The sequence below is a fragment of the Pseudoxanthomonas sp. LH2527 genome, from assembly GCF_022539275.1.
Lineage (GTDB): Bacteria > Pseudomonadota > Gammaproteobacteria > Xanthomonadales > Xanthomonadaceae > Pseudoxanthomonas_A.
On record NZ_JAKZBW010000028.1, the window covers coordinates 1 to 55,772 of the forward strand.

Here is a 55,772-nt window from a genome sequence, read left to right on the forward strand (position 1 = left end):
ATGGGGAGATAACGAATGATGTTATATTATACCAACAGTGACAATATAACCCTCCCGGAAGTCATACTTGTCCCCCATGAAACGCTCCTTCCGCCATTTCCTCGATCGTCTCGGTGCCGTCGGCTCCCTGGTCTGCGCCGTGCACTGCGCGATCGTGCCGCTGCTGCTGGCGCTCGCGCCCTCGCTGGGCCTGTCGCTGTGGCTGGGCGAAAGCCTGGAGGAAGTCTTCGTCGTGTTCGTGACCATCCTCGGCGCCTTCAGTCTGGTCTGGGGTTACCGCCGGCATCGGGTGTTCCGGGCGCTGGGCATGCTGCTGGTCGGCCTGGCGGCGTTGTGGATAGGCGTGCTGTACCCGCCGCTGCACGCCTCGGTCGTTCCCCATGCCATCGTGATGACGGTTGGCGGCACGCTGGTGGGCCTGGCCCATCTGCTGAACCTGCGCCTGAACCACTGGCACGTCCACGACGCCAGCTGCGCGCACTGAACCGGCACGGCAGGAGCCGGCAAGGCCCCGCTGTGATAGGCTTTGCGGCCTCGCGAGCAGCCCCCGTTACCGGAGGTCACCGCGCAACCGCCCCGATCCGGGTGGACTATTCATTGAATCAGGAGAACAACGATGGGCAAGGGTGATCGCAAGACGGCCAAGGGCAAGCGCTATTCGTCCAGCTACGGCAATGCGCGCAAGAGCACGGTCGCCAAGGCTGCCGTGGCCGCTACCGCCACCGCCAAGAAGGCCGTGGTGAAGGCGCCGGTCAAGAAGGCCGTGGCCAAGAAGGCCGTCGCCAAGGCGTAAGCCATCCGCGCCGGCCCGTCCGGCAGCGAACACGAAAGCCCCGGCCCTGGCCGGGGTTTTCGTTTTTCTACGCCGTCGTGACCGCGCGACCGCCCACGTGCACGGCCGACACCAGGTCTCCGCCCAGCCAGTACGCCAGCTGTGCAGGCTGGCCGATCCGCCAGCGCACGAAGTCCGCGCGCTGTCCCGCGACCAGGCGCCCGCGATCGGCAAAGCCCAGCGCCTGCGCCGCGTGCACCGTGGCACCGCGCAGCGCTTCCTCCGGGGTCAGGCGGAAATGCGTGCAGGCCAGCGACATCGCCAGCCGCAGCGACTGCAACGGCGAGGTGCCGGGATTGCAGTCGGTGGCCACCGCCATCGGTACGCCGTGCGCGCGGAATGCGTCCAGCGGCGGCAGCGTCGTTTCGCGCAGCACATGGAACGCGCCCGGCAGCAGCACCGCCACGCTTCCGGCCTGCTTCATAGCGGCCACCCCGGTGTCCGAGGTGTACTCGACATGGTCGGCGGAGAGGCCGCCGAAGCCGGCCGCCAGCGCCGCGCCACCGCCATCGCTCAGCTGGTCCGCGTGCAGCTTCACCGGCAGGCCGAGCGCGCGCGCGGTCTCGAACACGCGCCGGGTCTGCGCGGCGGTGAAGCCGATGCGCTCGCAGAATGCGTCCACCGCATCCACCAGGCCTTCCGCGTGCAGGATCGGCAACCAGTCGCAGACCGCGCCGATGTAGTCGTCCGCACGGCCGGCATATTCCGGTGGCAGCGCATGGGCACCGAGGAAGGTCGTGCGCACGGTGATGCCGAGGATCGTGCCGATGCGGCGCGCCACGCGCAGCATCTTGCGTTCGTTCTCCAGGTCCAGCCCGTAGCCGGACTTGATTTCCAGTGTGGTGACGCCGTCATCGCGCAGCGCGCGCGCGCGCGGCAGCGATTGCGCGAGCAGATCGTCCTCGCTGGCGGCCCGGGTGGCGCGCACGGTCGACACGATGCCGCCTCCGGACCGTGCGATGTCCTCGTAACTGGCTCCCTGCAGGCGCTGTTCGAACTCACCCGCTCGGTCGCCGCCGAACACCACATGCGTATGGCAGTCGATCAATCCCGGTGTGACCCATTCGCCCCGCGCGTCCACGATCTCGCCCGCCAAGGCCTCGGGCGGTGCCGGCAACGCAGCGCGCGGACCGGCGAAGACCAGCACGCCGTCGCGCCAGCCGAGTGCGCCATCCTCGATGGCGCCATAGCCCGCATCACCGGTCAGGGTGGCCAGGCGTGCATTCACCAGCACGCCATCCCAGCCAACGTCCATCGGCTCAGTCGCCACCGCCGCCTCCATCGCCGCAACCGCCGCTGTCCGCGCCGCAGCCCGCATCGCCGTGATGGCCGGCGCTTCCTTCGCCGCCGCCCGTGCCGCCGTCCGCCGCCCGTGTCTTCTTCCCCTGCGCCCGCACGGCGATGGCCACGACCGCCAACGAAACGGCGACAGCGAGCAGCGCAATCGCGATCGCGATGAAGGGCGTGCTGGAGACTTCCATGGGCGTGTCTTGGCGAGGGCGACGCGGTAGCCTAACGCACCCCTGTCGCCGGCCGTAAGCATCGCCATGTCGAATCCCGATCCCATCGCAGGCCTGGCCACCGCTGTCGACGGCGGCTGGTCCGTACCGGGCATCGCCAACCTGCATTCGCACGCCTTCCAGCGCGCCATGGCCGGCCTGGCGGAACGGCAGACGCATCCGGAAGACAGTTTCTGGACCTGGCGCGAAATCATGTACCGCTTCGCCGCGCGCATGGATCCGGACAGTACCTACGCCGTGGCGACGCAGCTTTACGCCGAGATGCTGGAGGCCGGTTACACCACGGTCTGCGAATTCCATTACGTCCACCATCAGCCGGACGGCAGGCCGTACGCCGATCCGGCCGCCATGTCGAAGGCGTTGATCGCGGCCGCGCGCGACACCGGCATCCGCATGACATTGCTGCCGGTGCTGTACATGACCGGCGGATTCGACGGACGCGAACTGTCGGCGCGCCAGCAGCGCTTCGGCCACGGCGTCGAGGATTTCCTCCGTCTGCTTGAGGGCCTGCGTGCGCTGCAGGATGAATCGCTGCGCGTCGGCTGCGCGTTCCACAGCCTGCGCGCCGTGCCGGAAGCGGCGATGCGCGAGGTGCTGGCAGCGCTGCCTGCCGATGCGCCGGTGCACCTCCACATCGCCGAGCAGGTGGGCGAAGTGCAGGACTGCCTGGCGGTGCGCGACGCGCGGCCGGTCGAGTGGCTGCTGCGGGAATTCGCCGTCGACGCGCGCTGGACACTGGTGCATGCCACCCACCTGACGCGGGAAGAGACGCGGGGCATCGCGTCCCGCCGTGCGACCGTGGCGATCTGCCCGACCACCGAAGCCAACCTCGGCGACGGTCTTTTCCCGTTGCGCGACTATCTGCAGGCCGGCGGACGCTGGGGCATCGGTTCGGACTCGCACGTCTCGGTGTCGCCGGTGGAGGAACTGCGCTGGCTGGAATACGGCCAGCGCCTGGTCACGCGCCACCGCAACATCGCGGTGTCGGCATCCTCGCCCAGCGTCGGCGACACGCTGCTGCGCTGCGTGCAGGACAGCGTCGCGGACGCCACCGGTTTCCGGCATGCGGCGGACGACAGCGTGCTGCTGGATGCGGATGCGCCCGCCCTGGCCGGGGCGACGCCGCAGGACCTGGTGGATCGCTGGCTGTTCGCCGGCAACCGGCCGCTGGTGAAGCAGGTGCACGTGGCGGGTCGCGAGGTCGTCGTCGACGGACGGCACGTGCAGCGCGAGGCCATCGCGCGCCGCTACGGCGAAACGCTCCGGCGCCTGCTGCGCGACTGAGACCGGGCCGGGATGATGCCGCCGCCACAGGACGGATCATCGGCCGGATCGGGGGTTCCATCGCGGCCCGGCCGGGCTCCATCCGATGCCCGCCCGGTGCGTGGCGCAGCGGGGCAGCATGCTCGCCATCCCATCCGGAGCACGGTCATGCCCTACGCACACACTCTTGCCCTGGCGATGGCGATCGCCAGCGGTTCCGCCCATGCGATGAGCGACGCCGCGCTTGCCGATATCGTCGGCCAGCGCCTGCACGGCGACCGCACCGGCGCCTGCATGGCGGTGGCCGTGGTCGAGAACGGCGCGGTCGCCCGCACCTTCCAGTGCGCAGACGCGAGCGACGCCGCACGCATCGGCCCCGACAGCGCGTTCGAGATCGGCTCGGTCAGCAAGACCATGACCGCCGCGTTGCTGGCAGACCTGATCGTGCAGGGCAAGGGCTCGCTCGACGATCCGCTGTCGGCCTGGTTGCCGCCGGGCACGACGCTGCCGGACTACCAGGGCAAGCCGATCCTGTTGCGCCACGTGGTCACGCACACCTCCGGCCTGCCTGCGTTGCCCTCGCGCATGGGCGCGCCGGACATGACCGATCCCTACGCGAAGCTCGACGAAGCGGCACTGCTCGCGTCGCTCGGCGACGTCACGCTCACCGCCGCACCGGGCACGACGTTCGAGTACTCCAACTTTGCCTCGATGGTGCTGTCGTATGCGGTCGCGCGCCGCGCCGGCACCGACATGGAGACGCTGCTGAAGCAGCGCCTGTTCGCACCGCTCGGCATGCGCCACGCCTACGTCGACGTCGCACCGGCAGGCGTGCGCGCTGCGGTGGGACACACCCCGAACAGGCAGCCGGCATCCGCCTGGCATTTCCAGGCCAACCTCGCGGGCGTGGGCGGCGTGCGCGCCACGCTCGACGACATGGTGCGCTACGTGCAGGGTCAGCTCGGCGCGGAGAAGACGGCCATTTCGCCGGCCCTGCAGGCGTCGCAGCGGAAGATCTCCGATGCGCCGCCGATGGCGATGAACTGGATGCTGATGCCGGTGGGTGATCGTACGGTGCATGTCCACGAAGGCGGCACGGGCGGCTTCTCCTCGTTCGTGTCGTTCGACAAGGCAAAGCAGCGCGGCGTGGTGATCCTGTCCGATACCACGTGGAATTCGATCGGCAGCCTCGGTTCGCTGGGCCTGCATCTGGTCGACGCCCGCTTTCCGCTTGGCCAGCCACGCCGCGAGACCACGCCGCAGGCTGCGTTGCTCGACGACCTGGTGGGCGAGTACCGGCTCGCCAGCGGGATGAAGATGGCGCTGCGCCGCCACGGCGATGCGCTGGAGATCCAGGCGGCCGGGCAGGGTGCGCATGCGATGGGCTACGACAGCGCCGGCGATTTCTATCCGCGCGACTTCGATGCCGTGCTGCGGCCGCAGCGCAACGCGGCCGGCACATCGTTCGTGTGGATGCAGATGGGCGCCGCGTTGCCGGCCACGCGCATCGATGCCGCGGGCAGCAAGCCTGTGCTGGAGGTGGATGCCGCGACCTTGCGCGGCTACGAGGGCGAGTACCCGTTGCTGCCGGGCTTCGGCCTGACGGTGAAGGTGCAGGGCGATGCGCTCACGCTGCAGGGCACCGGTCAGCCGGCGCTGCCGGTGCAGGCGGTGGCGCCTGACGTGTTCGTCATGGACGCAGTGGGCGCGGAGATCCGTTTCGAGCGCGACGCCGCCGGCAAGGTGACCGCGCTGACGCTGGTGCAGGGCGGACAGACGTTGCGGGGCGAGCGCAAGTGACGATGCCCCCGGATTACCGGCTGACGCAGCCCTTGCCCGCCGACGTGCTGGTAGGCGGCACCTCGGTGCTGAGCCGATATCGCCGCTACCCGGTGTTCGGCCGGCGCTGGTTGATGGGGCGCAGCCTGTTGTTCTGCACCATCATCGCGGTGGTCGCCGGCTTCATCGGCGCCGGCACCGGCATCGCCGTACATGACGCTGGTATCGCGTTGAAGGTGGCGGCCACGCAGTTCGTCGCCTTCAGCCTGATGGCCACGCTGGGGCCGGCGCTGGCCACGGCCGTGCGCCATCGCGGCTGGCCCGTGTCGCGCGAACGCAAGGCGGTGGTGGTGGCCGTGCTGGCGGGCATGATCCTGAGCTTCTTCATCGACCGGATGGCGTCGGCCTACATCCAGCAACTGGTGGCGCCGGGTCTGGCCGCGATGGGGTTGAAGCCCACGATGCCCACGCCCGCGCCGTTGATCCAGGCGATCGGCCTGGCGTTGAATCTGGCGGGGCTGGTGGTCGTCTATGGCCTGTTCGGTGGCGGCCTGGCGCTGCGCGCCTATTTCAGCGAACGCCAGCGCTGGGACCATCACCAGCACGCGCTGGCGCTCGGTGCACTGGAAAGCCGTGTCCACGAAGCCGACCTGCGCCTGGGCGTACTGCAGGCGCAGGTGGAGCCGCACTTCCTGTTCAATACGCTGGCATCGGTGCGGGCGCTGGTGCGGCAGGATCCGGCGCAGGCGGAAGCGACGCTGGACGCGCTGGTCGATTTCCTGCGCGCCACCATTCCCAAATTCCGCGATGACCGCGGTCTGCATGCCACGCTGGGCCAGCAGATGGACATCTGCGCGAGCTATCTGGCGTTGATGCAGGTGCGCATGGGCGGACGGCTGGCGTATACGGTGCAGGCCGACGATGCAGTGCGGGCGTTGCCCTTCCCGCCGTCGCTGCTGATCACGCTGGTGGAGAACGCAATCAAACATGGCATCGAGCCGCGGCCCGGCCCCGGGCGCATCGACGTGGTGGCCACGCAGGACGGCGGGCGCTTGCGTGTGCGCGTCAGCGACGACGGCGCCGGCCTGCACCCGGGACTGAGTACCGGTGTCGGCCTGGCGAACGTCCGCGAACAGCTGGCGGCGCGGTATGGAACGCAGGCGACGTGCTCGCTGGCGGCACGCGCCGACGGCCGTGGCGTTTGCGCCGAGATCCAGCTGCCGCTAGGGTCGCCGGCATGAATCCGGTCACCGCGCTGATCGCCGAAGACGAGGCCCCGCAGCGGCGCGCGCTGCAACAGCAGTTGCGCGACGTCTGGCCGGCGCTGGACGTGGTGGCGGTCTGCGAGGACGGCGTGTCCGCGCTGGAGGCCGTCGCGCGGCATCGGCCGCGGGTGGCCTTCCTCGACATCCGCATGCCCGGCGTCAGCGGGCTGGACGTGGCGCGCCAGGTGGTCGCGCACGGCGGCCTGGTCGTGTTCACCACCGCCTACGAGGACTACGCGATCCGTGCCTTCGAGGAAGGTGCGGCCGACTACCTGCTCAAGCCGGTGCAGGATGCGCGGCTGGAACAGGCGGTGGCGCGCGTGCAGGAGCGGCTGGCCGATGCGCGCACACCGGACCTGCGTGCGCTGATCGACGATCTGGAGGCGCGCCTGCGGCCGCAGGGCGACCGCCTGATCCGCTGGATCACCGCCAGTGTCGGCGACAGCGTGCGCATGCTGTCCATCGACGATGTGCTGTTCTTCCAGGCCCAGGACAAGTACGTGCGCGTGGTCACCGCCGATGACGAGGCGATCATCCGCATGCCGTTGAAGGAACTGCTGGCCGGGCTGGATCCGGACGTGTTCTGGCAGGTGCATCGCGGCGTGCTGGTGCGGGTGCGGGCGATCGACCGCGTGCGCAAGGACGAACTCGGCCGCCACCAGCTCAGCGTCAAGGGCCGCAGCGACGTGCTGCCGGTCAGCGCCGCGTTCCAGCAGCGCTTCCGCGGCATGTAGCCGCGTCAACCGAACAGGTCGCGGGATGGCGGCAGCGCGCCTTCCAGCTGAAGCAGGAACTGCTTGGTCGGCAATCCGCCGCCGAAGCCAGTCAGCGAGCCATCCGCGCCGATCACCCGGTGGCAGGGCAGCACGATCGGCAGCGGATTGCGTCCGTTCGCCGCGCCGACCGCGCGCATCGCGGTGGGCTTGCCGACGCGTTGCGCCAGTTGTGCGTAGCTGATCGTGTCGCCGTAGCCGATATCGGCCAGCGTCATCCACACGGCACGCTGGAAATCGGTGCCGCGCGGTGCCAGTGGCAGGTCGAACATGCGGCGCTCCGCCGCGAAGTATTCGCGCAGCTGGCGCGCGGCCAGATCGATCAGCGCGTGGTCGCCCTCCCGCCACGCGTCGCGCTTGGCGGGATGGCGGTTGCGCGGGAATTCGATCGCATGCAGGCCGGCGTCGGTCGCGGCGACGGTGAGCGTGCCGACCGGGCTGTCGAGGTGGCGGAAGAGGATCATGGTGATGGAGCTCGCTGTAGGAGCGACGTGAGTCGCGACCTCATGAATGAAATGTCCTTGTCGAAGGAAGTATCCCGGTCGCGACTCACGTCGCTCCTACAACCGCCGGGGATTTGCTCGGTGCCATGCTGCCCTTCCACACATGGATCACGGCGTAGGCGCGCCACGGGCGCCACGCTTCCGCGCGCGCGGTCAGCGCCTTCGCGGTCATGCGCACGCCATCGGTCGGCACGGCTTTCTGCAGTACCAGGTCGTCGGCGGGAAAGGCATCCGGATGGCCGAGCGCGCGCAGGGCCATGTAGTGCGCCGTCCACGGGCCGATCCCGGGCAGTGCCACCCAGCGCGCGGTGAAATCCTCCAGCGTGCGTTCGGGATTGAAGTCGACGCGACCGTCCAGCAGCGCACGCGACAGGCCGCGGATCGTGTCGGCGCGCGCGCGGGTCAGGCCGATCGTGGTGAGGTCGGCATCGACCAGCCGGTCCGGCGTCGGGAACAGGTGGGTCAGTCCGTCGAGCGGAACCGCCAACGGCGTTCCGTACCGCTGCGCCAGCCGTGCGGTCAGCGTGCGCGCGGCGGCCACGCTCACCTGCTGGCCGATCACCGCCCGCACCGCGATCTCGAAACCGTCCCAGCCGCTCGGCAGCCGCAGTCCTGGGCGCGCGTCCAGCAGGGGACGCAAGCGTGCGTCCTGGCCCAGTGCCTGCGCGATGACATGCGGATCCGCATCCAGGTCGAACATGCGCCGCAGCCGTTGCACGATGCCCAGCAACTGCACGGGCGCCGCGCCCTGCAGCTCCAGCCGCAATGCATGCGCGCCATCGCCCCACGCGCTGACGCGGAGCCAGCCCGGCGCCTCGGCCGTGCCGATCACGCGCCGGTAGCTGCGCTCGTCCACCACTTCCACCCCGGGCAGTGCGCGCCCGCGCAGGAAATCCAGCATCGCGGCAAGGTCGTACGGCGGCCGGTAACCCAGCCGCAGCGTCACGCCGTCGTGCGCGGGCGGCACGTCGCGCTTGCGCAGTTCGCGCGGCGCCATCCGGTATTCGTCGCGGAAGGCGGTGTTGAAGCGGGTCAGGCTGCCGAAGCCGGCCGCCAGCGCCACCTGGGTGATCGGCAGCGTGGTTTCGGTCAGCAACTGCTTGGCGAACAGCAACCGGCGCGTGCCGTGCACGTCGTTCGGGGTGGCGCCCAAGCGTTCGCTGAAGAGCCGGCGCAGCTGCCGTTCGCCCAGGCCTACCTTGTCGGCCAGCGCCGCGAGTGGCGCATCGACCAGCGCGCCCTGTTCGATCAGCTTCAAGGCGCGGGCCACCGTGTCGTCGCCGCGCCGCCACGCGCCGTCGCCGGGCGCCAGTTCGGGCCGGCAGCGCAGGCAGGGACGGAAGCCCGCCGCTTCGGCCGCGGCGGCATGGCGGTAATAGACGATGTTCGCCGGTTTCGGCGCCGGGGCCGGGCAGACCGGCCGGCAATAGATGCGCGTGCTGGTGACGGCGGTGAAGAACAGGCCGTCGAAGCGCGCGTCGCGACTCAGCCGCGCCTGTTCGCAGATGCGCGGATCGGGGAGGGCGGTGGCATCGGCGAGGGACATGCGCGCAGGCTAGCACCGGGCCTGGGCGCGGACTCGCCGTTTCCGGACATCAATGCGCGGTGTCTGTCCGTGGCGTCAGCGCGGGCCTGAACGTGTCCAGCGTGCCGTCGTTCGGCGCGGCGGGGATGCGCAGCAGGTGGGCCAGCAGCGGGTAGACGTCGACGTTGTCGAAGGGGGGCAGTTGCGCGCCCGCCACGAAATCCGGTCCCGAGGCGACGAAGAACGCGCGCATCTGCGGGTCCTCCGGCGCGAAACCGTGTTCGCCCTTCAAGGCCTGCTTCGGCAACGGATGGCGGCGCAGCTGCAGGCGCCAGCCGGTATCGGACTGGCAGACGATGGGCGCCACCCGCGGATGGCGGCCGTAGTGCCAGGCGGTGGGCAGGGTATCGCGGTTCCAGCAGCCGTAATGGTCGTGGCGGCCGATCAGGCGCCGCGCGACCTCGGCTTCGTACCCGCTGCGCGGCGTGATGTGGGCCACCGGGCCGAGCGACGACCACGAGAACATCGACTCGGGCAGCACGTCGTCCAGATAGGCGGTGTCGGAGGTGCGCACATCGGCCATGCCGTGGTCGGACAGCACCACCAGGTTGGTCGTCGCCCGCAGTCCGCGCGCGTCCAGGCCGCGCAGCAACGTTGCCAGCGCGGCATCGATCCCCTGCATGGCTTCCACGGCCTGCGGCGAGAACGTGCCGGCGGCATGCGCGGCCACGTCGTACTGCTCCAGGTACAGGGTGATGAAGCGCGGCCGTTCCGCCGGCGGCAGGTCCAGCCAGGCCAGCACGTCGGCCACGCGCTGTGCGGGCGTCATGGCGCCATTGAACGGGCGCCAGTGATCGGGACGCCGGCCGGCGATTTCCGCCTCGGAGCCCGGCCAGAACATGGTGGCCGTCTTCAGGCCGGCGCGCTGCGCGCCCACCCAGATCGGCTCGCCGCCCCAGAAGCGACCGTCGCGGCCGGAGGCCTTCTTCGACTCGAACCGGCCGAGCAGCGGATCGTGCAGGTCGTTGTGGACGATCCCGTGCCGGTCGGGGCGCAACCCGGTCACCAGCGTGTAGTGGTTGGGGAAGGTGAGCGTGGGGTACGACGGGTTGACCCAGGCCGCGCGTGCGCCCTGCGCGGACAGCGCATCGAGCGTGGGCATGCGGCCGCTGCCCGGAATGTCGGCACGCAGGCCGTCGATCGAGACCAGCAGCAGGGTGGGCGCGGCGGTGTGGGCGGTGGCGGCATCGGGGCGCCGCGCGGGGGAACTGCAGGCGGCCAGGCACAGCAGCATCGCCAGCCAGGCCCCCCTGACGAGTGGCAGGTGCATGGGGTACGGAATCGCTCTAGAACGGCGACAGCTTGGCAGACTCCGGGACAATCCGCATGACAGCCTCCTTCCGACGTTCGTCTCTGCTGCTCATGGTGCTGTTGGCCGGAAGCCTGCAGGCGGCACCTGCGGAGACGCCGCACCAGGCCGAATGCGCGGTCTGGCAACGCGAACTGAGCTTCGCCCGCTCGGTCGCCGACCATGACGCGGCGGCCTTCGCCGAGCACCTGCATCCGCAGGCGGTCTTCGGCGTCAGCGGCAAGCCCACCCGGGGCCGCGAGGCGATCACCCGCGAATGGGCCGGCCTGATCGACGGCTCCGCCCTGATCCTGCGCTGGTACCCGGCCATCGTGACGCTCGGGGGCGACGGCCGCACGGCGTATTCCAGCGGTCCGGCACTGTACGAAGACCCGAAGACCGGGGCGGCGCGGCTCGGCCGCTTCGGCTCGGTCTGGCAGCACGGTGACGACGGCATCTGGCGCGTGCTGTTCGACGACGGCATCACGCCGCAGCCGGCCGACGCCGCCGCGGTGCAGCGATTCCACGACGGGCAGCGCGCCACCTGTCCTGCCGCCTGAGTTCGGCCTGAATGCAGGGGGTGGCCGGGGTGCGGCCCGGCGGTGGGAGGCGTATCGTCAAGTCACTTTCAGCCCGGGAGTCGCCCATGAAACGCTTTCCCTCGTTCGTGATCCTTGCCGCAGGCCTGTTCGCCGCCACCGCCCATGCTCAGGCCCCCACGGAACAGGCGCCCACTCCGTCGCCTGCCGCGTCGCAATCCGTCGCGGGCGCGGTGGAGAGTCCGGCGGCGGAGGGCGAGAAGAAGCGCCTGTCGGACGTGAACTGCGTGCGCGAGACCGGCAGCCGCATCGCCAAGCGCGACGGCAAGTCGCGGTGCACCGGTCAGCCCGGCCGTTCTTACACCAAGGAAGACCTCGACCGCACCGGCCACACCAACATCGGTGACGCCCTGCGCGCCCTGGATCCGGCGGTCTACTGATTCGCTGACACATGCCCGGTCGCCGCACGCGGCGGCGCCGGGCGCTCAGCAGCCGTCTGCGTGGCCTGCCGCATACGCCAGGCCGCGGCGGAGCTGCGCCATGACGTTCGCGTCGTCGTAAACCTTCGCGTCGTGGCCCAGCCCGGTGTACCAGCTGCGGCCACCGTCGAAGGCATGGCACCACGCGATCGGGTGGTCATCGCCCATCTCGCCGCCGTCGTATTCCTGCTCGTCCACCGTCGCGACGACGCTCACCTGCGGGCGCGGGTTGGCGCGGTAGTTGTACAGCTCGTCGGTGACCGGCCAGCGTTCGCCCGCCGGTTTGCCATCGCGTTCGGGCTGCACGTGCGTGGACTGCAGGCCCGGCGGATGATTCCTGAAGTAGGCGCCCACCAGGCGCCCGTACCACGGCCAGTCGTATTCGGTGTCGGCCGCGGCATGCACGCCGACGAAGCCGCCGCCCTCGCGCACGAACGTTTCCATGGCCGCCTGCTGGTTTGCGTCCAGCACGTCGCCGGTGGTGCTGGCGAATATCACCACGCGGTAGCGCGCCAGGTTGTCGGCGGTGAACGCCTGCGCGTCCTCGGTGTGGTCGGCGACCATGCCGGCGTCGGCCGCCAGCGTCGTCAGCGTCGCCACGGCGGTGGGAATGGCGTCGTGCCGGAAGCCGGCGGTCTTGGTGAAGATCAGTACGCGATCCGGCGATTCGGCACGCGCCGGCGACGCGAGCGGCAAGCTGGCCAGGACCAGGGCGACAACGGCAGTGCGGAAGGCCTTCATGCCCGGATTCTGCCACGCCGGCCATCGCGCACTGCAGCATCGCCCCGGCTCGCACCGGACTGCCGCCGCCGTCGATAATGGTGGCACATCTGCATCTGGAATCCGCCATGTCCGATCCCCGCCACGACCCGTCCCGCGTCATCCGCGCGCCGCGCGGTGCCACGCTCACCTGCAAGTCCTGGCTCAGCGAAGCGCCATACCGGATGCTGCAGAACAACCTGGACGCCGAGGTCGCGGAGGATCCCACCTCGCTGGTCGTCTACGGCGGCATCGGACGCGCCGCGCGCGACTGGGCCTGCTACGACGCCATCCTGAAGTCGTTGCGCGAGCTCGACGACAACGAGACGCTGCTGGTGCAGTCCGGCAAGCCGGTCGGCGTGTTCCCCACGCATCCCGATGCACCGCGCGTGCTGATCGCCAATTCCAACCTGGTGCCGCACTGGGCCACGTGGGAACACTTCAACGAACTCGACAAGAAAGGCCTGGCGATGTACGGCCAGATGACCGCGGGTTCGTGGATCTACATCGGCAGCCAGGGCATCGTGCAGGGCACGTACGAAACCTTCGTCGAGATGGGCCGCCAGCATTACGGCGGCGACCTGACCGGCAAGTGGATCCTCACTGCCGGCCTCGGCGGCATGGGCGGCGCGCAGCCGCTGGCCGCGGCGCTGGCCGGTGCCAGTTCGCTCAACATCGAATGCCGCCAGTCCAGCATCGACATGCGCCTGCGCACGCGCTACGTGGACGAACAGGCCACCGACCTCGACGACGCGCTCGCACGCATCGCCAAGTACACCGCGGCGGGTGAAGCCAGATCCATCGCGCTGCTCGGCAATGCAGCGGAGATCCTGCCGGAACTGGTGAAGCGCGGCGTGCGTCCCGATGCCGTCACCGACCAGACCAGCGCGCACGATCCGGTGCACGGCTACCTGCCGATCGGCTGGACCGTGGAGCAGTGGCTGGCCGAGCAGAAGGTCGAGCCCGAGCGCGTGCGCGACGCCGCCAAGCAGTCCATGCGCGTGCACGTCGAGGCGATGCTCGCGTTCCAGCAGCGCGGGGTGCCGACGTTCGACTACGGCAACAACATCCGCCAGATGGCGTTCGACCAGGGGTTGAAGAACGCGTTCGACTTCCCCGGCTTCGTGCCCGCCTACGTGCGCCCGCTGTTCTGCCGCGGCGTGGGCCCGTTCCGCTGGGTCGCGTTGAGTGGCGACCCCGAAGACATCTACAGGACCGATGCCAAGGTCAAGGAACTGATCCCCGACGACGCGCACCTGCACCGCTGGCTGGACATGGCGCGCGAGCGCATCAGTTTCCAGGGCCTGCCGGCGCGCATCTGCTGGGTCGGCCTGGGCCTGCGCCACAAGCTCGGCCTGGCGTTCAACGAGATGGTCCGCAACGGCGAACTGAAGGCGCCGGTGGTGATCGGTCGCGATCACCTCGACAGCGGCAGCGTGGCCTCGCCGAACCGCGAGACCGAAGCGATGAAGGACGGCAGCGACGCGGTCAGCGACTGGCCGCTGCTCAACGCGATGTTGAACGTCGCCGGCGGCGCCACCTGGGTGTCGCTGCACCACGGCGGCGGCGTGGGCATGGGTTATTCGCAGCACTCGGGCGTGGTCATCGTCTGCGACGGCAGCGAGCAAGCCGACCAGCGCATCGCCCGCGTACTGTGGAACGACCCCGGCACCGGCGTGATGCGCCATGCCGACGCCGGCTACGACATCGCCGTGCAGTGCGCCAAGGAGCAGGGGCTGAAGCTGCCGATGGTGTGAGCCGCCGACCCGTAGCCCGGTTAGAGCGCAGCGAAAACCGGGGCTTGGGCCGTTGACGTATCGCGGCAGTCAGATATCGCGCACCCCGGGTTTCGCCTTCGGCTCTACCCGGGCTACGGTGCAGGTACCGACAGGTCCGGAACTCCGACATCGCGGCGGGGTATCGGCCGACATCGCGGATCGCGGCGGCGCGTCAGGCTGTCGGCATGGTCGATTACCGCCGACATCGCGTCCCGGGAGGGACGTTCTTCTTCACCCACACGCTGGCCGACCGCACGGCCACCACGCTGGTCGATCATGTCGACGAACTGCGCGCCGCGATGCATGGCGTGCGCGAGCGGCATCCCTTCTCGCTGCTCGCCATCGTCATCCTCCCGGATCACCTTCATGCCGTCATGCGGCTTCCTGCTGGCGACGACCTCTATTCGATGCGCTGGAGATTGATCAAGCGCGAATTCACCGTGCGTCTGCGCGACAAGGGTGTCGCGTTACCGTCGCGCGGCAACGGCGAGTGCAGCCCGTGGGCGCGGCGTTTCTGGGAGTCGACCCTCCGCGATGCGGACAGTCTGGCGCGCCGCATCGACTACGTGCACTTCAATCCCGTCAAGCACGGATACGTCACGCACGTGGCGGCATGGCCACACTCGTCGTTCCACGCATTCGTGGCGCGAGGTGTGCTGCCGATCGACTGGGCAGGTGGCCGCGAAGGGGCGCCGGCGCCAAGCGGCGAGTAGAACGGTCGAGGTCCGGCGTGATGCGCGGGAAGATCTCGCGGTCGTAGCCCGGTTAGAGCGAAGCGAAAACCGGGGCTTCGGCTGTTGACGTATCGCGGCCGTCGGGTATCGCGCACCCAGGGTTTCGCCTTCGGCTCTACCCGGGCTACGGGTGGGCGTGATGCGACCGCGTCGCCACGCGTCGCGACCACCCCGCGTCCGCTCAGCCTGCGTTGGCGGGCACCGGCGTGTTGAGCAACTGCTGCTCCCACAGGTAGGCGATGCCGCTGCCGGCGGCGTGCTGGATGACCACGTCGTTCAACGCCATGGCGGTTTCGGAACGGGCCCAATCCCGCTGCCATTCAGAAGCCACCGCCAGCCAGGTCATCAGGTTCACGCCAGCCGCCGCCATGCGCTGGATCGCCACCTGGTGGGCTTCAACCGACGTCGCTCCGGATGCGTCGGTGACGGCGGTCACCTCCCAGCCTTCGCCAGCGGCCTGGATGGCCGGCATCGCGACGCAGACTTCGGTCCACAAGCCAGCGATGATCAATTGCTTGCGACCGGTTGCCTTGACCACATCGACCACGTTCTTGTCTTCCCAGGTGTTGATGAAGGTGCGGTCGATCACCTTCTGGTCCGGGAATACGCTGGTGATCTGCGGGAAGATCTTGCCGCCACGGTCTTCGACCACGCTGGTGAGGATGGTGGGGACGCCGAACACCTTCGCGGCCTTGGCAAGCCCTGCCGCATTGTTGACCGCCATGTGCGGATCGTGGCTGTTGAGGTTCGCAAGCTGGTACGGCTGGTGGTCGATCAGGACCAGCACGGAGTCTTCGGGACGAAGCAGGGACGCGAGGCCGTTGCGGAAGGTCATCGGTGTTTCCTTTGCGGTGGGGAAGGGTTCGGACGCAGCGGCACCGGGCGGTGCGTCGCCGGAAAGGCCACCTTGTCATCCGTCCGCGGGCCGCGGTAGCGCCCGGCCGTGCCACGCTGTGTCGCCGAACGGGGAACGCGGGCTGCAACCGCCCTGTGGCACGCTATGTCGCGCAACCGGGAACGCCATCGTGGATATCGAAGAGCTGCGGACATTCGTCGAGGTCGCCGATGCCGGCGGGGTGTCGCCCGCCGCGCGCAGGTTGGGCGTCTCCAAATCGATCGTCAGCCGGCGTCTGGGCCGGCTGGAGGCGGAACTCGGTGTCCAGCTGCTGGCGCGCAACACCCGCGGCGCGACGCTGACCGAAGCCGGCGCCACGTTGCGCGACCATGCCGCCCGCGCCTGTGCCGAAATCGATCTGGCCAAGGAGGCGATCCTGCCGGCCGATGACCTGCGTGGCCGGCTGCGGATTTCCGCGCCGCTATCCTTCGGCCCGACGCATTTCGCACCGGTGCTCGCGCAGATGGCCAAGCGCCATCCGCAACTGCATATCCACACCGTCTACAGCGACCGCTTCGTCGACCTGATCGCGGAAGGCTTCGACTGCGCGATCCGGCTCGGCCACCTGCAGGACTCCAACCTGCTGGCGCGGCGGGTGGGACCGATCCATGGCGCCCTCGTCGCCAGCCCCGACTACATCGAGGCGCACGGCGCCCCGGACACGCTGCAGCAACTGCTGGCGCACGAAGCCGTCATGCAGGGCACGGAATCCTGGCGGTTGATGGATGGCGAGCAGGTCGTCAGCGTGCATCCGCGTGGCCGCTTCAAGGCCGACAACGGCACCGCGCTGGTGGCGGCCGCGCTGGCGGGCCTTGGCATCGCGATGCTGCCGGATGGCCTGATCCACGAGCACGTCGCCTCGGGCGCGCTCGTGCCGGTCTTGCTGCGCCATCCGCCCGCGCCGGCCGGCATCTACGTGGTCCGTCCGCCCGGCCAGCACCCGGCCCGGAAGGTGCGTGTGCTGGCCGAGCTGCTGATCGAGTGTTTCGAGCATGTGCCGCGCATCGTGGCGCCCGGCACCTGAGACGCGCCGGCCCACGGGCTGGGGGAATGTGTGGCGGAGCGGCGGCCCGGGATGTGTCATGCTGCCCGCGGTCGCAACGACCATGGGAGTGCATGTGATGGCCAAGGGCCTGGACAAGAAGAAAGAGACGAAGAAGAAACCCGCGAAGACCATGAAGGAAAAGCGGGCGGAGAAGAGCGAGAAGAAGGCCACGCGCGGTTTCGCGCCGACCTGAGCAGGCGGGATCGTATTGCCGGCAAATCCCGGGTGAGCCGAGCGAACCCGGGATGCTTCCGGCGCCGGAAGCGGCCCCGCCCGCCGGGCCGCAGGATCAGCGCAGGTTGCGCATCACCCAGCCGCGGAACGTGAAGGCGGCATAGAACATCTCGATGTCGACGAAGCCTGCTTCGTGCAGCAGCGCCTCGTCCTGCGCGGGCGACAACAGCGGCAGGCGTTCGGCAATGGCGGTCGCGGCGTTGGCCATGTTGGCGGCGGGAATGCCGGAGGCCACCGCGAAGGCGGCGTAGCGCGACAGCCAGCGCTCGCGCGGCTCCGCCGCATCGTCCACGCTGTGATGGGCGACCACGAAGGGCGCACCGGGCGCGAGTCTGCGGCGCACTTCGCGCAGGGTGTGCAGGCGCTGTTCCCGGGGCAGGAAGTGCAGCGTCAGCAGGCAGGTGCCGCCGTCGAACGGACCCGGTGGCGCATCGTCGATGTAGCCCTCCACCAGATCCGCACGCACTGCGTCGATGCCGAGCGTGGCGACCGCGAGCTTCAGCATTTCCGCCGACGGATCGACGCCGGTGAAGCGCCAGCCGCGGTGCGCATCGGCAAAGGCCTTCAGTTCCAGTCCGCCGCCCGCGCCCAGCACCAGCACATGGCCATCCTGCGGCACGGATTCGGCCAGCAGCACGTGTGCCATCTGCTGCAGGCCATGGAAGCCGGGCACCTGGCGTACGGGGCCTTCGGCGTAACGGGCGACGGCATCGGGATCGGAAAAGGACAAGAGCAGCTTCCTCACGGCGGGAGGCCCCATGCTAACGCGCGCCCTGCGCGATGCCTTCCATCGATGGCGGTCCCGTGCGGGCAGGCGCCCGCGCGGGTATCGTTGATCCAGCCCGCCCGCCGCCCGGCGCCCGCCGAGGAATCGCCATGACGCCACGCCGCTTCGCCTGGATGACCCTCGTGCTGCTGGGCGGACTGGCCGGGGCGAGCGCCGCGCAGGCACCCGCACCGGCGACGCCACGACCGGCGCAGGCCCTCAGCGAGCAGGCGGCGAAACAGGCCGGCGACCACTACCAGCGCTATTGCGCGCTATGCCATGGCCGCGATCGCGAGGGCCACGCCAACGACCATGCGCCGTCGCTGCGTTCGCGTTCGCTGCTGGAGTCCGGCATGCCGGTGATCATCGGTGAAGCCATCGCCTACGGCCGGCCCGGCACGCCGATGGGCGGCTATGTCGATGAAGTCGGCGGGCCGATGACGCGTGCGCAGATCGTCGACATGGTGCGCTGGCTGCGCCAGCAAGCGGGCGTGCAGCCGCTGGCCGGCGAACGCGGCGCGGCCTTCGATCGCGTGACCGGCGACATCGGCAACGGTGCGGTGGTCTATCAACGGAACTGCGCGAGCTGCCACGGCGCGAAAGGCGAAGGCGGCACCGGCACGGCGCTGGCCAATCCCACCATGCTGGCGCTGACGCCGGACCGCTTCCTGCGGCACGCCATCGTGCAGGGGCGGCAGGGCACGCCCATGCCGGCCTTCGGCAGCGTACTCAGCGAGGCGCAGATCGATGACGTTACCGCGTTCCTGCGCAGCCGCAGCACCGGCTGGACGGCCGGGAAGCAGGCGCTACGCACGCCGCCCGCCGCGGGCGACTACGTCATCAACAAGAACGGCAGCGCACCGGACTTCGGTGCGCTGAAGGACGACCGCTACGTCAGCGCAGCGGTGCTCGATCGCGAATTGAAGGCCAGGCGCCGCATGGTGCTGCTCGACACGCGCGTGGCCTCGATGTGGCAGATGGCGCACATCGAAGGCGCGGTGCCGGTGCCGTACTACAGCCGGGAGGAGGCCTTCGCGGCGCTGCCGCGCGATGGCACGTGGATCGTCGCCTACTGCGAGTGCCCACGCGCGGCGGCCGATTCGGTGGTCAAACGCCTGCGCGAGGAAGGCGGCTTCGAGAACACGGCCGTGCTGTGGGAGGGCATCCAGGGCTGGGTCAGCCTGGGGTATCCAGTGGTCGCGGGCGACGCGTCGAAACCTGCGGCGCCCGCAAAACCCTGATCGCGTCCGCGTGCCCTCAGTGCGGCACGCGACGGATCTTCGACACGTCGTAACCCAGCGCTTCGATCTGCTTCACCCGGGCCTGGTAATCGGCCTCCGGAATCTGCGGCGTGCGTGCCATCAGCCACACGTAGTCGCGCTTGCTGCGGCCGACGATGGTCTGCTGGTAATCGGCATCGACCCAGGCGATGACGTACTCGGCCTGGATCGGCCAGACGAACTGCATGTCCCACACCGCGCCACCGCCATCGGGCTTGACCGTGCCGACCGGGTGCATGGTCTTCTCCGGGCCGTCCAGCGCGCCCTTGCGGAAGCGGAACGTGGTCTGGATGCGGCCATCCGGCAGCCTGGCGTAGGACTCCACCGCCTTGTAGGCCTCGCGCTCGGGGAAGGACGGGATGTGCGCGATGACGTACCAGTCGCCCATGAAGCGGTCCACGTCCACCGGCGCGGCGGTGGGGATGGAGGGCTTGACGTTGCTGGAGCGGCAGGCGGCGGTGGTCGCAATGACCAGCGCCAGCGCAAGCAGAGGCAGGGTACGCATGTCAGTGCTCCCGGGCCGGACGCTGGAAGCGGTAATGCGCCACCAGCCATTCCTGGCCGTTGCGATAGCCGAACAGTTCGGCGCAGGCCATCCAGAACATGCGCCAGCGCTGGTTCCACAGCGCGGCGGCATCACCGTAGGCCTCGCGCAGCACGGCCATCACCGCGTCGCGGTTGGCGTCATGCTGCGCCAGCCAGTGGTTGGCGGTGCGCTGGTAATGCGTGCCATCCAGCAGCCAGCGTTCCTGCAGGTGCAGGTGGTCCTGGAAGAACAGCAGCAGGTCGGCCGACGGCATCATGCCGCCGGTGAAGAAATGCCGGCCCATCCAGTTGTCCTCGCCCTGCGTCTCGAACGGATACATCAGGTGGCGGTGGACGAAGATGTGCACGAACAGCGCACCGCCCGGCCGCAGCGCGTCGTGGATGCGCCGCATCAGCGCGGCGTGGTTGCTGACGTGCTCGAACATCTCCACCGACACGCAGCGGTCGAAGGCCTGCGGTTCCAGTTGCAGCTGGTTGACGTCGCAGGTGATGACGCGCACGTTGCCCAGGCCGCGTTCGTTGCAGCGCGCTTCGATGAACTGGCGCTGCGAGTGCGAGTTGGACACGGCGGTGATGCGCGCGTTCGGATAACGCTCGGCCATCCACAGGGTCAGCGAGCCCCAGCCGCAGCCCAGTTCCAGGATGTCCTGGCCGTCGGCCAGCGCGGCGCGTTCGCCGTACAGCGCCAGCATCGCCTCTTCGGCCTGGTCCAGCGTCTCGTCGCCGGTCGGGTAGTAGCAACTGCTGTACTTCAGCCGATGGCCGAGGCAGTGGCGGAAGAAGTCCGCAGGCAGTTCGTAGTGCTGGCGGTTGGCCGCGTCCGTGTGCACCGCCAGCGCGCCCTGCTTTAGCGCACGCAGCCGATGCGCGAGCAGGGCCGACTGCGCTTCCTGGCCGCCCACGCTCTCGTCGCGCAGGCGCTGCGCGCACAACTGGCGGATGCCGGCTCGGATCGCCGCATCGGGCAACAGGCCGCGTTCGGCCAGGCCGAGCAGGCCGGGAGCGGCGCGATCGGCCGCCAGTTCGTCCACCATTGCGTTCATCGTGTCGCCTCCTTGGTGGCGGGTTTGGGAAACCAGGGGAACAGCATCGGCGTGGTGCGCTGGTACTCGCGGTACTCCTCGCCGCGCGTGCGCAGGGCCTGCGCCTCGGTATAGGGGATGCCGCTGATCCAGCGCAGGAACACGTACATCACCACCGGCCCGCACCACGACAGCCACGCCCAGGGCGAGCCGAGCGCGAGCACGATGTACGCGAACCAGTGCAGCCACTCGAAGAAGTAGTTGGGATGGCGCGAATAGCGCCACAGCCCGTCGCGGCAGGTCTTGCCGCGGTTGGCCGGGTTGGCGCGGAAGCGCGCCAGTTGCGCGTCGGCGATCGCTTCGCCGGCGACGCTGCCGATCCAGATCGCCACCGCCAATACGATCCAAGGCCACGCCGTGTCCACCGGGCTGCGCGCGACCGCAGCGAAGGGCAGGGCGAACAGCACCACCAGCAGCGCCTGTGCCATGAAGAACAGGAAGAACTTGCCCTGGTGCCCCTGCCAGTGCTCACGCAGGTAGCGGTAGCGGCCGTCTTCCGGCTCGCTGCGTACGCGATGCCACAGGTGCAGGGCCAGCCGCATGCCCCACACGCCGCCGAGCACCGCCAGCGTCGCCCGCGCCTGCCATGCGCCGTCGCCCAGCACCGCCAGCAGCACCGCGCTGCCGCCGACGCAGGCCGACCACAGCACGTCGACGATGCCGGCATTGTCGTGGCGTCGCTGCCACCACCAGCCGAGCGTCATCACTGCGGCGGCGAGCACGGCGACCAGGCCGAGCGAATGCAGCGCGCTCATGCGGCCTCCGGGTGGCCGGGACGCGCCATCAGCAGGTGCGATACGCCGATGGAGCGCTCGAGGAAGCCGCCTTCGCAGTAAGCCAGATAGAACTCCCATAGGCGGATGAAGCGCTCGTCGAACCCCTGTGCGCGCACTTCGGGCAGGCGGGTCATGAAGCGGCGCCGCCACGCGCGCAGCGTGTACGCGTACGACAGGCCGAAGTCTTCCTGGTGCACCACTTGCAGATCGCTGGCGCGGGTCTTGGCGGCGTACATGGCGTTGAGCGAGGGAATGAAGCTGCCCGGGAAAACGAAGCGCTTGATGTAGTCCACCGCGTCGCGCGCCTGCACATAGCGGTGGTCCTCGATGGTGATGGCCTGCAGCAGCGCCTGTCCGCCCGGACGCAGCAACGTGCCGAGCTTGCCGAAGAAGGTCTCCAGGTACTGCGCGCCGATCGCCTCGATCATCTCGATCGAGACCAGCTTGTCGTACGTGCCCTGCAGGTCGCGGTAGTCCTGCAGCAGCAGGGTCACCCGGTCCTCCAGGCCGGCGGCGGCCACGCGTGCGCTGGCCAGCGCATGCTGCTCGCGCGAGATCGTGGTGGTGGTGACGTGGGCGCCGTAATGGCGCGCCGCGTGCAGGGCGAACCCGCCCCAGCCGGTACCGATCTCGACCACCCGATCGCCCGGCGACAGCCCCAGCTTGCGGCAGACCGCGTCCAGCTTGCGGTACGAGGCGGTGTCCAGGTCGTCGTCCGGCGAGGCGAACATCGCCGATGAATACATCAGGTCCGGCGACAGGAACAGGGCAAAGAATTCGTTGCCCAGATCGTAGTGCGCGGCGATGTTGCGCCGGCTGCCTTCACGTGTATTGCGGCGCAGTGCATGCCAGCTGCGCAGCGCCCAGCCACCCAGCCGCGCCAGGCCGGTCTCCATGCCGTCCAACAGGGCACGGTTGCGTACCAGCAGGCGTACCAGGCCGACCAGGTCGTCGCAGCGCCAGTGACCGGCGATGTAGGCCTCGCCGGCGCCGACGCTGCCCTGCGCGGCCACGGCGCGGTAGAACGCCGGCTCGTCGATCCACAGGTGGACGGTCGGCAGCGCCCCGTCACCGGGCTTGCCGAACCGGTGCTCGCCCAGCGCATCACTGACCACCAGGACGCCATGGTCCAGCGCATCCAGGCGCGCCAGCAGCTGCGAGCGCAGCAGTCGGTCGAGCGCGCCGTAGGACGGTGCAGTGGAAAGGTCGACGATCTGGTTCATGGGGTCTCGCGGGCAAGGGGGGAGTGGTCGTGTACGGGTGTCCGCTTCAGCCAGAGGCGCAGCGCCTGCCAGTGGATGCCGCCGATCACCTGCGCGGTCATCAACGGATAGCGCCACAGCACGCGTGCCAGCGACGCGCCATCCAAGGGTCGCCTGAGCAGCGTCAGCGTGGCGTCGAAGGCGCGCTGTCCCTCGCGATCCACCTGCATGTGCACACGCAGCGCCTCGTCGGGCGTGCCGAAACGCCAGCGGTAAGCGCAGTCCATCGGCAGGAACGGCGACACGTGGAAGGCCTTGTCGAACCCCCATTCCCAGCCGTCGCCCTGCGGCACGCCATCGCGTACCGGCAAGACGTAGCTGTGGCGTTCGCGCCAGGGCGTGTTGGTGATTTCGGCGAGCACCGCGTCCAGCGTGGTGCCGTCGGGCCGGAAGCAGTAGTAGAAACTCACCGGGTTGAAGACGTAGCCGCCGTAGCGCAGGTGCGTGAGCAGGCGCACGGGTCCCTGCGGGCGATGACCGAGCTGGCGCTCGACGCGGTCGCGCACGGCCTCGGCCAACGGCCGGTCGTGCGGCGCCAGGTAATCGCTGCGGCGGAATTCGGCCAGGTTGCGGCGGTCCACCGACCACAGCCAGCGCCGGTCGAACACGCGGTCGAGTTCGTCCAGGTCCAGGTACAGCTGCGCCATGCGGTAGCGGAACGCATGCGGCCGCGGCGTGTGCCGGCGGTGGCGCACCCAGCCTTCGTACACGGCACTGGCGAGCGGTGCGCTCATGCCGGCACCAGCGCGTCTTCGCGCAAGGACATCGCCGCATGCCGTGCCTCTAACTCATTCACCAGTTCATGCGCACTGCGGATCCCGTCCTCATGGAAGCCCCAGCCCCAGTAGGCGCCGGCGAACCACGTACGCCGCTGTCCCTGGATCTCCGCCTTGCGGCGTTGCGCGGCGACCATGGCGTGGTCGTAGACGGGATGGCGGTAGTGCATGCGGCGCAGGATGCGGGCCGGGTTGATCGCGTCGCTGCGGTTGAGCGTCACCACGAACGGCTCCGGCGACGCGATGCCCTGCAGCAGGTTCATGCAGTAGCTGACCGTACACGGCGCCGATGGGTCACGCGGCACATGCGCGTTCCATGCGGCCCACGCCTTGCGGCGGCGCGGCAGCAGGCGCGCATCGGTATGCAGCACGGTGTCGTTGGACTGGTAGCGGATCGCGCCGAGGATGTCGCGTTCGCGGCCGTCGGCATCGTGCAGCAGGCGCAGCGCGTCGTCGCTGTGGCAGGCCATCACCACCTGGTCGAAGCGCTCGGTGCCGGCGGCCGACACCACCTCCACCTGCTGCGCCTGGCGCAGCACCGCACTGACCGGCGTGGCCGCGCGCTCCTGCACGCGCCACCGGCGCCGCAAGGCCTCCACGTAGGTCGCCGAGCCCCCGGTCACCACGCGCCACGGCGAGCGCTCGCCCAGCGTCAGCATGTGGTGGTTGGCCATGAACTGCACCAGGTAGCGCGCCGGGAACGCCAGGATGCCCTGCGGCGGCGACGACCACAGGGCGGACGCCATCGGCACCAGATGCTCGTCGCGGAATGCGGCACCGTAGCCGCCCTGCTGCAGGTAGTCGCCCAGCGTCGGACCGGTGTCGTCGCCCTCCAGCAGGGCGGGCGCCTCGCGGTAGAAGCGGGCCAGGTCGCGCAACATGCCCCAGAAGCGCGGCGACACCAGGTTGCGGCGCTGGCAGAACAACCCGTCCAGCGAGGTCGCGTTGTACTCCCTGCCGCTGCGCTCGCTGTGCACGGCGAAGCTCATCGTGGTCGGCTGCGAGGCCACCCCGAGTTCGTCGAACAACCCGCACAGCAGCGGATAGTGGTGCGGATTGAAGACGATGAAACCGCTGTCGATCCGGTACTCGCGCCCCGCCTGTTCGACCGTGTGCGTATGCGTGTGCCCGCCGAGGTAGTCGTTCGCCTCGAACAGCACCACCTCGTGCCGCTGCGACAGCCACCACGCCGACGCGAGTCCGGCGATGCCCGATCCGATGACCGCGATGCGCATGCTCAGCGCCTCGCCTTGGCCAGCACCCACGCGGGCACCGGCTTGAGGTCGCGCACCAGCCCCAGCAGCGCCATCGCGCGCAGGCCGTACCAGGTGAGGTCGATCTCCCACCAGCGGAAGCCCTGGCGTGCGGTGCCGGGGAAGAAGTGGTGGTTGTTGTGCCAGCCCTCGCCGAAGGTCAGCAGCGCCAGCCACAGGTTGTTGCGGCTGTCGTCGCGCGTGTCGAAGCGGCGGCGGCCGAAGCGGTGGGCCAGCGAATTGATGGTGACCGTGGCATGGAACAGCACGACGGTCGACACGAAGAAGCCCCACACCAGCAGTTGCGGACCGCTGGTGCCCAGGTGCGGGGCAACGCGTTCCAGCAGCGCGCCCACGCCGAACAGGGCGGCGGCCAGCAGCACCGGCACCACGGTGTCGTAGCGGTCCAGCCAGCGCAGTTCCGGGTAGCGTGCCAGGTCCGGGATGCGCGACCAGTCCGTGCGGAAGCCACCGCGGGTCAGGAACCAGCCCGCATGGCTCCACCAGAAGCCATGCACGCCGGGGGAGTGCGGGTCGGCCGCCGTGTCGGCATGGCGATGGTGGTTGCGGTGGTGGGCGGCCCACCACAGCGGTCCGCGCTGCACGCTGGACGCGCCGATCAGCGCGAACACGAACTGCAGCACGCGCGAGGTGCGGAAGGTGCGGTGCGAGAAGTAGCGATGGTAGAAGCCGGTGATGGCGAACATGCGCACGGCGTACAGCGCCAGTGCGACGATCAGCGCGATCGGCGACACGCCGACCCAGAGCGCCGCCACGCACGCCAGGTGCATGCCGATGAAGGGCACGGCCCGCAGCCAGTCGATGCGGGCCGCCTGCGCGTCATCGTCCTGTACGTCCTCCGTGTCGAACCAGCGGCGAATCGCGGCAAGGCCGCGCCGCGCCGGCGGAGGGGTGGGGGAGTCGCTTGCCGGCATCACGGGGGTCTCGATTGCGTCGACTCATACTACGGACGAAGTCGCGCATTGGATGCGTGACGACCGGTCATCCCGCACACGCGCGCACCAGCGGCGTCGCCAGGGCGGCCTGCAACGCCTGCGTCGTGGCAGGTGCCGCCGGCTGCGGAAACACGATGCGCACATCCTGGTGCCGGCCCTTGCCATCGCGGATCGTGGCGATGCCGGCGAACTCCAGCAGGCGCTGGTCGGCACTGGCGTAGGTCAGCTGCATGGTCGGGGCGACGAAGCCATACCAGCGGTCCAGCTTCATCGACATGCGCTGGGCGGGAGTACCGTTCCAGCGCACCACCGGCCCGGGATCCAGCTTCACCGGCACGAAGGCGAAGCGGCTGGGCAGCAGGAACGGCTGGGTCACGTCGCGCCCCGCACGCAACGCATCCCAGTGCAGGCGCACGCTGGCGTCGAAGCCGGCATCGATCACCGCGCCTGCCGGCACCGCCACCACCTGCTCACGGGTGCGGGCATCGGACTTTTCCCGGACGTACACCACGCGTCCCCGCTCGCTGCTGCGGACGCCTTCGCGGTAACCGTCGCGGGCATCCTCGAAGTCGAAGTCCGGGGCCTGCGCCGCGCCGCGTTCCATCACGGTCTTGCGCGCGAACGCGCGGCCGTCCGGGCAGCGGTACAGCACCAGGCGCTTGGCCGCGCCGTCCTGCCGGTAGCGCCAGTGCGACTCGCGGTACACCACGGCCTCGCCCTTGCGTGCGTAGGCCGTGGCCTCCTGGCGCAGGATGTCCGTGTTAGCCAGCGCGGACGGGCTGGCCAGCAGCAGGACGGCCAGCAGGGGCAGGGTGGACGGCATGCGGTCGGTCATGGCGTGGACTGATGTATGGGTGTCCGCGGGCATACGCGGCCCGGCGGCGGACGGATGCGCCGGCGCCCGGCGGGGCACTGCATCCGAAGCCCGGTCATCTTCGTAGAGGCCGCCATCACGAGCTGCAACCGGACCTGGCTTACCATGCCCACCGACCTCACAAGGAGACCGTCGCCCCTGCGGGCGGCCCGGCCCGTGTCCACGCCCATCCCCGTCACGCGCGACGTCCACGACTGGACCGGCGACATGCTCGCGGTCGCCCGGCAGCGCTGCCGTGGCAGCTTCATGCGCATCTACGACCACTTCATGCCACGGCTGTGCCTGTACCTGCGCGGCCTGGGCAGCCCCGAAGCGGTAGCCGAGGAACTGGCGCAGGAAGCGCTGCTGCGGCTGTGGCAGCGCGCCGACATGTACGACCCGCAGCAGGGCGCGGTGTCCACCTGGCTGTTCCGCATCGGCCGCAACCTGCACATCGACCGCGTGCGACGCGAGCCGGGCTGGGTGCAGATCCTGGAGGACGGCGGGCCGGCGAGCGACGAGGAACTGGCGCGGCCGTTCACCTCGGCCGAGGACCACGCCGAACATGCCCACCTGCAGCGCCGCATCGAGGATCTTCCCGCCGTGCAGGCGCGGTTGATGCGCATGTCGTACTTTGAAGCCAAGAGCCACCAGGAAATCGCCGACGAGCTGCAGATGCCGCTCGGCACCGTGAAGTCGCACCTGCGCCGCGCCTTCCTGCGGCTGCAGGGCCAAGTGAGAGGCCAGTCGTGAACCCGCACCATCATCTCGATCCTTCCACCGTGGTCAGCTACGCCGCCGGCGCGCTGGCGGTCGAAGTGGCGATCGTGGCCGCCACCCATCTGGAGACCTGCGCCCACTGCCGCGCGCGCGTGGACGAGGCCGAGCGCTTCGGCGGCCAGCTGGTCGAACAGCAGCAGCCCGTCGTCGCCGATCCGGCGCGGCAGGCCAGCCTGCGCGCATCCATCCTCGACCGTCTGGACGAGGCGCCCGTACCGGCGTCGGCACCGCCGCCGCGCAGCGCGCCGTACGAGGACGACGACCGCCTGCCCGCGCCGCTGCATCCCTACTTCGGTGCCTCCTATCGCGCGCTGAAGTGGCGCTGGATGGCACCTGGCGTGCATTGCATCCGCGCGCCCAACACCAAGGGCGGCACGCTGCTGCTGCTGAAGATCGGCCCGGGCCGCAGCATGCCCGTGCACAGCCATGGCGGCACCGAGCTCACCCAGATCCTGCGCGGCGCCTACCACGACGCGCTGGGCCACTTCGCACCGGGCGACGTCGCCGACCTCGACAGCGACGTCGAACACCAGCCGGTCACCGTGCCCGGCACCGCCTGCATCTGCGTCTCCGCGCTGGACGCCCCGCTGCGGTTCCCGGGCTGGTTCGCGCGCAAGCTGCAGCCGCTGTTCAAGTTGTAGGCGGTGCACTCCGCTCCTGCGCGTGTCAGGCGGAATGTTGCGGCATCCGTTTTACGCATAGTGCAGAATCCCGTCCGGGATGGGTGCCGCGGCACCCGGTAGCCGCCGCATAGCGGCATTCAGGATCAACAGGGGATGCAGGGATGACGCTGTGGCACAGGGTGGTGTGGATATGCATGGGTACCATGCTGGCGGTAATCGCGGGCCGGGCCACCGCGCAGGCATCGGTGACGGTGGAAGTCGCCAAGGACATCAAACAGGCGTCGGAGCTGCTGGATCAATGGAACGGTGGCAACGACCGCCTATTGCGGGCACGCGTGATCGTCGACCGTGTGCTGCAGGCTCATCCCGACTACGCGGAGGTGCATCGGCTGCAGGCACGCCTGCTGCTGAGCGAGGGGTTCCGCTCCAGACGCAACTACCTGCCGGGTACCTTGGAAGCGGCGGCGCGCTCCGTTGATCGCGCGATCACGCTGGCGCCGGACGATCCGGAAAACCACTTGCTGCGTGCACGCATCCACCGGCTGGAATCGCAGTGGGCCAAAGGCGAAGCGGTGCTGCTGAAGGCAGAACAGGCAGGTGCCGATCCGGCTTGGGTGGCGATACAGCGGGGTGACATACTCGACGACCAGGGTCGTTGGGGAGAGGCCGCGGTGTACTACCGGCAAGTGCTCGCTTCGACCAAGGCGACCAAGGCGCAGCGCGATGCGGCCAGCAGCGGGATGCTCGCCTACTACAATCTGTCGGGCCAACTGGATGATGCGGAGCGCGTGTATCGGGCTCAGATCAAGGACGACCCGGCCTTTGCATGGAGCTATGGCAACTATGCTGCATGGCTGCTTTGCTGGCGCGAAGATGTCGATGCAGCGCTCGTGCAGGCGCGCAAGGCGCGTGCGCTGATGGACTACGGGCACGCCCGCATGGTGGAGACGGCTGCGCTTTATGACCGCTGGTCCGCCCACGTGCTGGCCAGTCGCCAAGTGCAGGCCGACGAGGCGTGGCAGCAGGCGCAAGCCATCAGTGGCGGCGATGCGTCCGATCCCGCGCTGTTGCTGAAGGAAGTCTGCGGAGGGCCTGTCGTGCTCCGTGCGCTGCAGGCGATGCGGATCAGCGGCAAGGGTTTCCGCATCGGACCTGCCGACGCTGTGATGCTGGCGGCGGACCGCGCGCCGGAGGCTGTTCCCGGCATTTTCGTGATGCGGGTCCAAGCGAGTGGACGCAGTGGGAATGGCTTGTACCTGAACTCCGAAAAGGACTATCGCGACCAGCGCAATCTATCGGTGCACCTGTTGCCAAAGGCACAGGAAGAGCTGCGTCGCCTATACAAGCAGGAGCCCGATACCCTGTTCAATGGCATGGTGATCCAGGTGATCGGGCACGCACAGCGGACCAAGATCGATTTTCTCGCCAATGGCCAGCCCACGGGCTCGTTCTACTATCAGACGCATGTGGTGGTAGGGGCGGCGGACAAGATCGAGGTGCTGGAGAACGTTCCATCACGTTGACGTTGAAAGGGAGCATCGCGGAACCCGCCGAGGGTCGCGCACCTCATCGCGACCACGCCGTGAATCCATTTGCGGCATGACATCGTAAGCCGGTGGTCGTTTCTCTTGCGGCCACGGCATGCCGGATATCATGTTCACGAGTGCGGTCGTGGTCGTTCGGCTCCGGCTGTTCCCGGTGCCCTTATTGAGGGCGACGGTCACGCAGCGCTGTCCGCATGGACAAGTCGTTGCGCGTTTCCGCAGCATGTCGGTCTCATCGTCTGAGCGACCGCCCGATAAGATGACTCCATGCAACTGAAAGACAAGCTCGCCATCCTCGCCGATGCGGCCAAATACGACGCCTCGTGTGCGTCCAGTGGCGCGGGCAAGCGGCATTCGCTGGGCAAGGGCGGTATCGGCAGTACCGAGGGCATGGGTATCTGCCATTCGTACACGCCGGACGGGCGGTGCGTGTCGCTGCTGAAGATCCTGCTGACCAACTTCTGCATCTACGACTGCGCCTACTGCGTCAACCGCGTGTCGAGCAACGTGCCGCGCGCGCGCTTCGCCACCGCCGAGGTCGTGCGGCTGACGCTGGAGTTCTACAAGCGCAACTACATCGAAGGGCTGTTCCTCTCCAGCGGCATCATCCGCAATGGCGACTACACCATGGAGCAGATGGTGGAAGTCGCGCGCAGCCTGCGCGAGGACTACCGCTTCGCCGGCTACATCCACCTGAAGACCATTCCCGAGGCTTCGCCGGAACTGCTCGCCGCCGCCGGCCGCTACGCCGACCGCCTGAGCATCAATGTCGAACTGCCGACGGAAGCCGGCCTGAAGCAGCTGGCGCCGCAGAAGCAGGCGCAGGGCATCCGCGATGCGATGGGCGAGCTGAGCTGGCGCATCCAGGCGGCCAAGCCGGAGAAGAAGGAAGCCCAGCAGCCCAAGCGCAAGCGCCCGCCGAAGTTCGCGCCGGCGGGGCAGAGCACGCAGATGATCGTCGGTGCCGACGCCGCCGACGACCGCGCCATCCTGACCAGCAGCGATGCGCTGTACCGCCAGTTCCGCATGCGGCGCGTGTACTACTCGGCCTTCAGTCCCATCCCCGACGCCTCCACGCAGCTGCCATTGCGCGCGCCGCCGCTGCAGCGCGAGCACCGCCTGTATCAGGCCGACTGGCTGCTGCGGTTCTATGGCTTCGACGTGAAGGAAATCGTCGACGAGGGCGGGGCGCAGGACGGCATGCTGGACCTGGACATCGACCCGAAGCTGGCATGGGCGCTGCGGCATCCGGACCGGTTCCCGGTCGACCTCAACACCGCGCCGCGCGAGATGCTGCTGCGCGTGCCGGGCCTTGGCGCGCGCAACGTGCAGCGCATCGTCGATTCGCGGCGACAGGGCAAGTTGCGTGTCGCCGATCTGGCGCGCCTGCGGGCGCCACTGCAGAAGCTGCTGCCCTTCGTCGTGCTGCTGGACCACCACCCGCGCCAGCGCCTGGACGATCCGCAGCGGCTGCGGCGCGAGCTGGCGCCGGCGCCGCGCCAGGCCGACCTGTTCGGCTGAGCCGCGATGTTCCGCGCGACGGTGACGCCGGGGTGGGATCTCGATGCCTGGCGCGTGCAGGCACGCCACGCCTGGGAGGCGGGCCTGGCACCCGAATCCGTGGAATGGCAGGCCGATGCGCAGGGCGAACTGCTCGCGGTCGCGCGCGTGCAGGACCAGCCCCTGCAGCGGCACGGTCTGTCGGTGCCGAGTGAGTTCATGGCGTTCGCGGCATCGGTGCTGTGCCATCGCGACGCCGGCCGCCACGCGCTGCTCTATCGCCTGCTGTGGCGCATCGGCAATGGCGAGCGCGCACTGCTGGACCGCGCCACCGATGCCGACGTGCACCGCGCCACGCGCTGGGCGCAGGCGGTGCGCCGCGACACGCACAAGATGAAGGCGTTCGTGCGCTTCCGCCAGGTGGACGGCGAAGACAATACCTACATCGCCTGGTTCGAGCCGGACCACTACATCGTCGATCGCGTGGCGCCGTTCTTCATGCGCCGCTTCGCCGGCATGCGCTGGGCGATCCTCACGCCGTACCGCAGCGTGCAATGGGACGGCACCGATCTGTGGGCGGGCGAGGGCGCGCAACGCAGCGATGCGCCGGCCGACGATGCCGAGGACGCGTTGTGGCGGACCTACTACGCCAACATCTTCAATCCCGCGCGCCTCAACACGCGGATGATGCGGCAGGAGATGCCGCAGAAATACTGGAAGCACCTGCCGGAGACGCACCTGCTGCCCGACCTGATCCGCGAGGCCGGCCGCCGCGTGCGCGAGATGGACGAACGCGAGGCGCAGGCGCCGCGACGGCGCATCCCGGCACGCAAGCCGCCTGCGTCATGAAGGCGGCGGCGGCGCGCTGCCTCAGCCCAGGCCCGGCAAGGGCGCGTCGCGATGCACCAGATTTTCCCTGCGCAGGTCGTGCCAGAAATCCACCGGCACCTGCTCCTGCAACGCGGCGCGGTCTTCGGCGATGCGCTCGGGCCGGCTCGCGCCGGGAATGACCGCGGCCACGGCCGGATTGGCCAGCGCGAACTGCAGGCCGGCGGCCTTCATGCTGGTGCCATAGCGGTCGGCGAGCGCCTTGATGCGCGCGACCTTGTCGAGGATCTGCGGCGTGGCCGGCGCGTATTCGAAGTTCGGTCCGCCGACCAGCGCACCGGAACTGTAGGGGCCACCGACCACGATGCCCAGGCCGCGCGCGGCCGCCATCGGCATCACGCGTTGCAGCGCACGCGCATGGTCGAGCAGCGTATAGCGGCCGGCGAGCAGGAAGCCATCCGGGCGCGGCTCTTCCTGTTCCATCAGCAGTTCGATCGGCTCGACGCGGTTCACGCCCAGGCCCCAGGCCTTGATCACGCCCTCGTCGCGCAGCCGGTCGAGCGCCCTGAACGCGCCGGTGCGTGCCTGCTCGAACATCGACAGCCAGGCGTCGCCGTAGAAATCCTGGGCCACGTCGTGCACCCAGGCGATCTCGATGCGGTCGGTCTTCAGGCGCTTCAGGCTGTCCTCGATCGAACGCAGCGTGGCGTCGTAGGTGTAGTCGTTGACGATCTTGTTGGGGCGGCCGTGCTTGAACACGTCGCCTTTCTCGCCGAGATCGCGCGCGTCGACGTCTTCCACGTCGTCCAGCACCAGCCGGCCCACCTTGGTGCTGATGACGTAGGCGTCGCGCGGCTTGCCCGCGAGCGCGTCGCCCATGCGGATTTCCGCCAGGCCGGCGCCATAGAAGGGGGCGTTGTCGAAGTAGCGGATGCCGTCGTTCCAGGCGGCTTCGACGGTGGCGCGGGCCTCCGCTTCCGGGATGTCGCGGAACATGTTGCCGAGCGGCGCGGTGCCGAAGCCGAGTTTGCCGGGGAGCAGGTCGTGGAGGGACATGGGGACTCCTGTGCGGTCGGGTTCTGGAGAGCGTTGTACCCGAGCGCGCGGTGCTTTGGTGTGACGGGTCGCTGTCCGGCTGTCATCCAAACCGTCCGAGTCCCGCCAGGCACGCTGCGCACCGGCCTGTTCCAGATCGTGAAAAAAAGAGGTTGCTGCGCTAAGTCGCCGTGTCGGTGACGTAAACGTCCTGTCGATCCCGGAACGGGTGGCCGCGACCGATTACCGCGCCACGCTGCCGACCCTGATCTGCGGAGAGCTCACGCGATCTGCGGCTGAAGGTGCTGCCGGCACCGGTGGAACTGGGCAGGTGTCCGCTGTGGATGGCGCGGCACGTGCGTTGACGCCACCATCCCGGCTATCCGTAGAAGCATGCGCGGGTCGCGAAGGCATCGAACGAGGTCGCGCAGGGCGACCTCGGGTTGATAGGGAGGCCGGCGTCCGTGCAGGACACCGGCCTCCATCGATCGGTCAGAACTTCCAGCCCACGCGGGCGTAATAGAAGCCGCCGTTGAAGCCGTACGGCGAGTGCACCGGATAGGCGGCACCGGCCACCGAGGCACCCCAGGGATTGTCGTCCGGGGTTTCGTCGAACAGGTTCTGCGCACCGACATTGACGTACAGGCCCGAGGCGAAGGTCCAGCCGACCTCGGCATCCACGATCACCTGGCTGTCCTCGTAGATCGGCAGGCCGCCGTCGGCGATGCTGATGGCGCCGCTGTCCAGGTGGTCCTCGTACCACGACCCGTAGTAACCCATCCGCAGGTTGGCGTGGAACACCTCGCGCTTGTGGTTGATGCTGAAGTAGCCCTTGGTCTTCGGCAGCGATTCCTCGATCTTGTAGACGCGGGCCTCGTTGATGAAGTTGGCGTCGTAGCGGTCCACCTCGGTCCGGTTCCAGTTCGCCGCCAGCGAGTACGTGGTGGTGCCGCCGAAGTGGTCTGTCTCCACGCTCGTCACCAGGTCAACACCGGTCGTGGTGGTGTCGAACGCGTTGCCGAAGTAGGTCACCGAATTCAGCGATGCCGCCTCCGGATTGCCCGACGCCACCAGCGCATCGCGTTCGGCCGCCGTCAGGGCGAAGCTGGTGCTCAGGGCGATGCGGTCTTCCACTTCGATGCGGTAGCCATCCAGCGTGACCAGCCAGTCGCCGCTGCTCCACACCATGCCCAGCGAGAGGTTCTTCGACTCCTCGGGCGTCAAGGCCTGCGCGCCCTTCAGGATGGCGATGGGATTGGTCGGCGGCAGCGTGGCGATGTCCTCCAGCACGCTGCCGTTGAACGCCGTGCTGATCTGGCTGATGTTGGCCTGGCCCGGGGTGGGCGCACGGAAACCGGTGTTGTACGCGCCGCGCAGGGCGAACGTGTCGGAGACATCGAAGCGCGCGGTGAGCTTGCCGTTGGTGGTGCTGCCGAAATCGTCGAAGTCCTCGTGGCGCACCGCGGCGGCCAGCAGCAGCTGCTCGGTGAACTGCGCTTCCATGTCCAGGTAGACCGCCCAGTTCCGGCGGTCCCACTCGCCGGCGGTGCGCGGGCTGAAGCCGTTGAAGCCGTTGGAGCCCAGCGCGAAGCCCTGCTGGGTCAGCGGGCCGATGCCGGTGGAGGCGGCGTCGCCGGCCTTGACCTCGAAGCTTTCCTCGCGCCACTCCGCACCGGCGGACAGGCGCAGCGGCTGCGCGGTGAAGGTCGTCTCGATATCGCGGCCGACGTCGAAGTTCACGCCCTTCTCGGTCTGCGTGTTGCCGCCGGGACTGAAGCGCAGGCCGGCCGGTTGCGCAGCACCGAGCGATGCGTTGACGGTGTTGTAGATGGTGAAGTCGATATCGTTGCGGCCGTACGTCACGCTGGCATCCCAATGCCAGTCGTTGCCCCACGTACCCTTGACGCCACCGACCACCGACATGTCTTCCAGGCTGCCGCCGAACCGCGGGGTGAAGCCGCCCGGCAGCGTGGACAGGAAGGTGAAGCAGTTGGCGGGCAGTGCGCCGACCGCCGTGCTGACCGTGCTGTACGGAATCAGGTTGCCGTTGGCATCGCGCAGGGCGATGGTCGGGCAGCCGCCGGCACCGGTGGTGTCGCCGATCAGCAGCGTTTCGCCGCCGTCGTTGGAATACACGCCCGAGCGCGCAGTGGGATCGCGGAAGTAGAAGCCGCCGTCGACTTCGCGCTGCGCATAGTTGCCGAACAGATAGACATCGACGCTGTCGCCGCTGATGCCCAGGTTGGCGACGAACTTGAGGTCGTCGTCCACCTTCGGCGAGCCCCAGATCTGCGCCGGTACCGGCACGCCCGGATAGCCGGCGGCGATGGCGGCGGCGGCATCGTCGCGTTGCACGCTGCGCGAGGTGTCGTCGGCCTGACGCCATTCGGCGGTCAGGGTGGCATAGCCGCGTGCGGTCAGCGGCAGGCCGATCTGTGCGGAGTACTGCGTGGTGAAGCCGTCGCCCTCGTAGTACTGCCCGGCGAACGCCTCGAAGGCGCCGCCTTCGCTGATCTTCTTCAGGCCGAAGTTGATCACGCCGGCGATGGCATCCGATCCGTATTGCGCGGCCGCGCCGTCGCGCAGCACTTCCACCTGTTCCAGCGCCAGCGACGGGAACACCGACAGGTCGGGGCCTTGCGAGCCGTCGGACAGGCCGTGGCCGAGGAAGGTGATCACCGCGGAACGATGGAAGCGCTTGCCGTTGACCAGCACCAGCGTGTTGTCCGGTGGCAGTCCGCGCAGGTTGGCGGGACGGACCAGACTGGCGGCGTCATCGATCGGGATGGTGCTGACGTTGAACGACGGCACCAGCACGCGCAGCTGGTCGAGCGCATCGGTGGCGCCCTGGTTGCGGAATTCCTCCGCGCCGATGATGTCGATCGGCACCGCCGACGACGACACCGTGCGCGGCTGCCCGCGACTGCCCAGCACGGAGACCGTGTCGAGCGTGGTCGCTTCGCCGCTGGTGGTTGCGGGGGGCGGTTCCGGCGGTGCGTCTGCCGTCTGTGCGCCGGCGGTTGCGCTGCCGACCAGAGCGGCGGCGACCAGGGCGGCTCTTACTGCGGACGCCAGCGGCGTCCGGGAAACACGTGCGTACGGCTGCTCTCTCTTGCCCATGCGATTCGCCCCTGAATAGTGCGTTGGAAGTGGTGGGTCTTCTCGTGTGCGGGACGCAATGAAGGAAGCGCTGTCCCAATCACATCGGTAACCGGCGTAACGCCCGTGTGCAACTGCGTTGCGTTACCGCATCCACCTTAGGGGGCGGCGAAGTGCGTGAAGTGAGGCCTCGATCACACGCCGACGTGCGGCGACACAAAGGTAATCGTCGTTATGTACGGAATGCGGCTGTTTCCATACGGTTTTTCAGTCGCGCACAGAGGTGGTGCGCGATGCGCCACGGTTGTGCATGCGTCGTATCGAAAGCGCATACACGCGTGTACAAGCGCGTGCGTGCAGAAGCGCACACCGTTCTCTTGCTTCAAGGTGCGTCGGGCGTGTGGGCGGTGTCCGCGTCGCGCGTTCGCCTGCGCCGATGTCGGGAGCGGCGCACGGACATCGTTCCACCGACACCGGAGGCCGCACTCGCGCGGCCTCCGGCATGAGGGATCAGGCGCGCAGTTCGACCACCGGGGTGAAACCGCCGAACACCATGCGCTGTCCGTCGAACGGCATCGGCGGGTTGTCCTTGTTCGACGGATCCATGCGCGGGTCTTCCATCATCTTCTGCATGCCGGCGTCGCGCGTGGCCTTGTCGGGCCACTCCACCCAGGAGAAGGCCGGGGTTTCGTCGCCCTTCGCCTGCACCGCCTTGCGGAAGTCGGTGACCTTGCCGTCGGGCACGTCGTCGCCCCACGCTTCGATGATGCGCGTGGCGCCATAGCCCATGAAAATCGTGTCGAAGGTGGTGGCGTAGTCGGTGAACGCCGTCTTGCCCGTGGTGGGGGCGGCGATGATGAAGCCGTCCACGTACGACATCGCCGTGGCGGCATCGCCGAGTTCCAGCGTCGGCACGAAGCCCCCGTAGATCAGCCGCTTGCCGTCGAACGGCATGGGATTGTTCTCCGGCGACATGCGCGGGTCGTCCATCATTTTCTTCATGCCGGCGTCGCGCGTGGCCTTGTCCGGCCATTCGATCCACGAGAACACCACCGCCTCGTCGTCCTTGGCCTGCACGGCCTTGCGGAAGTCGGTGACCTTGCCGTCGGGCACGTCGTCGCCCCAGCATTCGACCACGCGCGTCGCGCCCTGTTCGATGAACACGGGATCGCCGTGGTTCGCATGGTCGATGAACTTCTGCTTGTTGGCGGTGGGCACGGCGGCGACGAAACCATCGATATACGGCATGGAAATCCTCCGGGGGATGCGGCGCCGGAATGGCGCCTTCCTGAACGCGACGAGCGGGTGTCGTGGAATTCGACAAGCGGCTGGCCGGTGGCCGCCGACCGGGGCGTTCAACCTGCCACGACCGGGACGAAGGTGGCGTGATGGTGGTTTCTGCAACGGGCGCGGCAGTGCGCGGGCCGGGCCTGTGGGGCATCGGCAGCATGGTGTGGGTCGGGGCGCTGGCGCTGCTGGTGCTGGCCGGTTTCTGGAAGACGTATTTCAGTCGGCTGGCGCTGGCCGAGGCACTGACCCATCTGCATGCCGGCTTGATGCTGGCCTGGATGGCGATGCTGCTGGTGCAGCCCTGGCTGATACGCACGCAGCGGCTGGCGCTGCATCGCCGGGTCGGCCGGCTTTCCTATGGCGTGATGCCCGGCGTGCTGGTGACGGCGCTGTGGCTGTCGCAGGTGCGGATGGCGGCTGCGCCGCCGGAGATGTTCGGCCTGCAGGCGATGCTGCTGTATCTGGGCACGGCGGCATCGCTGATGCTGGCGCTGTTCTGGGGCCTGGCCATCCGTCACCGCCGCGATCCCGCGCTGCACGCACGCTACATGGTGGCGACGGCGCTGGTGATGATCGATCCGGCGATGGCGCGCCTGATGCTGGCGCTGCTGCCCGAAGGCGTCCGCTTCAATCCTTCGTGGGGCGGCTACGCGCTGACGTTCGCGGTGCTGGCGCTGCTGATGTGGTTCGAGCGCGCCGCACCGCGCGGGCGCGGCGTGTTCCGCTTCGTCACGCTGGTGTTCGTGGTCAACTTCGTGCTGATGCACGCGGTGCCGGGCACTCAGTCGTGGCAGGCGTTCGCGCGCGGATGGGGCGGGCTGGGCGGCTGACGGTCGCTCAGCGCTGCAGGCAGTGGCGGTAGCGTTCGTCCACCCGCGTGGCGAACCACGCGGTGGTCAGTTCGCGGGTGATCTTCGGACTTTCCAGCTTGATGCCCGGGATCATCGCGCGCGCCAGCGGCTTGCCTGCGCGCGCTTCGGCCAGCGCGTAGACGCGTGCGTAGAGATCGGTATCGCCGAAGTCCAGCCGGTTGCCGCGTTCCAGCGCGTCGCGGATGGCGCGGTCGTCCATGCGTAGCGCATCGGCCAGCTGGCGCACGGCGCGCTCGGTCTGGCCGGGCTTGTCCAGCGGCGCGCCCGGGGTCAGCAGGTCGCCGTCGAGCGCGAGCGTGGTGCCGGTGGCGATGCCGACCGCGCTCTGGAACGCGGCATTGCGGCTCGCGTACCAGCCGGCGTTGTAGTCGGCGAAACGATGCACCTTGCGCGTGTAAGGCGTCTCGTAGCCCAACAGGTGGGCGATGCCGAAGTACAGGCCGCCGCGGCGGGTGAACACCTCGTCGCGGATGCTGCCTTCGATCGGATACGGATATCCGGCGGCTTTCGATTCGGCGAAGGGAATGCCGACCTGCATCGGCCCGCCGGTCTGCACCGGATTGAAGTCGGTGAACAGCCGCTTGCCCAGCGGCACGCTTCCGATCATGTCCTGATAGATGTCGCTGAGGTCGCGCTCGGTGCGCACCGTGCGCAGCCGCTCGGCATACGTGCGGCCATCGGGCGAACGCAATGCCAGCGCAGCGTCGACGACGAACTTCGGCACGTGCAGGGCGGCGGCGCGGCGGTCGATCTCGCCACGCGCGATCTTCGGCAGGTTGGCGACGGCGGGATTGGCCACGTAGCCCGATTCCTGTTCGGTGACGGCCAGCACCGCGCAGATGTTCTCGGTGTTCGGCGGAATCCGCTGCGCGGCGAACGCGGTTTCGATGTCGGCCGCCCAGCGTTCGCGGTCGGCGACCTTGGCCGGCATCTTGCGGACGATCTCGCTGCGGGTGTCGGCGGGCGGGCGGGTCGGCACGGGCGGCGCGGTCACGCAGCCGGCGAGCAGCAGCATGCCGAGCATCGCGAGGATGCGGCGTGGCACGCGGTGGACGAGAGGCGGTGTCATGCGCGCAGCATACGGAGCGCGCCGTTCCGATGCACGACGGTGCTGTGCGAGCAGACGCCGGTGTGGATAATCGGGACTTCTTCCGGCTACGACCACCATGGATACCGCGCTCGACAACCCGTTCTGGTCGGCACTGGATTCGATCCACCGCGACATCGCGCTGCGGGTGGGCGACGTGGCGCGCTATCCCGCCGACTTCGCGCCGTTCCTCGGTGTGGCCTCGCCCCACGTGTTGCCCGCCGAGGCGCTCGAACGCATGGTCGCCCCGGCCGAGTCGGTGTACCTGCTGGGCGTGGCGCCCGCCGCGCCCGCGGGCTGGATGCTGCAGGCGTTCCGTCCGCTGGCGCAGATGGTGTGCGACACGCCGCTGACGACGGCGGGCGGTCCGGAGATCGTGCCGCTCGGCCCGGCCCAGCGCGACGAGGTGCTGGCGCTGACGGCACTCGTGTACCCGCATTACTTCCGCACGCGTACGGTGGAGCTGGGGCGCTACTTCGGCATCTACGAGGACGGCCGGCTCGCCGCGATGATCGGCGAGCGCCTGGGCAGCGCCGACAGCCGCGAGATGAGCGCGATCTGCACGCATCCGGACTTCAGTGGTCGCGGCTATGCACGACACCTGACGGCGTGGCTGACCAACCAGACGCTGGCGCGCGGCGTGCAGCCGTTCCTGCACGTGAGCCGCGAGAACACGCGTGCGCTGCAGCTGTACGAGCGCCTGGGCTATCGCGTGATGCGCGACATCGGATTCTGGTCGTTGCGGCGCGCGTGAGCGCGTGTGCGCGCTCGCCGTCACCCGGCAGGCGGGGCGCCCGCCTGCTGGAGCATGCGCCGCATGCCGCCGAAGCGCCGCCGGTACTGCGCGGGCGAAAGGCCGACCTTGCGCCGGAACAGGCGGCTGAAGTACGCGGCATCCTCGTAGCCCACGGCCTGGGCGATGGCCTCGACCGAATCGTCGCCGGCTTCAAGATGCTGCTTGGCTTCTTCCAGCCGCAGCGTATGCACGTACTCGAGCGGCGACAGGCCCGTCGCCTGCTGGAACCGGCGAGCGAAGGTGCGCTCGGCCAGTCCGCTGGCCTGCAGCATGCCGGCAACGGGCGCGGGCGTGTCGTAGTGCTGCGCGATCCAGACCTGCGCATGGGTGACCGCGGTGTCCGAGCTGGTGCGCGTACGCGCCAGGCTGGCGTAGGGCTGCTGGCCGGTCTGGTGCCAGTCGATCAGGAACACGCGCGCGGTCTGCATGGCGCACTCGATGCCGGCCACGCGCGCGATCAGGTAGAGGGCGAGGTCCTGCCAACTGGAACCGCCGCCGCCCATCACCAACCGTTGATCGGGCCCGGCGGTGACGACCACGCGCTGCGGATGCACCTTCACGCTGGGATGCCGCTCGGCCATCGCATCGCAGTACGCCCAATGGGTGGTGGCATCGCGACCGTCCAGCAGGCCGGTGTCGGCCAGCAGCAGCGCGCCGGTGCAGGCGGCGGCGATCACCGAGCCGCGGGCATGGCATTCCCGCAGCCACGTGGCTTCCTGGTGGTAGTCGTGCAGGCTGATGTCGCCGGGATACACCGCCAGGTCCGGAATGCAGATGAAGTCGGGCGCGGGCAGGTCGCGCAGGGCGACTTCCGGGGTCACCACGATGCCGTTGACGACGGGCAACGGCGTGGTCTCGCGCGCCGCCACGATCGGACGGAACACCGAAGCGCCCGGCGGCTGCCCGACCATCGCCGGCCAGTCGCGTCCCGCGGAATTGAACAGGTCGTACATGCCGTACAGGACCGAGGCCGCGGCGCCGTGGGTAGCGAGCAGGGCAATGCTGGGGCGTGCGCGGCGCGGCATGACGGAAATGTCAGGTTGGCGGCGGAAATGGCTGCGGTGCAGTGGGCGGGCGGCCCGTATCGTGCCGCCTCCCCCGTAGTAGAACAGAGCCGCCACCGCCATGCCATCGCCCCTGGAACTCCTGCTTCATCCGCTGTCGTTCGTCTTCTTCGGCATGTATGCCGTGCTGATGCTTTGGGAGGCGATCGCCCCCGCCCGCACATTGCCGCGCATCGCGCGCTGGCGCACGCGAGGCCTGCTGGCGGCGGTGTTCTACTTCCTGCTGTCGTCCTACCTGCCGATGCTGTGGACGCAGTACCTGCTGCCCCTGCAACTGTTCGACCTGAGCCACCTGGCGTGGCCGCTGGGCGGGCTGATCGGACTGCTGGTCTACCAGGCGCTCGCGTATGCATGGCACCGGGCGCTGCATGCCAGCGACCTGCTGTGGCGCTTCGGCCACCAGATGCACCACAGCGCAGAGCGGCTGGATACGTTCAGCACCTTCTGGTTCAGTCCGGCCGACACGCTGGGCTGGACGGCGGTCGGCAGCCTTGCCCTGACGCTGGTCGTCGGCCTGAGCGCCGAGGCCACCACCTTCGCCCTGCTGGCGGCGACGCTGCTGGCGATGCTGACCCACACCAACGTGCGCACGCCACGCTGGCTGGGCTGGTTCATCGAGCGTCCCGAAATGCACTCCTGGCACCATGCGCGCGGCGCGCACCGGCACAACTATTCCGAACTGCCGGTATTCGATCTGCTGTTCGGCACCTTCCACAACCCGCCCGGTTTCGCGCCGCAGACGGGCTTCCACGAAGGCGGCTCCGCGCGCGTCATCGAGATGATGATGGGGCGAGACATCGCACGCGATCCGGTGTCGTGAAGCGTGCGCGGGCGGATGAGGGTCGGGCGCTGCTTTCGATGGAGCGCCCGGCATGATCCGGGTCTTCGTCCGTCGGCTGCCTGTACAGCCCGCCCTAGGTCGCCCGCGTCAGGGAAACAGCGAGCCGCCGACCAGCGCCAGCATCACGCCGAGACCCATGAAGGCCAGCCGGTGCAGGAAGGGGAACGGGGCGGTCGAGCGGTGCATGGTGCTATCCAAACCTGAGCGGCGCGAACGCGCCGTGAAGCCCCTGTGTCCTGTGAACGCCGTGACCGCAAAGGACCGGCCAGCTGGCATCAGCCGGGCATCAGGCAGCCGTTAGCATCGCAACCGGCGGCGGCAGGACGAAGTGGCTGCGTCTCTTCCACCGCTGCGATGGCCTGCGCTTCATGCACCAGCGAGGCGATCTGCGCGTCCCGGTGGCGATTGCGCAAGTCGCCAACCGTCCGTCGGCGAAAGTGGCGGGTATCGCTACCACCGCATCATCGGCAACGGCGAGAGCGGGTGCCGGCACAGGCGCCGCAGAGTCAGCGAGGCCAGCCGGCGATGGAAGCCGGCGTCGGGGAAGGTGGCCATCACCTCGCGCACGAATTCGCGGGGCACGCCGAAGCGGAGCATGCCCAGGCTGACGTCGATCCAGTCCGCACGCCGGAACGCTTCCACGCTGGCCGGCATGCCCGCAGGCGTGGCCGTGATCTTGTGGTGGTGGTCGATCATCGCGTCCACTTCCGGCTGCCATGCGGGCCGGCCGATCACCTGCAGGTGCTCCCGCGCCAACTGGCGCGACGGCGGCAGGTAGTCGAAGGTGCCGGCCGTCCAGATGCCCAGGTCGTGGAAGGCCAATGCAATGCCGAGCTTCTGCAGCATCTCCGCATCGCCGGGCGAGAGTCGCCAGAAGAAGTTCGCCACCCGGTACGTATGGTTCCGGTACCCGCTGGCGTCGGCGCCGAGCTTCGGCGCGTAGGTGTCCAGCAGCGCGTCGAGCGTCGGCAGCGACACCAGCATGGCGCTGCGTCCGGTGCTTCAGGTGGCGGGGTGGGGGAGCGGCGGACGGCCACGTCGCAGGGCACGCACCTGCAGCGCCATGCCGGCGACGAACAGCAGGAACGTGCCGCCTACCAGCTTCTGCAGCAGCGGATCCTGCGGGCCCGATACCAGTGGCGCACCGATCGGCACGCGCGTCAGCGTTTCGGTGAAACCGGGGATGAAGTGGAAGTACACCGTCAGCGTGAACGCCAGCGAGGCCGCAACATGCCGCCAGGAGCCGAGCACCGCATTACGTCCCAGCAATATCGCCACCGCAAGCACGACCAGTGTCAGCACGGTCAGCCCGTGCGCTTCGCTGAGCTTGCCGGTGCGCATCAGGAAGAAGCTGGTCAGGCAGGTGGCCACGGTGAACCAGGTGTAGGTTTTGCCCAGCGGTGTGGCGTAGCGGATGTCGTGGTAGCGCAGCAGCGCATACAGGCCACCGAACAACGAGACGAGGCTGATGGCGGTGTGGAACCAGCCGAACGGGGTGATGTTGAGCATGGGGATGCCTCGGTCAGGGAGAGGGGAGGGGCAGGTCGAAAGCGACGAGAGTCCAGCGCGTGACGTCTTCTTCCCACTCGTCGCCGACGGCAGGCGTGAGGGGAAGGGCGAGGTTGGCGACGATCATGCGGCGTCCCTGCACCACGGTCGCGGCGGGAAACAGCAGTCCGCGCGGCATGCCGTCATCGGCCACGCCGAGGAAATCGCTGGCGCGATGGCGCACGCGGCCCCGCTCGTCCAGCGCAACGACGGTGTCGATCTGGTTCGCCGATACCCACAGCAGTCCGTCATGGAACAGCAGGCCGTCGGCGCCATACACGCCCTCCGCGAGCACGTCGATCCCGCCCGCCGGCATGCGCCAGCGCAGTACCCGGCCATCACCGGCGTTGTTGATGTAGAGGATCGATTCGTCCGCGTTGAATGCCAGTCCGTTCGCACCGAAGGGCAGTGCACCGGTGGTCGCGAGCAGCGGGTCGCGTGCGAACCGCTCGACGCGGCACGGTTTGCACGTCGTCGCGTTGGCGATGCGGAAGATCGCGCCCTGGAACGAGTCCGACACGTACAGCGTCCCGGCACGGTCGAAGACCAGTCCGTTGATCGCGGGAAAGCCGGCCGATCCGAACTGGAGACTGTCGTGGCTGCCGTCCGGATTGTCGATGCGGCGCGCCGGCGGTGCGGGTGGCGTCAACGCGGTGAAGGTGGCGAGGTCCTCGATCGGCGTGTCGGCCGTGAACCGCGCATCGAGGCGCTGCAGTTTCGATGCGCCGAAGTTCAGCACGTACAGCTTGCCGTCGCGGAAGGCGATGCCAGTGAGGGGTGTCGCGCCGAAATCGCGTTGCGCCAGCAGCCGGCCTTCGGCATCGAAGCGCAGCAACTGGTTCTTGCGCACCGTGGCCGGCTCGCGTGCGTCGAACGTGGCGGCATAGACCTCGCCGCTCGCCGGATCGGTCGCCAGGCTTTCCGGGTGGCGCACATCGACAGGCAGCAGCGCGAAGAGCGTCGTCGGCAGCCGTGCCATGTCCGTTGCCGCCGCCGGTGCGGTCGCGCAGGCGAGCAGGCCTGCGATGCACAGGGTGGGGACGAGGCGACCGGGCATGCGGCACTCCAGCGGCGGGACAGCCTGCACGCTGGCACACCCACGGCGACGCAGCTTGTACCCGCGTGCGGGCCACGCCGCGCCCGGACACGAAGACGCCGGCGCGAGGCCGGCGTCCGTGGTGCAGCAGGACGAGCGCGATCAGCGGTTGTCGACGCTCCAGCCGCCGGCGCCGCGTGCGGCCAGCAGGATGAAGCCGCCGGCGATCGCGATGTTCTTCAGGAACATGATCTGCTGGACCTGATCGCCCAGGTTGCTGTGGAACAGCACCGCGCTGGCAATCGAGAACGCGGCCAGCAGGCTGGCGACGATGCGGGTGCGGTAACCGGCGACGATGGCCAGGCCGCCAAGGACTTCCAGCGCGATGACCAGCGGCAACAGCGCGCCGGGGACGCCGACGGAGGCCATGTAACCGGCGGTGCCGGCGTAGGCGGCCAGCTTGCCGAGGCCGGAGATGACGAACAGCGAGGCGAGCAGCGTGCGGCCGGCCAGATCGGCGGCGCCACGCAGGGCGGGAAGGCGGGTGGTGGACGGGACGGCGGTGACAGTGGACATGGTGGACTCCTGGGAATGGGTGGGTGCAGCGGGTACGGGGCGCAGGTTAGGCCGTCGCCATGCATCCCGGAAGCCTATATATTTCGATGAAATCCATCGTTTGGAGCGATACATGCTTGACGCCGTCACCCTCGACCAGCTGCGCACCTTCATCGCGGCGGCCGAGCAGGGCAGCTTCTCCGCGGCCGGGCGCAAGCTGCGGCGCGCGCAATCGGTGGTCAGCCAGACCCTGGCCAACCTGGAGCTGCAACTGGGCGTACGCCTGTTCGACCGCAGCGCCCGCTATCCGCAGCTCACCGACGCCGGCCGCGCCCTGCTGGTGGAAGCGCGCGCGGTGGCCGAGCACATGGACACCTTCAAGGCGCGCGCCCGCAGCGTGGCCGAAGGGCTTGAACCGGAACTCTCGGTGGCGGTGGACGTGATGTTCCCGATGCAGGCATTGACCCGCGCCGCCGCGCACAGCGGCACAGCGTTCCCGCACACGCCGCTGCGTTTGTACGTGGAAGTGCTGGGCGGCGTGATCCAGCCGGTGCTCGACGGCACCTGCCGGATCGGCGTGGTGGGCTCGCTGCCGGAGCTGCCGGACGAACTGGCGGTGGAGCCGCTGCCGCCGGTGCCGTTCGTCACCGTGGTCGCTCCCTCGCACGCCATGGCGCGCGTACGCGGTGCGGTGCCGACCAGGACGCTGGTCAAGCATGTGCAACTGGTACTCACCGACCGCACGCCGTTGACGACTGGGCGCGACTTCGCGGTGCAGTCGCCGCTGACGTGGCGGCTCGCGGACCTCGGCGCGAAGCACGCGTTCCTGCGCGCCGGCCTCGGCTGGGGCCACATGCCGATGCACATCGTCGAAGAAGACCTCGCGGCCGGTCGACTCGCCCGCGTGCACCTCGCAAACGCCGACCCGCGCTACGCACAGATGCCGATGCGCGCGGTATGGCGCAAGGAGGCGCCGCCGGGTCCGGCGGGGCGTGCGTTCATTGCGCAATTGCACGAGGCGCACGAGTAACGATGCGAAGCGCGTCCAGCGCGCTGCAGTGGTGGCTTAGTCGATCTCCATCGGTCGACCGCGGCAGTAGCCCGTGCATTTCGGCGCTTCCCATCTATCGAATTGCGTAACGGCGCCGGAGGGATCGCCAGTGGCCTGCGCCATGTGCTGTCGAAGCGCGGTGAATACGACTGCCCGGCGTTAACGGCACTGATCGCTGGCGCTGGCAGGTTGCGATTACGTTGCTGTCACAAAGAGTCATGTTGCCAATGCACGGACGCGACGTTGCCAAGGCGGAACGGACGTCGCGTTGTTGCAGACGACAGAGCGGGGCCCGGACGCGTCGACGTCATAAAAAGGCGCTAAACGCCTTCTGCGAGGGCAACCGGCCAGCCTTGTCGATGCAGGGAGCTCCTGCCTATAGTGCAGTTCTCGGGGAGGGCGTATGGATATGCAGGGAAGCTGGGCGGCTGTCTCGGATGGCCGGAACGAGAAGAGCACGGTGCGTGGACGCCGGATGTTGAGGGGCCTGCTGCTGGCGATGCTGTTGCCGGTGCTGTCGCAGGCGTCATCGTCAACCTCGCCCGCACTGGTAAGTGTCGCCGGAGGCGGTAGTCAGTTGGGCGATGGCGGCCCTGCAACGCAGGCGGCGTTCGGCCAACCCGTCGACGTTGCGATCGATGGGCAAGGCAATACCTACGTCGCCGACGTCGGGCATGCCCGCGTCAGGAAGATCTCCGGCAATGGAACCATCACCACCGTGGCGGGCAACGGCTCGACGGTATACAGCGGCGATGGTGGGGCTGCGACTGCGGCAGGCATGCAGCCGGCTGCCATCGCAATGGATGCCGCTGGAAACCTCTACATCGCCGACCATGCTGGTTCGCGGATACGCAAGGTCACCCAGAACGGCATCATTTCCACGATCGCAGGCACCGGTACGCGTGGCTACAGCGGCGATGGCGGGCCGGCCACGGCTGCACGGCTCTATGACCCTGCGGATGTGGAAGTCGATGCCGCAGGCAACGTCTACATCGCAGACTTTGGCAACCATCGCATTCGCCGGATCACGCCGGGCGGCACGATCACCACGATAGCCGGCACGGGAGCAAATGGGTATGGCGGCATGGGTGGACCTGCCACGCAGGCCGACCTCGGCAATCCAGTGGGCCTTGCCGTCTCGTCGCGGGGCGACATCTACGTGGTGCATGACTTCCTGGTCAGCCGGATAGACCGCGACGGCACCATCATGACGGTTGCGGGCAATGGAATGTTCAGCGGCGATCCGGCCGCTACCAGCAGGATGGACAACGTCCGTGACGTCGCGATCGACGGAAGGGACAATGTCTATATCTCGACGAGCCATACCATCCAGATGGTCACGCCGGAGGGCGGTATGCACCATGTGGCAGGCACGCAGGACACGCGTGACGGCCGGCGGAACACGACCTACGGCTTTGGTGGCGATGGCGGTCCCGCGACCCAGGCGTTGCTCTACGGTCCGTCGGGCATCGCGCTGGATGCCACGGGCAGCCTGCTGATCGCCGACAGGTACAACGCGCGTGTCCGTCGCCTCGATCCGGTTCCGCACCCTCAGCCGCCGCCCGGTATCGGTGCCTTCTTCGGCCAGATCAACCGCTACGCCAATTCCTACAAGGACATGGTGACCGGCGACTTCAATGCCGATGGTCGTGACGATGTCGCGTTCTCCACGGCGAAGAACGCCTCGAACGAGCAGAGCGGCAACATCCCGAGCCGGGTAGGGATCATGCTGCAGACCGCTGAGGGGAAGTTGTCGGCACCCGCATACGTCGACTTTCCGGCCGTCGTCCGGCCTCCCTCCATCGAGGATTTTCATGGAGGCGGCCTGGCGGTCACCGATATCGACGGCGACCGCATTGCGGACATCCTGATCGCGCAGGGGAACGGCATTGGTCTGATCAGGGGATCACGGGCGGGACCGTTCCAACTCGTGTCGTTCAGTGGCCATCACGGCGCGCCGGCGGACCGGCTGCTGGTGATGGACGTCAATCGCGATGGCAGCAAGGATGTGGTCGCGCGCAGCCTGGAGGCGCCCGGCAGCACGCAAGCAGGCCTGAGTGTTTACCTGGGCAGTGGGCCGCACGCGTTCCGTCGGGACTTCATCGCGCTGCCGTTCCTTCCGTTCGGCAGCATGGCGGCCGGTGATTTCAGCGGGGACGGGTTGCCTGACCTCGTGCTGGGCTACACCGTTACCGGCGCGGATGATGGCGGCGCCGCACTGCTCCTGCACGACGGCCAGTCCGGCTTCCTGTCTGCCGCCCTTTATCCCGCGTCCGGCAACGGAAAAGCGAATCTGGCAGTGGGAGACCTGGATGGCGATGGCATGCTCGACATCGCGGTCACGCGCAATCGCACGAGGACGAATGCAGACGTACATATCCTCTACCAGCGGTTTGCCGGGCAGTTCCAGAGGATCGCGCTGGCGACCGCTCCCGAGCCGGACAACCTGCTGATTGCGGACGTCGATCGTGACGGCCGACAGGATCTGATCGTCCTCCACGTGAACAATGCTTCATTCGGTTATTTCCAGCAGAGTCCGTCGCGCGGCCTGACCACCGAGGCACGCTATGCCGGAGGTGGCAGCTACAACTACGCGTTCAATCCCGTTGCGATCGGCGACGTCAATGGCGATGGCCATCTCGACTTGGTGCTTCGCGAAGGCAACAGCGGCGTCTATGTGCGCACCGGTACCGGGCGCAAGGTTGGATTCCGCGTCAACGGCGGTCAACCCATGGTGCCCTCCGGCAACGGCGGCAACATGCCGCTCATCCCGCCGGTATCGGGTGCTTCAGCGTCAGTGGCACTTCCGAAACTCCCTGTAGTCGATACACCCACGCCCCTCGTCAACCATCGCGCGGGTGCATTAGCGGGGGACGCGCGTGCGCTACGGAGATGGGCGCCACAGATGGCTATCCGGCGCGCCCGACAGGCCATCCATGCATGGATGGCGGGCTTAGTCGCATTCGGCGAGGGCTTGTTTGATGGATCGCGCGCGGAAGAGCGCACGTCATCGCAATACCAGAACATTCCTTCGCCGTCGCCGACGCTGGTCCCGATGAAGCCTGTGCCGGCAACCTTCGCGCGCCCCTTGCGCGCCGGCCGCTCCGCGGTCTGCGACCATCTGCGCTGATGAAGGATGGCGCGCGCGGCAGTCGAAGGCGCCAAGCCGGCCTGTGCAACATCGTGTAGCGTCGCTGGCGGGTGACGGTTCCTCAGCATCGACGATATGGACGCGCGCTACGCACAGATGCCGATGCGCGCGGTGTGGCGCAAGGAGGCGCCGCCGGGTCCGGCGGGGCGCGCGTTCATTGCGCAACTGCACCGCGGGTAGCGCCGCGCATTCAGTCGGGTGAAACCGCGTCGACATCGCTGACCGTGAGGTCGCGCGTGTCAACGCCGGCGCGGATGGGGCGTTGAACCCTTGTCGTCCCTCGGAGCCCGCGATGATCCGCCGCGAAACCCTCAGCACCGCCCACCGCTTCGGCCTGGGCGCGCGACCCGGCACGCTGGACCGCATCGGCGATCCGCGGCGCTGGCTGCATGCCCAGCTCGATGCGCCCGCAGTCGTGCCGCCACCGGCCTTGCCGGGCAGTGCGTATTATCTTCGGCAGGAATACGACTACCTGCGTGCGCGGCGCGAAGCACGCAGCAATGACGGCGATGCCGCGATGGGATTCCGCGAGCGCTTCGGCCGATCGCAATGGGCGGAACTGGGTTGGCGGTACCGGCAGGCGGTCGCCACCGAGCAGGATTTCGTCGAACGGCTGGTGCGGTTCTGGTCGAACCACTTCGCCGTCTCCGCCGACAAGCGGACGGCGGCGCTGTATGCCGCACCCATGGAACGCGAAGCGATACGCCCGCACGTGGCGGGCCACTTCGCCGACCTGCTGATCGCGGTGGAACAGCATCCCGCCATGCTGCGCTACCTGGACAACGTCCGCTCGGTGGGCGAGCAGTCGCGCCTGGCGCAGCGCCAGCGTCGCAACAGCGAAGACGACGACATGCCGCGCTCGGGCCTCAACGAGAACCTGGCGCGCGAGATCCTTGAGCTGCACACGCTCGGTGTCGACGGCGGCTACACGCAGGACGACGTGCGCGAACTCGCGCGTGCGATCACCGGCTGGAGCGTGCCGTTGCCGCGCGATCTCGACGCGGGCGCCACCACGGCGTTCCGGTTCCGCGCAAACGCGCACGAGGCCGGCGCACGCCGGGTGCTCGGGCAGCGCTATGCGGCAGCGGGCGAAGCTCAGGGCCGGACCATCCTGCGTGACCTGGCGCTGCACCCTGCCACCGCGCGCCACGTCTGCGGCAAGTTGGCGCGGCATTTCGTCAGCGACGCACCGCCGCGCACGCTGGTGGATCGCATGGCCGACGCGTGGATGCGCAGCGGCGGCGCGTTGCGTCCCGTATACGCGGCGATGATCGACAGTCCCGACGCCTGGGCGGCCGACGCGCGCAAGCTGAAGACGCCGGACGATTTCGTCGTGTCGGCGCTGCGCGCCACCGGCACGCTACCGGGCGACCCACCGCGCGCGCTGATCGGCTTGCTGGGCAGGTTGGGGCAGCCGCCGTTCACGCCGCGCTCGCCGGCCGGCTTTGCCGACGAGGCGGCGGAGTGGAGTGGCGCCGACGCGGTGTGGAAGCGCATCCAGGCAGCGCAGGCGCTGGCCGACACCGTTGCAGATCCGGATCCGCTGCGCATCGCCGACGGCCTGTTCGGCCCGCACCTGGATGCGGACACCGCACAGGCGCTGCGCCGTGCCGAGTCACCGCGGGAAGGGCTGGCACTGCTGTTCGCCAGTCCCGCCTTCCAGTGGAGGAGTTGACCATGAAACTGACCCGACGCCATTTCCTCGCGGCCGGGGCTGCCGCGACCACGCTCAGCCTGTCGCCGCGACTGGCGCGCGCCGCCGATGCGCAGGACACACGCTTGCTTGTCGTGCTGCTGCGCGGCGGTCTGGACGGGATGCATGCCGTCATCCCGGTCGGCGATCCGCACCTGGCGAGCGTGCGCGGCGCGCTGATGGTGAAGGAGGCTCGCCGGCTCGATGCCGACTTCGCCCTGCATCCGGCGCTGGCGTTCTGCCATGAACTGCACGCACGCCGCGAATGGTTGCCGGTCGTCGCCGTGGCGCCGCCGTATCGCCAGCGCTCGCACTTCGAGGCGCAGGACAACCTGGAGAACGGCACCGCGGCCGGCGGTGCGTCCAGCGGCTGGCTCAACCGCTGCGTGGCCGCGCTGCCGGCGTCGCGCGCCCTGTCGGTCAGCGCGGTGATGCCGCTGATCCTGCGCGGCCCCGCCGAGGCGACCACGTGGTCGCCGCCGCTGCCCGAGGACGTCAACCCGATCCTGCTGCAGCGCCTGCGGACGCTGTATGCCGCCGATGCGCAGCTGGCGCATCCGTTCCAGCAGGCCGTGGCCGCGCAGGGCATGCAGGGCGGCGGCAATGTCGCGCGGCTGCCGCAGGCGATGGCGGCCGCGGCGCGGTTCATGGCGCCGGCCGACGGTCCGCGCATCGGCTTCGTCGAGAACAGCGGCTGGGATACGCATGCCCAGCAGGGTCCGGTGCTGGCGCGCAAGCTGGCCGAACTGGACCAGGGCCTGCGCCAGTTCCACGAGGGCATCGGCACGCAGTGGTCGCGCACGGTGGTGATGGTGGTGACCGAATTCGGCCGCACGGCCGCCGTCAATGGCTCCGGCGGTACCGATCACGGCATCGGGACGCTGGCGATGCTGGCCGGCGGTGCCGTCGCCGGCGGTCGCGTTGCCGGCGACTGGCCGGGCCTGTCGCCGTCGCAGCTCAACGAGGGCCGCGACCTGCGTGCGACGACGGACCTGCGCAGCGTCTTCAAGGGCGTGCTGGGTGACCACCTGGGCATCGCCCGCGCGGTGCTGGATGCACGGGTGTTCCCCGACAGCGGCAGTGCGACCGCGATGGCGGGCCTGCTGCGCGGCTGAGCGTCAGGTCGCCGCCTGGCGCAGTTCGCCGCGGGCCAGCGAGGTGGCTTCGTCGACTTCCATCGGACGGCCGAAGAAATAGCCCTGCATCTCGTCGCAGCCCATCTGCTGCAGCGCGCGCATCTGTTCGGCCGTCTCCACCCCCTCGGCGATGGTGCGCAGGCCCATCTCGTGCGCCAGCACGAGGATGGTGCGCGCGATCGCGCGGTCGGTGCTCTCGGCGGCGATGCCGTCGACGAAGCTGCGGTCGATCTTGATGATGTCCAGCGGCAGGCGCTGCAGGTAGGACATGCTGGAGTAGCCGGTGCCGAAATCGTCCAGCGCCAGCCGCACGCCCAGGCCGTGCAGCGTCTGCAGCATCTGCTGCGCGGCGCCCATGTCTTCCACCAGCACGCTTTCGGTGAGTTCCAGGGTCAGGGCGTCGGCCGGCAGTTCGTGGCGCCGCAGGCACTCGGCGATCCACGGCGCCAGCGTGGGTTGGCCCAGCTGGCTGGGCGACAGGTTGACCGCCATGCCCAGCGTCCGCAGGCCCATGCCGCGCCAGTGCGCCAGCTGCTGGCAGGCCTGTTCCAGCACGAAGTGGCCGATGTCCTCCATCAGCCCCGCGCTTTCCGCCAGCGGAATGAAGACCGACGGCGGCACCTCCCCCCAGGCCGGATGCCGCCAGCGCGCGAGGGCCTCGAACCCGGTGAGCAGCGAGGTATCGCCGGCCACCACCGGCTGGTAGACGAGCCGCAACTGGCCGCGCGCCACCGCCTCGCGCAGCGCGGTGACGCGGCTCAGGCGGTCGTTGGCTTCCTGCTGGGCGCTGGCCGATGGGAGCCGCACCTGGTTGCGGCCGGCACGCTTGGCCAGGTGGCGGGCGTCGTCGGCGCTGCGCAGCAGCGTCTGCAGGTCGGCGCCGTGTTCGGGCGCGTGCGCCAGCCCGATGCTGGCGGTGACGGTGAACGACGGATGCGTGGAGTACAGCGCGATGGGCTGGCCCACGGCGCGGCGGATGTCTTCGGCCAGCCGCGTGAGCTGGTCGATGTCGACGTCGGGGAAGTGGGCGAGGAAGCCCTCGCCGCCGTAACGGTAGACGCTGCCCTGGCCATCGCAGGCCGCCAGGATGCGCTGGCCCATGCGCCGCAGCACTTCGTCGCCGCCGTCGTGGCCGAACGAATCGTTGACCATGCCGAAGCCGTCCAGGTCGACAATGGCCAGGCTGTGGCCGTACGCCGAGGGCAGGGCGATCCGCTCGTTGATCTGGTTGGCCTGCGCCGAGAAGCGGGGCAGGCCGGTGGCGCTGTCCAGCGCGGCCGCGTCGTTGAGGCGGCGCTGCGCGTCGAGACGGCGCTCGGTTTCCAGCAGCAGCGAGCGCGCGGTTTCGGCCGCTTCCGACGAACGCCGGCGCGAGATGTCGAGCAGGAACAGCACGAACGCGATCAGCAGGCCGCTGCTGAGGCCGCCGACGATCAGCGCCCGCGGCAGCGTGAACGAGGTCAGCGCGGGTGGCGCCCACAGTTCGAGCTGCACCTCGTGGCCGGGCAGGACGACGCGCTCGATCGACAGCGGTGCGCCCCGCGGCTGGCCCTGCTCCAGCGTCGGCATGCCGGCGGCCGTCGCCCGCACCGGTCGGTCTGACAGCACCGCCTTGCTCAGCGTCCTGACGAAGTCGTCCAGCGCGATGAACGCCTGCGTCCGCCGCCCGGGCGTGTCGACGGTCAGCCACCAACCGCCGTCGACCGCCTGCAGGTGGCCGGCATCGGCGACCGGCACCGGCGGCGAGGGCGCCACCGGCGCCTCGAAACCGGGCAGCACCCAGCGGAACTCGCTGCCGTCGCCCACGCTGCGCACCACCCGGAACGCGGCGAACGCCTGCACCATGTCGGCGACGTAGTGGTCGAACAGGGTCTGCGCGGCGGCGGGCTGGGCGGCGGCCAGCGAGACCGACAGCTGGCGCAGGGCGCCGCGGCGCAGTTCGATGCCGCGCATGAAGGTCGGTGTCGAGGTCGCGGCCTGCGTCTTCATGATGTTGCGCGCCATCGCATCGCGGTCGGCGGTGGCGGCGCTCCAGTACAGGCCGCCCAGCACCAGCGCCGCCGCCATCGGCAGCACGCCGAACAGGCGCTCGCGCAGCGAGTTCTCGCCGGCGACGGCCAGCGCCAGCCCCAGCGCCACCAGTTGCGCCGACGCCGTCAGCGAGACCTGGTAGATCGACAGGCCTTCGCGGTGGTACGGCAACTGGATCAGCAGGCCCAGCGCCGCCATGCCGGCGACAGACGCCATTGCGATGCCGAGGCCGCGGGTGATGCCCCAGCGCAGGTTCTCCCAGCGCTGCAGCGATTGCGGCAGCGCGGCCACCGCCAGCCAGGCGGTCAGCACGCCATAGTCGGTATAGCCGCCGATCAGCGGCGTGGTCGCGCGCGGCAGCCAGCCCAGCCGGTGCAGCAGCGCGTTGGCCGGCGTGGTGATGTCGCCCAGGGTCTGCAGCAGCGTGAGCAGCACGGGCACGGTGACCACGGACAGGATGATCCAGGCCGCACGTTCCTCGCCCCGATGGCGCAGCAGCAGGGCCAGCGCCACCAGCGCCACGCACAGCGTGGAGATCGGGCGCATCGGCGGGAAGTCCACGCCCATCTTGCCGACCAGGCTGCCCGGGACATGCCAGCCGACCAGGGCGATCACCGCGAACGCCAGCACGAAGGCCACCAGTTCCGTACTGGTCTCCAGCGAGCGGCCGGCACGCAGCGACGGCGTGTACACCAGCAGGAACATCGCCAGCGCCGACAGCGACAGCGACCAGCTGATCTCCGCCGCCGCACCGCCGGCCTGCAGGGCGCCCAGCACCGGCTGTATCGCCAGCAGCAGCAGCGCGGCGGCGAAGACGCGCATCACGAACTCGGGCCAGAAGCCACGGCAGACCCGCATCCAGGCGATGATCGTGGCGGCCGTCAGCACCAGGCAGGTGCCCAGCGCGTGGAACTGCCACAGGTGGATCAGCAGCAGCGCGGTCAGCAGCCCGGCCACCGCCAGCCGCACCGGCCGCTGCGTGCTGCGCCAGGTGGCGATGGCCACCAGCACGCCCACCACCGGCACGCTGTCGTCGAGGACATGGCCGTCGCCGGCGTCCACCAGGATGAACGCGGCGGCCAACAGCCACGCGAACGCAGCCGCAAAGCGCTGCGCCCACTGGACGGGACGCCGAAGGTCCTGGTGTATTGCCAATGCATTCCCCTGCGGGGCCGACGCCCCGTGGCACTGTGATACCCAAATCACCGGCAAGCCGCAAGCACGGTCGTGTTGTTCCTCGAATGCAGCCGGCATGTCGCAGGCAAGGATGTCCTGGCGTGAGCCGCCACCGATGGCGCACGGACGAAATGCGTGTAGTGCGCGCGCCATCGGTGGCGTTCCCGTGCACCGACAGCGTGTCGCCCCGCGGGTTCGGTGCACCGGCATTGGCG

51 protein-coding genes and 2 pseudogenes are annotated in these 55,772 nt (G+C 69.1%); 25 read left to right on the forward strand and 28 right to left on the reverse strand.

Annotated elements, in window-relative coordinates; translation table 11 throughout:
* The first annotated feature begins 76 nt into the window (after positions 1-76).
* Together MMG85_RS14620 and MMG85_RS14625 are read left to right on the forward strand one after the other, a co-directional pair.
* Positions 77-484: a MerC domain-containing protein gene (locus tag MMG85_RS14620; RefSeq protein ID WP_241046686.1), complete on the forward strand. Its 408-nt coding sequence runs from the start codon at positions 77-79 to the stop codon at positions 482-484.
* Positions 485-616: 132 nt separating this feature from the next.
* Positions 617-793 carry a 30S ribosomal protein THX gene (locus MMG85_RS14625; RefSeq protein ID WP_055941418.1) on the forward strand — a complete coding sequence of 59 codons (177 nt, stop codon included), beginning with the start codon at positions 617-619 and terminating at the stop codon, positions 791-793.
* 67 nt (positions 794-860) lie between these two features.
* Here the strand turns inward: MMG85_RS14625 and hutI are convergent, their stop codons facing one another.
* Together hutI and MMG85_RS14635 are read right to left on the reverse strand one after the other, a co-directional pair.
* Entirely contained in the window at positions 861-2,087 is a 1,227-nt protein-coding gene (gene hutI / locus MMG85_RS14630; protein WP_241046687.1) for an imidazolonepropionase, read from the reverse strand.
* A gap of 4 nt (positions 2,088-2,091) precedes the next feature.
* Complete coding sequence (locus tag MMG85_RS14635) at positions 2,092-2,313, reverse strand: hypothetical protein (protein WP_241046688.1); 222 nt, start codon at positions 2,311-2,313, stop codon at positions 2,092-2,094.
* Positions 2,314-2,379: 66 nt separating this feature from the next.
* Here MMG85_RS14635 and MMG85_RS14640 point away from each other — a divergent pair, with 66 nt between their 5' ends.
* The 4 genes from MMG85_RS14640 (at position 2,380) to MMG85_RS14655 (ending at position 7,393) form a co-directional block, all read left to right on the forward strand.
* Positions 2,380-3,636 carry a formimidoylglutamate deiminase gene (locus tag MMG85_RS14640; RefSeq protein ID WP_241046689.1) on the forward strand — a complete coding sequence of 419 codons (1,257 nt, stop codon included), beginning with the start codon at positions 2,380-2,382 and terminating at the stop codon, positions 3,634-3,636.
* Positions 3,637-3,783: 147 nt separating this feature from the next.
* On the forward strand, positions 3,784-5,415 hold the full coding sequence (locus MMG85_RS14645; RefSeq protein WP_241046690.1) for a serine hydrolase: 1,632 nt from the start codon (positions 3,784-3,786) through the stop codon (positions 5,413-5,415).
* Between the two features lie 2 nt (positions 5,416-5,417).
* Positions 5,418-6,635 carry a histidine kinase gene (locus MMG85_RS14650; RefSeq protein ID WP_241046691.1) on the forward strand — a complete coding sequence of 406 codons (1,218 nt, stop codon included), beginning with the start codon at positions 5,418-5,420 and terminating at the stop codon, positions 6,633-6,635.
* Complete coding sequence (locus MMG85_RS14655) at positions 6,632-7,393, forward strand: LytTR family DNA-binding domain-containing protein (RefSeq protein ID WP_241046692.1); 762 nt, start codon at positions 6,632-6,634, stop codon at positions 7,391-7,393. The genes MMG85_RS14650 and MMG85_RS14655 overlap by 4 nt, the downstream gene beginning before the upstream one ends.
* A gap of 5 nt (positions 7,394-7,398) precedes the next feature.
* On the opposite strand, the gene MMG85_RS14660 is transcribed toward MMG85_RS14655, so the two are convergent.
* The 3 genes from MMG85_RS14660 to MMG85_RS14670 all read right to left on the reverse strand — a co-directional run bounded on the left by MMG85_RS14660 (position 7,399) and on the right by MMG85_RS14670 (position 10,790).
* The gene (locus MMG85_RS14660; RefSeq protein ID WP_241046693.1) at positions 7,399-7,896 is read right to left on the reverse strand and encodes a methylated-DNA--[protein]-cysteine S-methyltransferase; all 498 of its coding nucleotides are present in this window, start codon (positions 7,894-7,896) and stop codon (positions 7,399-7,401) included.
* An 85-nt stretch (positions 7,897-7,981) separates the two neighbouring features.
* Positions 7,982-9,481: a DNA-3-methyladenine glycosylase 2 gene (locus tag MMG85_RS14665; protein ID WP_241046694.1), complete on the reverse strand. Its 1,500-nt coding sequence runs from the start codon at positions 9,479-9,481 to the stop codon at positions 7,982-7,984.
* Between the two features lie 49 nt (positions 9,482-9,530).
* A complete protein-coding gene (locus tag MMG85_RS14670; protein WP_241046695.1) occupies positions 9,531-10,790 on the reverse strand; it encodes an ectonucleotide pyrophosphatase/phosphodiesterase in 1,260 nt (419 codons plus the stop codon).
* Positions 10,791-10,846: 56 nt separating this feature from the next.
* Here MMG85_RS14670 and MMG85_RS14675 point away from each other — a divergent pair, with 56 nt between their 5' ends.
* Positions 10,847-11,368: a nuclear transport factor 2 family protein gene (locus MMG85_RS14675; RefSeq protein ID WP_241046696.1), complete on the forward strand. Its 522-nt coding sequence runs from the start codon at positions 10,847-10,849 to the stop codon at positions 11,366-11,368.
* Between the two features lie 86 nt (positions 11,369-11,454).
* Entirely contained in the window at positions 11,455-11,787 is a 333-nt protein-coding gene (locus tag MMG85_RS14680) for a hypothetical protein (RefSeq protein WP_241046697.1), read from the forward strand.
* Positions 11,788-11,832: 45 nt separating this feature from the next.
* Here the strand turns inward: MMG85_RS14680 and MMG85_RS14685 are convergent, their stop codons facing one another.
* Positions 11,833-12,567, reverse strand: coding sequence for a ThuA domain-containing protein (locus MMG85_RS14685; RefSeq protein WP_241046698.1), 735 nt, complete (start codon positions 12,565-12,567; stop codon positions 11,833-11,835).
* A gap of 107 nt (positions 12,568-12,674) precedes the next feature.
* Between MMG85_RS14685 and hutU the strand changes: the two genes are divergently transcribed.
* Positions 12,675-14,342 (forward strand): urocanate hydratase, encoded by a 1,668-nt coding sequence (gene hutU, locus MMG85_RS14690; protein WP_241046699.1) that lies wholly within the window; start codon positions 12,675-12,677, stop codon positions 14,340-14,342.
* A 206-nt stretch (positions 14,343-14,548) separates the two neighbouring features.
* Complete coding sequence (locus MMG85_RS14695; protein WP_241046700.1) at positions 14,549-15,076, forward strand: transposase; 528 nt, start codon at positions 14,549-14,551, stop codon at positions 15,074-15,076.
* 202 nt (positions 15,077-15,278) lie between these two features.
* On the opposite strand, the gene MMG85_RS14700 is transcribed toward MMG85_RS14695, so the two are convergent.
* The gene (locus MMG85_RS14700; protein ID WP_241046701.1) at positions 15,279-15,932 is read right to left on the reverse strand and encodes a hydrolase; all 654 of its coding nucleotides are present in this window, start codon (positions 15,930-15,932) and stop codon (positions 15,279-15,281) included.
* 190 nt (positions 15,933-16,122) lie between these two features.
* Here MMG85_RS14700 and MMG85_RS14705 point away from each other — a divergent pair, with 190 nt between their 5' ends.
* Both MMG85_RS14705 and MMG85_RS14710 read left to right on the forward strand, forming a co-directional pair.
* On the forward strand, positions 16,123-17,016 hold the full coding sequence (locus MMG85_RS14705) for a LysR family transcriptional regulator (RefSeq protein ID WP_241046702.1): 894 nt from the start codon (positions 16,123-16,125) through the stop codon (positions 17,014-17,016).
* A gap of 58 nt (positions 17,017-17,074) precedes the next feature.
* Entirely contained in the window at positions 17,075-17,230 is a 156-nt protein-coding gene (locus MMG85_RS14710) for a hypothetical protein (protein ID WP_156383599.1), read from the forward strand.
* 96 nt (positions 17,231-17,326) lie between these two features.
* Here the strand turns inward: MMG85_RS14710 and MMG85_RS14715 are convergent, their stop codons facing one another.
* Positions 17,327-18,031, reverse strand: coding sequence for a class I SAM-dependent methyltransferase (locus MMG85_RS14715; RefSeq protein ID WP_241046703.1), 705 nt, complete (start codon positions 18,029-18,031; stop codon positions 17,327-17,329).
* A gap of 116 nt (positions 18,032-18,147) precedes the next feature.
* Here MMG85_RS14715 and MMG85_RS14720 point away from each other — a divergent pair, with 116 nt between their 5' ends.
* Entirely contained in the window at positions 18,148-19,278 is a 1,131-nt protein-coding gene (locus MMG85_RS14720) for a c-type cytochrome (RefSeq protein ID WP_241046704.1), read from the forward strand.
* A 16-nt stretch (positions 19,279-19,294) separates the two neighbouring features.
* Here MMG85_RS14720 and MMG85_RS14725 read toward each other — a convergent pair whose 3' ends face one another.
* The 8 genes from MMG85_RS14725 to MMG85_RS14760 all read right to left on the reverse strand — a co-directional run bounded on the left by MMG85_RS14725 (position 19,295) and on the right by MMG85_RS14760 (position 26,803).
* Positions 19,295-19,822 (reverse strand): lipocalin family protein, encoded by a 528-nt coding sequence (locus MMG85_RS14725; protein ID WP_241046705.1) that lies wholly within the window; start codon positions 19,820-19,822, stop codon positions 19,295-19,297.
* Position 19,823: 1 nt separating this feature from the next.
* A complete protein-coding gene (locus MMG85_RS14730; protein WP_241046706.1) occupies positions 19,824-20,906 on the reverse strand; it encodes a cyclopropane-fatty-acyl-phospholipid synthase family protein in 1,083 nt (360 codons plus the stop codon).
* Positions 20,903-21,700 carry a DUF1295 domain-containing protein gene (locus tag MMG85_RS14735; protein WP_241046707.1) on the reverse strand — a complete coding sequence of 266 codons (798 nt, stop codon included), beginning with the start codon at positions 21,698-21,700 and terminating at the stop codon, positions 20,903-20,905. Before MMG85_RS14735 ends, MMG85_RS14730 begins: the two co-directional genes overlap by 4 nt.
* A complete protein-coding gene (locus MMG85_RS14740) occupies positions 21,697-22,944 on the reverse strand; it encodes a cyclopropane-fatty-acyl-phospholipid synthase family protein (protein ID WP_241046708.1) in 1,248 nt (415 codons plus the stop codon). Before MMG85_RS14740 ends, MMG85_RS14735 begins: the two co-directional genes overlap by 4 nt.
* The gene (locus MMG85_RS14745) at positions 22,941-23,717 is read right to left on the reverse strand and encodes a DUF1365 domain-containing protein (protein ID WP_241046709.1); all 777 of its coding nucleotides are present in this window, start codon (positions 23,715-23,717) and stop codon (positions 22,941-22,943) included. Before MMG85_RS14745 ends, MMG85_RS14740 begins: the two co-directional genes overlap by 4 nt.
* Positions 23,714-24,994, reverse strand: a complete 1,281-nt coding sequence (locus tag MMG85_RS14750) for an FAD-dependent oxidoreductase (protein WP_241046710.1) — start codon at positions 24,992-24,994, stop codon at positions 23,714-23,716. Before MMG85_RS14750 ends, MMG85_RS14745 begins: the two co-directional genes overlap by 4 nt.
* Positions 24,995-24,996: 2 nt before the next feature.
* Positions 24,997-25,947, reverse strand: a complete 951-nt coding sequence (locus MMG85_RS14755; RefSeq protein ID WP_241046711.1) for an acyl-CoA desaturase — start codon at positions 25,945-25,947, stop codon at positions 24,997-24,999.
* 67 nt (positions 25,948-26,014) lie between these two features.
* The gene (locus tag MMG85_RS14760; RefSeq protein WP_241046712.1) at positions 26,015-26,803 is read right to left on the reverse strand and encodes a hypothetical protein; all 789 of its coding nucleotides are present in this window, start codon (positions 26,801-26,803) and stop codon (positions 26,015-26,017) included.
* Between the two features lie 246 nt (positions 26,804-27,049).
* On the opposite strand from MMG85_RS14760, the gene MMG85_RS14765 reads away from it, so the two are divergent.
* From MMG85_RS14765 to MMG85_RS14785, 5 genes and pseudogenes are all read left to right on the forward strand, one after another.
* Positions 27,050-27,574: a sigma-70 family RNA polymerase sigma factor gene (locus tag MMG85_RS14765; protein ID WP_235578548.1), complete on the forward strand. Its 525-nt coding sequence runs from the start codon at positions 27,050-27,052 to the stop codon at positions 27,572-27,574.
* Positions 27,571-28,242 carry a ChrR family anti-sigma-E factor gene (locus MMG85_RS14770; protein WP_241046713.1) on the forward strand — a complete coding sequence of 224 codons (672 nt, stop codon included), beginning with the start codon at positions 27,571-27,573 and terminating at the stop codon, positions 28,240-28,242. Before MMG85_RS14765 ends, MMG85_RS14770 begins: the two co-directional genes overlap by 4 nt.
* A gap of 185 nt (positions 28,243-28,427) precedes the next feature.
* On the forward strand, positions 28,428-29,747 hold the full coding sequence (locus tag MMG85_RS14775; RefSeq protein WP_241046714.1) for a hypothetical protein: 1,320 nt from the start codon (positions 28,428-28,430) through the stop codon (positions 29,745-29,747).
* 288 nt (positions 29,748-30,035) lie between these two features.
* Positions 30,036-31,289: a putative DNA modification/repair radical SAM protein gene (locus tag MMG85_RS14780; protein ID WP_241046715.1), complete on the forward strand. Its 1,254-nt coding sequence runs from the start codon at positions 30,036-30,038 to the stop codon at positions 31,287-31,289.
* A 6-nt stretch (positions 31,290-31,295) separates the two neighbouring features.
* Positions 31,296-32,096: pseudogene (locus MMG85_RS14785) on the forward strand (TIGR03915 family putative DNA repair protein); the annotation flags it as partial.
* A 42-nt stretch (positions 32,097-32,138) separates the two neighbouring features.
* Here the strand turns inward: MMG85_RS14785 and MMG85_RS14790 are convergent.
* From MMG85_RS14790 to MMG85_RS14805, 4 genes and pseudogenes are all read right to left on the reverse strand, one after another.
* The gene (locus MMG85_RS14790; protein WP_241046716.1) at positions 32,139-33,152 is read right to left on the reverse strand and encodes an aldo/keto reductase; all 1,014 of its coding nucleotides are present in this window, start codon (positions 33,150-33,152) and stop codon (positions 32,139-32,141) included.
* A 471-nt stretch (positions 33,153-33,623) separates the two neighbouring features.
* On the reverse strand, positions 33,624-36,251 hold the full coding sequence (locus MMG85_RS14795) for a TonB-dependent receptor (RefSeq protein WP_241046717.1): 2,628 nt from the start codon (positions 36,249-36,251) through the stop codon (positions 33,624-33,626).
* 489 nt (positions 36,252-36,740) lie between these two features.
* Positions 36,741-37,109, reverse strand: coding sequence for a DUF1428 domain-containing protein (locus MMG85_RS14800; protein WP_241046735.1), 369 nt, complete (start codon positions 37,107-37,109; stop codon positions 36,741-36,743).
* 6 nt (positions 37,110-37,115) lie between these two features.
* A pseudogene (locus MMG85_RS14805) lies at positions 37,116-37,478 on the reverse strand (DUF1428 domain-containing protein); the annotation flags it as partial.
* Positions 37,479-37,540: 62 nt separating this feature from the next.
* Here MMG85_RS14805 and MMG85_RS14810 point away from each other — a divergent pair.
* Positions 37,541-38,350 carry a hypothetical protein gene (locus tag MMG85_RS14810; RefSeq protein ID WP_241046718.1) on the forward strand — a complete coding sequence of 270 codons (810 nt, stop codon included), beginning with the start codon at positions 37,541-37,543 and terminating at the stop codon, positions 38,348-38,350.
* Positions 38,351-38,357: 7 nt separating this feature from the next.
* On the opposite strand, the gene MMG85_RS14815 is transcribed toward MMG85_RS14810, so the two are convergent.
* A complete protein-coding gene (locus tag MMG85_RS14815; RefSeq protein ID WP_241046719.1) occupies positions 38,358-39,461 on the reverse strand; it encodes a DUF1615 domain-containing protein in 1,104 nt (367 codons plus the stop codon).
* A 97-nt stretch (positions 39,462-39,558) separates the two neighbouring features.
* Here MMG85_RS14815 and MMG85_RS14820 point away from each other — a divergent pair, with 97 nt between their 5' ends.
* Positions 39,559-40,233, forward strand: coding sequence for a GNAT family N-acetyltransferase (locus MMG85_RS14820; protein WP_241046720.1), 675 nt, complete (start codon positions 39,559-39,561; stop codon positions 40,231-40,233).
* A gap of 20 nt (positions 40,234-40,253) precedes the next feature.
* Here MMG85_RS14820 and MMG85_RS14825 read toward each other — a convergent pair whose 3' ends face one another.
* Positions 40,254-41,300: a helix-turn-helix domain-containing protein gene (locus MMG85_RS14825; RefSeq protein WP_241046721.1), complete on the reverse strand. Its 1,047-nt coding sequence runs from the start codon at positions 41,298-41,300 to the stop codon at positions 40,254-40,256.
* A 100-nt stretch (positions 41,301-41,400) separates the two neighbouring features.
* On the opposite strand from MMG85_RS14825, the gene MMG85_RS14830 reads away from it, so the two are divergent.
* Complete coding sequence (locus MMG85_RS14830; protein ID WP_241046722.1) at positions 41,401-42,159, forward strand: sterol desaturase family protein; 759 nt, start codon at positions 41,401-41,403, stop codon at positions 42,157-42,159.
* 296 nt (positions 42,160-42,455) lie between these two features.
* Here the strand turns inward: MMG85_RS14830 and MMG85_RS14835 are convergent, their stop codons facing one another.
* The 5 genes from MMG85_RS14835 to MMG85_RS14855 form a co-directional block, all read right to left on the reverse strand.
* A complete protein-coding gene (locus tag MMG85_RS14835) occupies positions 42,456-42,593 on the reverse strand; it encodes a hypothetical protein (protein WP_241046723.1) in 138 nt (45 codons plus the stop codon).
* Positions 42,594-42,630: 37 nt separating this feature from the next.
* Complete coding sequence (locus MMG85_RS14840; protein WP_241046724.1) at positions 42,631-43,164, reverse strand: hypothetical protein; 534 nt, start codon at positions 43,162-43,164, stop codon at positions 42,631-42,633.
* Between the two features lie 18 nt (positions 43,165-43,182).
* Positions 43,183-43,689 (reverse strand): hypothetical protein, encoded by a 507-nt coding sequence (locus tag MMG85_RS14845; protein WP_241046725.1) that lies wholly within the window; start codon positions 43,687-43,689, stop codon positions 43,183-43,185.
* 13 nt (positions 43,690-43,702) lie between these two features.
* Positions 43,703-44,785, reverse strand: coding sequence for a hypothetical protein (locus MMG85_RS14850; RefSeq protein WP_241046726.1), 1,083 nt, complete (start codon positions 44,783-44,785; stop codon positions 43,703-43,705).
* Positions 44,786-44,926: 141 nt separating this feature from the next.
* Positions 44,927-45,340, reverse strand: coding sequence for a DoxX family protein (locus MMG85_RS14855; RefSeq protein ID WP_241046727.1), 414 nt, complete (start codon positions 45,338-45,340; stop codon positions 44,927-44,929).
* 112 nt (positions 45,341-45,452) lie between these two features.
* Between MMG85_RS14855 and MMG85_RS14860 the strand changes: the two genes are divergently transcribed.
* The 4 genes from MMG85_RS14860 (at position 45,453) to MMG85_RS14875 (ending at position 52,329) form a co-directional block, all read left to right on the forward strand.
* The gene (locus MMG85_RS14860; RefSeq protein WP_241046728.1) at positions 45,453-46,349 is read left to right on the forward strand and encodes a LysR family transcriptional regulator; all 897 of its coding nucleotides are present in this window, start codon (positions 45,453-45,455) and stop codon (positions 46,347-46,349) included.
* Between the two features lie 424 nt (positions 46,350-46,773).
* Positions 46,774-49,500, forward strand: a complete 2,727-nt coding sequence (locus MMG85_RS14865) for an FG-GAP-like repeat-containing protein (RefSeq protein WP_241046729.1) — start codon at positions 46,774-46,776, stop codon at positions 49,498-49,500.
* A 313-nt stretch (positions 49,501-49,813) separates the two neighbouring features.
* Complete coding sequence (locus MMG85_RS14870; protein ID WP_241046730.1) at positions 49,814-51,196, forward strand: DUF1800 domain-containing protein; 1,383 nt, start codon at positions 49,814-49,816, stop codon at positions 51,194-51,196.
* 2 nt (positions 51,197-51,198) lie between these two features.
* Entirely contained in the window at positions 51,199-52,329 is a 1,131-nt protein-coding gene (locus MMG85_RS14875; RefSeq protein ID WP_241046731.1) for a DUF1501 domain-containing protein, read from the forward strand.
* Positions 52,330-52,332: 3 nt separating this feature from the next.
* On the opposite strand, the gene MMG85_RS14880 is transcribed toward MMG85_RS14875, so the two are convergent.
* Positions 52,333-55,464 carry a bifunctional diguanylate cyclase/phosphodiesterase gene (locus MMG85_RS14880; protein WP_241046732.1) on the reverse strand — a complete coding sequence of 1,044 codons (3,132 nt, stop codon included), beginning with the start codon at positions 55,462-55,464 and terminating at the stop codon, positions 52,333-52,335.
* Positions 55,465-55,772: the final 308 nt, after the last annotated feature.

Excerpts from the sequence above, each read along its gene's own strand:
- MMG85_RS14620 (WP_241046686.1), top strand. The coding sequence starts at position 77 with ATGAAACGCTCCTTCCGCCATTTCCTCGATCGTCTCGGTGCCGTCGGC.
- MMG85_RS14625 (WP_055941418.1), top strand. The coding sequence starts at position 617 with ATGGGCAAGGGTGATCGCAAGACGGCCAAGGGCAAGCGCTATTCGTCC.
- hutI (WP_241046687.1), bottom strand. The coding sequence starts at position 2,087 with ATGGACGTTGGCTGGGATGGCGTGCTGGTGAATGCACGCCTGGCCACC.
- MMG85_RS14635 (WP_241046688.1), bottom strand. The coding sequence starts at position 2,313 with ATGGAAGTCTCCAGCACGCCCTTCATCGCGATCGCGATTGCGCTGCTC.
- MMG85_RS14640 (WP_241046689.1), top strand. The coding sequence starts at position 2,380 with ATGTCGAATCCCGATCCCATCGCAGGCCTGGCCACCGCTGTCGACGGC.
- MMG85_RS14645 (WP_241046690.1), top strand. The coding sequence starts at position 3,784 with ATGCCCTACGCACACACTCTTGCCCTGGCGATGGCGATCGCCAGCGGT.
- MMG85_RS14650 (WP_241046691.1), top strand. The coding sequence starts at position 5,418 with ATGCCCCCGGATTACCGGCTGACGCAGCCCTTGCCCGCCGACGTGCTG.
- MMG85_RS14655 (WP_241046692.1), top strand. The coding sequence starts at position 6,632 with ATGAATCCGGTCACCGCGCTGATCGCCGAAGACGAGGCCCCGCAGCGG.
- MMG85_RS14660 (WP_241046693.1), bottom strand. The coding sequence starts at position 7,896 with ATGATCCTCTTCCGCCACCTCGACAGCCCGGTCGGCACGCTCACCGTC.
- MMG85_RS14665 (WP_241046694.1), bottom strand. The coding sequence starts at position 9,481 with ATGTCCCTCGCCGATGCCACCGCCCTCCCCGATCCGCGCATCTGCGAA.
- MMG85_RS14670 (WP_241046695.1), bottom strand. The coding sequence starts at position 10,790 with ATGCACCTGCCACTCGTCAGGGGGGCCTGGCTGGCGATGCTGCTGTGC.
- MMG85_RS14675 (WP_241046696.1), top strand. The coding sequence starts at position 10,847 with ATGACAGCCTCCTTCCGACGTTCGTCTCTGCTGCTCATGGTGCTGTTG.
- MMG85_RS14680 (WP_241046697.1), top strand. The coding sequence starts at position 11,455 with ATGAAACGCTTTCCCTCGTTCGTGATCCTTGCCGCAGGCCTGTTCGCC.
- MMG85_RS14685 (WP_241046698.1), bottom strand. The coding sequence starts at position 12,567 with ATGAAGGCCTTCCGCACTGCCGTTGTCGCCCTGGTCCTGGCCAGCTTG.
- hutU (WP_241046699.1), top strand. The coding sequence starts at position 12,675 with ATGTCCGATCCCCGCCACGACCCGTCCCGCGTCATCCGCGCGCCGCGC.
- MMG85_RS14695 (WP_241046700.1), top strand. The coding sequence starts at position 14,549 with ATGGTCGATTACCGCCGACATCGCGTCCCGGGAGGGACGTTCTTCTTC.
- MMG85_RS14700 (WP_241046701.1), bottom strand. The coding sequence starts at position 15,932 with ATGACCTTCCGCAACGGCCTCGCGTCCCTGCTTCGTCCCGAAGACTCC.
- MMG85_RS14710 (WP_156383599.1), top strand. The coding sequence starts at position 17,075 with ATGCTGCCCGCGGTCGCAACGACCATGGGAGTGCATGTGATGGCCAAG.
- MMG85_RS14715 (WP_241046703.1), bottom strand. The coding sequence starts at position 18,031 with ATGGGGCCTCCCGCCGTGAGGAAGCTGCTCTTGTCCTTTTCCGATCCC.
- MMG85_RS14720 (WP_241046704.1), top strand. The coding sequence starts at position 18,148 with ATGACGCCACGCCGCTTCGCCTGGATGACCCTCGTGCTGCTGGGCGGA.
- MMG85_RS14725 (WP_241046705.1), bottom strand. The coding sequence starts at position 19,822 with ATGCGTACCCTGCCTCTGCTTGCGCTGGCGCTGGTCATTGCGACCACC.
- MMG85_RS14730 (WP_241046706.1), bottom strand. The coding sequence starts at position 20,906 with ATGAACGCAATGGTGGACGAACTGGCGGCCGATCGCGCCGCTCCCGGC.
- MMG85_RS14735 (WP_241046707.1), bottom strand. The coding sequence starts at position 21,700 with ATGAGCGCGCTGCATTCGCTCGGCCTGGTCGCCGTGCTCGCCGCCGCA.
- MMG85_RS14740 (WP_241046708.1), bottom strand. The coding sequence starts at position 22,944 with ATGAACCAGATCGTCGACCTTTCCACTGCACCGTCCTACGGCGCGCTC.
- MMG85_RS14745 (WP_241046709.1), bottom strand. The coding sequence starts at position 23,717 with ATGAGCGCACCGCTCGCCAGTGCCGTGTACGAAGGCTGGGTGCGCCAC.
- MMG85_RS14750 (WP_241046710.1), bottom strand. The coding sequence starts at position 24,994 with ATGCGCATCGCGGTCATCGGATCGGGCATCGCCGGACTCGCGTCGGCG.
- MMG85_RS14755 (WP_241046711.1), bottom strand. The coding sequence starts at position 25,947 with ATGCCGGCAAGCGACTCCCCCACCCCTCCGCCGGCGCGGCGCGGCCTT.
- MMG85_RS14760 (WP_241046712.1), bottom strand. The coding sequence starts at position 26,803 with ATGACCGACCGCATGCCGTCCACCCTGCCCCTGCTGGCCGTCCTGCTG.
- MMG85_RS14765 (WP_235578548.1), top strand. The coding sequence starts at position 27,050 with ATGCTCGCGGTCGCCCGGCAGCGCTGCCGTGGCAGCTTCATGCGCATC.
- MMG85_RS14775 (WP_241046714.1), top strand. The coding sequence starts at position 28,428 with ATGCTGGCGGTAATCGCGGGCCGGGCCACCGCGCAGGCATCGGTGACG.
- MMG85_RS14780 (WP_241046715.1), top strand. The coding sequence starts at position 30,036 with ATGCAACTGAAAGACAAGCTCGCCATCCTCGCCGATGCGGCCAAATAC.
- MMG85_RS14790 (WP_241046716.1), bottom strand. The coding sequence starts at position 33,152 with ATGTCCCTCCACGACCTGCTCCCCGGCAAACTCGGCTTCGGCACCGCG.
- MMG85_RS14795 (WP_241046717.1), bottom strand. The coding sequence starts at position 36,251 with ATGGGCAAGAGAGAGCAGCCGTACGCACGTGTTTCCCGGACGCCGCTG.
- MMG85_RS14800 (WP_241046735.1), bottom strand. The coding sequence starts at position 37,109 with ATGTCGTACGTGGACGGCTTCATCATCGCCGCCCCCACCACGGGCAAG.
- MMG85_RS14815 (WP_241046719.1), bottom strand. The coding sequence starts at position 39,461 with ATGACACCGCCTCTCGTCCACCGCGTGCCACGCCGCATCCTCGCGATG.
- MMG85_RS14820 (WP_241046720.1), top strand. The coding sequence starts at position 39,559 with ATGGATACCGCGCTCGACAACCCGTTCTGGTCGGCACTGGATTCGATC.
- MMG85_RS14825 (WP_241046721.1), bottom strand. The coding sequence starts at position 41,300 with ATGCCGCGCCGCGCACGCCCCAGCATTGCCCTGCTCGCTACCCACGGC.
- MMG85_RS14830 (WP_241046722.1), top strand. The coding sequence starts at position 41,401 with ATGCCATCGCCCCTGGAACTCCTGCTTCATCCGCTGTCGTTCGTCTTC.
- MMG85_RS14840 (WP_241046724.1), bottom strand. The coding sequence starts at position 43,164 with ATGCTGGTGTCGCTGCCGACGCTCGACGCGCTGCTGGACACCTACGCG.
- MMG85_RS14845 (WP_241046725.1), bottom strand. The coding sequence starts at position 43,689 with ATGCTCAACATCACCCCGTTCGGCTGGTTCCACACCGCCATCAGCCTC.
- MMG85_RS14850 (WP_241046726.1), bottom strand. The coding sequence starts at position 44,785 with ATGCCCGGTCGCCTCGTCCCCACCCTGTGCATCGCAGGCCTGCTCGCC.
- MMG85_RS14855 (WP_241046727.1), bottom strand. The coding sequence starts at position 45,340 with ATGTCCACTGTCACCGCCGTCCCGTCCACCACCCGCCTTCCCGCCCTG.
- MMG85_RS14860 (WP_241046728.1), top strand. The coding sequence starts at position 45,453 with ATGCTTGACGCCGTCACCCTCGACCAGCTGCGCACCTTCATCGCGGCG.
- MMG85_RS14865 (WP_241046729.1), top strand. The coding sequence starts at position 46,774 with ATGGATATGCAGGGAAGCTGGGCGGCTGTCTCGGATGGCCGGAACGAG.
- MMG85_RS14870 (WP_241046730.1), top strand. The coding sequence starts at position 49,814 with ATGATCCGCCGCGAAACCCTCAGCACCGCCCACCGCTTCGGCCTGGGC.
- MMG85_RS14875 (WP_241046731.1), top strand. The coding sequence starts at position 51,199 with ATGAAACTGACCCGACGCCATTTCCTCGCGGCCGGGGCTGCCGCGACC.